The sequence below is a fragment of the Caminibacter profundus genome, from assembly GCF_054657155.1.
Genome location: NZ_BAAHXC010000001.1, coordinates 115,344 through 173,014 on the forward strand (window position 1 = coordinate 115,344; position 57,671 = coordinate 173,014).

General features: G+C 29.4%; 58 protein-coding genes, 1 tRNA gene and 1 CRISPR repeat array (1 of these 60 only partly in view). Of the genes, 46 read left to right on the top strand and 13 right to left on the bottom strand.

Annotated elements, in window-relative coordinates:
* A protein-coding gene (gene hisS, locus ACYQ1U_RS00640) for a histidine--tRNA ligase (RefSeq protein ID WP_459883265.1) crosses the window boundary here: on the bottom strand, positions 1–804 show its 5' portion. It extends 357 nt beyond the left edge of the window; the window shows 804 of its 1,161 coding nt (coding positions 1–804); the start codon lies at positions 802–804; its stop codon lies off the left edge, out of view.
* A 25-nt stretch (positions 805–829) separates the two neighbouring features.
* A complete protein-coding gene (locus ACYQ1U_RS00645) occupies positions 830–1,684 on the bottom strand; it encodes a hypothetical protein (RefSeq protein WP_459883266.1) in 855 nt (284 codons plus the stop codon).
* Between the two features lie 25 nt (positions 1,685–1,709).
* Between ACYQ1U_RS00645 and ACYQ1U_RS00650 the strand changes: the two genes are divergently transcribed.
* From ACYQ1U_RS00650 to csx2, 16 genes are all read left to right on the top strand, one after another.
* Positions 1,710–2,498, top strand: a complete 789-nt coding sequence (locus ACYQ1U_RS00650) for a TIGR00282 family metallophosphoesterase (RefSeq protein WP_459883267.1) — start codon at positions 1,710–1,712, stop codon at positions 2,496–2,498.
* 82 nt (positions 2,499–2,580) lie between these two features.
* Entirely contained in the window at positions 2,581–3,204 is a 624-nt protein-coding gene (locus tag ACYQ1U_RS00655; protein ID WP_459883268.1) for a 3-methyladenine DNA glycosylase, read from the top strand.
* Positions 3,201–3,767: a M48 family metallopeptidase gene (locus tag ACYQ1U_RS00660; RefSeq protein WP_459883269.1), complete on the top strand. Its 567-nt coding sequence runs from the start codon at positions 3,201–3,203 to the stop codon at positions 3,765–3,767. Before ACYQ1U_RS00655 ends, ACYQ1U_RS00660 begins: the two co-directional genes overlap by 4 nt.
* Positions 3,768–3,776: 9 nt before the next feature.
* Positions 3,777–5,375, top strand: a complete 1,599-nt coding sequence (locus tag ACYQ1U_RS00665; protein ID WP_459883271.1) for a DNA recombination protein RmuC — start codon at positions 3,777–3,779, stop codon at positions 5,373–5,375.
* Between the two features lie 20 nt (positions 5,376–5,395).
* The gene (gene cas6 / locus ACYQ1U_RS00670) at positions 5,396–6,205 is read left to right on the top strand and encodes a CRISPR system precrRNA processing endoribonuclease RAMP protein Cas6 (RefSeq protein ID WP_459883273.1); all 810 of its coding nucleotides are present in this window, start codon (positions 5,396–5,398) and stop codon (positions 6,203–6,205) included.
* A 101-nt stretch (positions 6,206–6,306) separates the two neighbouring features.
* Positions 6,307–7,221: a helix-turn-helix transcriptional regulator gene (locus tag ACYQ1U_RS00675; protein ID WP_459883275.1), complete on the top strand. Its 915-nt coding sequence runs from the start codon at positions 6,307–6,309 to the stop codon at positions 7,219–7,221.
* 115 nt (positions 7,222–7,336) lie between these two features.
* Entirely contained in the window at positions 7,337–7,600 is a 264-nt protein-coding gene (locus ACYQ1U_RS00680; protein WP_459883276.1) for a CRISPR-associated endonuclease Cas2, read from the top strand.
* 24 nt (positions 7,601–7,624) lie between these two features.
* On the top strand, positions 7,625–8,434 hold the full coding sequence (gene cas1 / locus ACYQ1U_RS00685) for a CRISPR-associated endonuclease Cas1 (protein WP_459883277.1): 810 nt from the start codon (positions 7,625–7,627) through the stop codon (positions 8,432–8,434).
* Positions 8,359–8,643, top strand: a complete 285-nt coding sequence (locus tag ACYQ1U_RS00690; protein WP_459883278.1) for a hypothetical protein — start codon at positions 8,359–8,361, stop codon at positions 8,641–8,643. The genes cas1 and ACYQ1U_RS00690 overlap by 76 nt, the downstream gene beginning before the upstream one ends.
* Complete coding sequence (cas2, locus tag ACYQ1U_RS00695; protein WP_459883279.1) at positions 8,636–8,899, top strand: CRISPR-associated endonuclease Cas2; 264 nt, start codon at positions 8,636–8,638, stop codon at positions 8,897–8,899. Before ACYQ1U_RS00690 ends, cas2 begins: the two co-directional genes overlap by 8 nt.
* Before the next feature lie 176 nt (positions 8,900–9,075).
* Positions 9,076–11,776: direct repeats of the CRISPR family, unit length 36 nt; unit sequence GTTACAAACAATGACCCGATTCAAGGGGATTGAGAC.
* 724 nt (positions 11,777–12,500) lie between these two features.
* A complete protein-coding gene (gene cas10 / locus ACYQ1U_RS00700; protein ID WP_459883280.1) occupies positions 12,501–14,762 on the top strand; it encodes a type III-A CRISPR-associated protein Cas10/Csm1 in 2,262 nt (753 codons plus the stop codon).
* Positions 14,755–15,171 (top strand): type III-A CRISPR-associated protein Csm2, encoded by a 417-nt coding sequence (gene csm2 / locus ACYQ1U_RS00705; RefSeq protein WP_459883281.1) that lies wholly within the window; start codon positions 14,755–14,757, stop codon positions 15,169–15,171. The genes cas10 and csm2 overlap by 8 nt, the downstream gene beginning before the upstream one ends.
* Before the next feature lie 13 nt (positions 15,172–15,184).
* A complete protein-coding gene (csm3, locus tag ACYQ1U_RS00710) occupies positions 15,185–16,006 on the top strand; it encodes a type III-A CRISPR-associated RAMP protein Csm3 (RefSeq protein ID WP_459883283.1) in 822 nt (273 codons plus the stop codon).
* A gap of 3 nt (positions 16,007–16,009) precedes the next feature.
* Entirely contained in the window at positions 16,010–16,873 is an 864-nt protein-coding gene (csm4, locus tag ACYQ1U_RS00715) for a type III-A CRISPR-associated RAMP protein Csm4 (protein ID WP_459883284.1), read from the top strand.
* On the top strand, positions 16,855–17,880 hold the full coding sequence (locus ACYQ1U_RS00720) for an RAMP superfamily CRISPR-associated protein (protein WP_459883285.1): 1,026 nt from the start codon (positions 16,855–16,857) through the stop codon (positions 17,878–17,880). The genes csm4 and ACYQ1U_RS00720 overlap by 19 nt, the downstream gene beginning before the upstream one ends.
* A 108-nt stretch (positions 17,881–17,988) precedes the next feature.
* A complete protein-coding gene (gene csx2, locus ACYQ1U_RS00725; protein WP_459883287.1) occupies positions 17,989–19,182 on the top strand; it encodes a TIGR02221 family CRISPR-associated protein in 1,194 nt (397 codons plus the stop codon).
* Between the two features lie 183 nt (positions 19,183–19,365).
* Here csx2 and ACYQ1U_RS00730 read toward each other — a convergent pair whose 3' ends face one another.
* The 5 genes from ACYQ1U_RS00730 to ACYQ1U_RS00750 form a co-directional block, all read right to left on the bottom strand.
* The gene (locus ACYQ1U_RS00730) at positions 19,366–19,782 is read right to left on the bottom strand and encodes an RrF2 family transcriptional regulator (protein ID WP_459883289.1); all 417 of its coding nucleotides are present in this window, start codon (positions 19,780–19,782) and stop codon (positions 19,366–19,368) included.
* Between the two features lie 2 nt (positions 19,783–19,784).
* Positions 19,785–20,210 carry a DUF4395 domain-containing protein gene (locus ACYQ1U_RS00735; protein WP_459883290.1) on the bottom strand — a complete coding sequence of 142 codons (426 nt, stop codon included), beginning with the start codon at positions 20,208–20,210 and terminating at the stop codon, positions 19,785–19,787.
* A 14-nt stretch (positions 20,211–20,224) separates the two neighbouring features.
* On the bottom strand, positions 20,225–21,397 hold the full coding sequence (locus ACYQ1U_RS00740) for an OmpP1/FadL family transporter (RefSeq protein WP_459883291.1): 1,173 nt from the start codon (positions 21,395–21,397) through the stop codon (positions 20,225–20,227).
* Between the two features lie 315 nt (positions 21,398–21,712).
* Positions 21,713–22,018 carry a hypothetical protein gene (locus tag ACYQ1U_RS00745; protein WP_459883292.1) on the bottom strand — a complete coding sequence of 102 codons (306 nt, stop codon included), beginning with the start codon at positions 22,016–22,018 and terminating at the stop codon, positions 21,713–21,715.
* A 176-nt stretch (positions 22,019–22,194) separates the two neighbouring features.
* A complete protein-coding gene (locus tag ACYQ1U_RS00750) occupies positions 22,195–22,479 on the bottom strand; it encodes a hypothetical protein (protein WP_459883293.1) in 285 nt (94 codons plus the stop codon).
* A 364-nt stretch (positions 22,480–22,843) separates the two neighbouring features.
* On the opposite strand from ACYQ1U_RS00750, the gene csx20 reads away from it, so the two are divergent.
* Positions 22,844–23,218 (top strand): CRISPR-associated protein Csx20, encoded by a 375-nt coding sequence (gene csx20, locus ACYQ1U_RS00755; protein WP_459883294.1) that lies wholly within the window; start codon positions 22,844–22,846, stop codon positions 23,216–23,218.
* On the top strand, positions 23,218–23,601 hold the full coding sequence (locus tag ACYQ1U_RS00760) for a hypothetical protein (RefSeq protein WP_459883295.1): 384 nt from the start codon (positions 23,218–23,220) through the stop codon (positions 23,599–23,601). Before csx20 ends, ACYQ1U_RS00760 begins: the two co-directional genes overlap by 1 nt.
* A gap of 53 nt (positions 23,602–23,654) precedes the next feature.
* On the opposite strand, the gene ACYQ1U_RS00765 is transcribed toward ACYQ1U_RS00760, so the two are convergent.
* From ACYQ1U_RS00765 to tatA, 4 genes are all read right to left on the bottom strand, one after another.
* Positions 23,655–25,310, bottom strand: a complete 1,656-nt coding sequence (locus ACYQ1U_RS00765; protein ID WP_459883296.1) for an ATP-binding protein — start codon at positions 25,308–25,310, stop codon at positions 23,655–23,657.
* Positions 25,311–25,389: 79 nt separating this feature from the next.
* A complete protein-coding gene (locus tag ACYQ1U_RS00770) occupies positions 25,390–27,243 on the bottom strand; it encodes a DUF505 domain-containing protein (RefSeq protein WP_459883297.1) in 1,854 nt (617 codons plus the stop codon).
* A gap of 454 nt (positions 27,244–27,697) precedes the next feature.
* Positions 27,698–28,432, bottom strand: a complete 735-nt coding sequence (gene tatC / locus ACYQ1U_RS00775) for a twin-arginine translocase subunit TatC (protein WP_459883299.1) — start codon at positions 28,430–28,432, stop codon at positions 27,698–27,700.
* Positions 28,425–28,655: a twin-arginine translocase TatA/TatE family subunit gene (tatA, locus tag ACYQ1U_RS00780; protein WP_459883301.1), complete on the bottom strand. Its 231-nt coding sequence runs from the start codon at positions 28,653–28,655 to the stop codon at positions 28,425–28,427. The genes tatC and tatA overlap by 8 nt, the downstream gene beginning before the upstream one ends.
* Positions 28,656–28,738: 83 nt before the next feature.
* On the opposite strand from tatA, the gene serB reads away from it, so the two are divergent.
* From serB to ACYQ1U_RS00870, 18 genes are all read left to right on the top strand, one after another.
* The gene (gene serB / locus ACYQ1U_RS00785) at positions 28,739–29,359 is read left to right on the top strand and encodes a phosphoserine phosphatase SerB (RefSeq protein ID WP_459883303.1); all 621 of its coding nucleotides are present in this window, start codon (positions 28,739–28,741) and stop codon (positions 29,357–29,359) included.
* A gap of 74 nt (positions 29,360–29,433) precedes the next feature.
* Positions 29,434–30,378 carry a transaldolase gene (locus tag ACYQ1U_RS00790; RefSeq protein ID WP_459883305.1) on the top strand — a complete coding sequence of 315 codons (945 nt, stop codon included), beginning with the start codon at positions 29,434–29,436 and terminating at the stop codon, positions 30,376–30,378.
* A gap of 2 nt (positions 30,379–30,380) precedes the next feature.
* The gene (locus tag ACYQ1U_RS00795; RefSeq protein WP_459883306.1) at positions 30,381–31,499 is read left to right on the top strand and encodes a type IV pilus twitching motility protein PilT; all 1,119 of its coding nucleotides are present in this window, start codon (positions 30,381–30,383) and stop codon (positions 31,497–31,499) included.
* 53 nt (positions 31,500–31,552) lie between these two features.
* On the top strand, positions 31,553–32,089 hold the full coding sequence (locus tag ACYQ1U_RS00800; protein ID WP_459883308.1) for a 50S ribosomal protein L25/general stress protein Ctc: 537 nt from the start codon (positions 31,553–31,555) through the stop codon (positions 32,087–32,089).
* A 53-nt stretch (positions 32,090–32,142) separates the two neighbouring features.
* A complete protein-coding gene (gene pth, locus ACYQ1U_RS00805) occupies positions 32,143–32,694 on the top strand; it encodes an aminoacyl-tRNA hydrolase (RefSeq protein ID WP_459883310.1) in 552 nt (183 codons plus the stop codon).
* A gap of 109 nt (positions 32,695–32,803) precedes the next feature.
* Positions 32,804–33,826: an LptF/LptG family permease gene (locus tag ACYQ1U_RS00810; RefSeq protein ID WP_459883311.1), complete on the top strand. Its 1,023-nt coding sequence runs from the start codon at positions 32,804–32,806 to the stop codon at positions 33,824–33,826.
* Positions 33,816–35,018 (top strand): diaminopimelate decarboxylase, encoded by a 1,203-nt coding sequence (lysA, locus tag ACYQ1U_RS00815; RefSeq protein WP_459883312.1) that lies wholly within the window; start codon positions 33,816–33,818, stop codon positions 35,016–35,018. The genes ACYQ1U_RS00810 and lysA overlap by 11 nt, the downstream gene beginning before the upstream one ends.
* Positions 35,015–35,758, top strand: coding sequence for an HAD-IIA family hydrolase (locus ACYQ1U_RS00820; RefSeq protein WP_459883314.1), 744 nt, complete (start codon positions 35,015–35,017; stop codon positions 35,756–35,758). Before lysA ends, ACYQ1U_RS00820 begins: the two co-directional genes overlap by 4 nt.
* A gap of 107 nt (positions 35,759–35,865) precedes the next feature.
* Positions 35,866–36,933: a prephenate dehydratase gene (gene pheA / locus ACYQ1U_RS00825; protein ID WP_459883315.1), complete on the top strand. Its 1,068-nt coding sequence runs from the start codon at positions 35,866–35,868 to the stop codon at positions 36,931–36,933.
* 122 nt (positions 36,934–37,055) lie between these two features.
* Complete coding sequence (hisC, locus tag ACYQ1U_RS00830) at positions 37,056–38,126, top strand: histidinol-phosphate transaminase (protein WP_459883316.1); 1,071 nt, start codon at positions 37,056–37,058, stop codon at positions 38,124–38,126.
* The gene (fliF, locus tag ACYQ1U_RS00835) at positions 38,123–39,802 is read left to right on the top strand and encodes a flagellar basal-body MS-ring/collar protein FliF (RefSeq protein WP_459883317.1); all 1,680 of its coding nucleotides are present in this window, start codon (positions 38,123–38,125) and stop codon (positions 39,800–39,802) included. The genes hisC and fliF overlap by 4 nt, the downstream gene beginning before the upstream one ends.
* A 10-nt stretch (positions 39,803–39,812) precedes the next feature.
* Positions 39,813–40,838: a flagellar motor switch protein FliG gene (fliG, locus tag ACYQ1U_RS00840; RefSeq protein ID WP_459883318.1), complete on the top strand. Its 1,026-nt coding sequence runs from the start codon at positions 39,813–39,815 to the stop codon at positions 40,836–40,838.
* Positions 40,831–41,592: a flagellar assembly protein FliH gene (gene fliH, locus ACYQ1U_RS00845; RefSeq protein ID WP_459883320.1), complete on the top strand. Its 762-nt coding sequence runs from the start codon at positions 40,831–40,833 to the stop codon at positions 41,590–41,592. The genes fliG and fliH overlap by 8 nt, the downstream gene beginning before the upstream one ends.
* Before the next feature lie 108 nt (positions 41,593–41,700).
* Complete coding sequence (dxs, locus tag ACYQ1U_RS00850; protein ID WP_459883322.1) at positions 41,701–43,524, top strand: 1-deoxy-D-xylulose-5-phosphate synthase; 1,824 nt, start codon at positions 41,701–41,703, stop codon at positions 43,522–43,524.
* Entirely contained in the window at positions 43,517–44,035 is a 519-nt protein-coding gene (gene msrA / locus ACYQ1U_RS00855; RefSeq protein WP_459883323.1) for a peptide-methionine (S)-S-oxide reductase MsrA, read from the top strand. The genes dxs and msrA overlap by 8 nt, the downstream gene beginning before the upstream one ends.
* 34 nt (positions 44,036–44,069) lie before the next feature.
* Positions 44,070–44,369 (top strand): phasin family protein, encoded by a 300-nt coding sequence (locus ACYQ1U_RS00860; protein ID WP_459883325.1) that lies wholly within the window; start codon positions 44,070–44,072, stop codon positions 44,367–44,369.
* Positions 44,356–45,978, top strand: coding sequence for an ABC1 kinase family protein (locus ACYQ1U_RS00865; RefSeq protein WP_459883326.1), 1,623 nt, complete (start codon positions 44,356–44,358; stop codon positions 45,976–45,978). The genes ACYQ1U_RS00860 and ACYQ1U_RS00865 overlap by 14 nt, the downstream gene beginning before the upstream one ends.
* Positions 45,978–46,103, top strand: coding sequence for a hypothetical protein (locus tag ACYQ1U_RS00870; protein ID WP_459883327.1), 126 nt, complete (start codon positions 45,978–45,980; stop codon positions 46,101–46,103). Before ACYQ1U_RS00865 ends, ACYQ1U_RS00870 begins: the two co-directional genes overlap by 1 nt.
* Positions 46,104–46,555: 452 nt before the next feature.
* On the opposite strand, the gene ACYQ1U_RS00875 is transcribed toward ACYQ1U_RS00870, so the two are convergent.
* Together ACYQ1U_RS00875 and ACYQ1U_RS00880 are read right to left on the bottom strand one after the other, a co-directional pair.
* A tRNA-Leu gene (locus tag ACYQ1U_RS00875) sits at positions 46,556–46,641 on the bottom strand.
* A 54-nt stretch (positions 46,642–46,695) separates the two neighbouring features.
* Positions 46,696–46,971 (bottom strand): HU family DNA-binding protein, encoded by a 276-nt coding sequence (locus tag ACYQ1U_RS00880; RefSeq protein ID WP_459883329.1) that lies wholly within the window; start codon positions 46,969–46,971, stop codon positions 46,696–46,698.
* Positions 46,972–47,074: 103 nt separating this feature from the next.
* Between ACYQ1U_RS00880 and ACYQ1U_RS00885 the strand changes: the two genes are divergently transcribed.
* From ACYQ1U_RS00885 to ACYQ1U_RS00930, 10 genes are all read left to right on the top strand, one after another.
* Positions 47,075–47,521, top strand: coding sequence for a CoA-binding protein (locus tag ACYQ1U_RS00885; protein WP_459883330.1), 447 nt, complete (start codon positions 47,075–47,077; stop codon positions 47,519–47,521).
* A gap of 36 nt (positions 47,522–47,557) precedes the next feature.
* The gene (gene ilvA / locus ACYQ1U_RS00890) at positions 47,558–48,766 is read left to right on the top strand and encodes a threonine ammonia-lyase (RefSeq protein ID WP_459886337.1); all 1,209 of its coding nucleotides are present in this window, start codon (positions 47,558–47,560) and stop codon (positions 48,764–48,766) included.
* Positions 48,767–48,777: 11 nt separating this feature from the next.
* A complete protein-coding gene (gene gatB, locus ACYQ1U_RS00895) occupies positions 48,778–50,199 on the top strand; it encodes an Asp-tRNA(Asn)/Glu-tRNA(Gln) amidotransferase subunit GatB (RefSeq protein WP_459883331.1) in 1,422 nt (473 codons plus the stop codon).
* A 98-nt stretch (positions 50,200–50,297) separates the two neighbouring features.
* Positions 50,298–51,797, top strand: a complete 1,500-nt coding sequence (locus ACYQ1U_RS00900; RefSeq protein ID WP_459883333.1) for an ion transporter — start codon at positions 50,298–50,300, stop codon at positions 51,795–51,797.
* Positions 51,794–52,486, top strand: coding sequence for a potassium channel family protein (locus tag ACYQ1U_RS00905; protein WP_459883334.1), 693 nt, complete (start codon positions 51,794–51,796; stop codon positions 52,484–52,486). The genes ACYQ1U_RS00900 and ACYQ1U_RS00905 overlap by 4 nt, the downstream gene beginning before the upstream one ends.
* Positions 52,487–53,374: an NAD(P)H-dependent glycerol-3-phosphate dehydrogenase gene (locus ACYQ1U_RS00910; RefSeq protein WP_459883335.1), complete on the top strand. Its 888-nt coding sequence runs from the start codon at positions 52,487–52,489 to the stop codon at positions 53,372–53,374.
* A gap of 195 nt (positions 53,375–53,569) precedes the next feature.
* Positions 53,570–54,274, top strand: a complete 705-nt coding sequence (gene tlyA / locus ACYQ1U_RS00915; RefSeq protein WP_459883336.1) for a 23S rRNA (cytidine-2'-O)-methyltransferase TlyA — start codon at positions 53,570–53,572, stop codon at positions 54,272–54,274.
* 164 nt (positions 54,275–54,438) lie between these two features.
* Positions 54,439–55,488, top strand: coding sequence for a flavodoxin-dependent (E)-4-hydroxy-3-methylbut-2-enyl-diphosphate synthase (gene ispG, locus ACYQ1U_RS00920; RefSeq protein ID WP_459883337.1), 1,050 nt, complete (start codon positions 54,439–54,441; stop codon positions 55,486–55,488).
* Positions 55,489–55,614: 126 nt separating this feature from the next.
* Entirely contained in the window at positions 55,615–56,658 is a 1,044-nt protein-coding gene (locus ACYQ1U_RS00925; protein ID WP_459883338.1) for a CsgG/HfaB family protein, read from the top strand.
* A gap of 1 nt (position 56,659) precedes the next feature.
* A complete protein-coding gene (locus tag ACYQ1U_RS00930) occupies positions 56,660–57,592 on the top strand; it encodes an LPP20 family lipoprotein (protein ID WP_459883340.1) in 933 nt (310 codons plus the stop codon).
* Positions 57,593–57,671 lie beyond the last annotated feature (79 nt).

Here is a 57,671-nt window from a genome sequence, read left to right on the forward strand (position 1 = left end):
TTTATTTGAAACAAATTCAAATGTGGTTTTTGTATAATAATCAAGCCCTCTAACTAAATGTTTATCAACTTCATATTTTATTTCTAAATTATCAAGTCCTTTTTTTAGTTTTTCAAAATCTACTTGACAACTTTCACATAGGTTATCTGTAATTTTAGGTGCATCTTTTAAAATTGCTTGACAGTTTTTATTTTTGCAATCAAGTGTGCGGATTGGATTTTGGGTAATTCTTCTTTGACAGTCTTCACATAATTCATTTTTGTGTATATTTAGAAAATCTACTAGCTTTTCTTTATATTTTGGCATACATATATTGCATCCAAGTGAATTTATTTTTAGAGTATATTCAATATTAAGAGCTTTAAATATATCTGCCGCTATTGATATTACATTTATATCTTCATATACGCTTGCTTCTCCAAAACTTTCAATCCCAAATTGATGAAACTCTCTAAGTCTTCCTTTTTGAGGTCTTTCATATCTAAACATAGGACCAAAATACCAAAATCTTTTTGGAGTGCCTTGTCTATCAAACTTATGCTCGATAAAACTCCTAACAACTCCAGCTGTTCCCTCAGGTCTTAAGACTACGTCATTTCCACCTTTGTCTGTAAACTGATACATCTCTTTATTTACTATATCACTACTTTCACCAACACTTCTTTTAAATAGAGCAGTTTCTTCTAATATTGGAGTTTCTATATATTCATATCCGTAAGTTTCAGCAACCTCTCTTGCTGTATCAAAAATTTTTAAAAATCTTTTATCTAATATATCTTTCATACCTCTTAATGCTTTTATCATACAAAGCCTTTTTATTGAAATTTTACTAAAATTTAAAGTTTAATGTAGTAGTAATAAAAAATTTAGGAGTATAATGCCAATCTTTATGAGCTAAAAAATATGGAGTTAATTCAATAAAAAGGTAATTTTTGTTAAATAATTTTTGTCTAAAAGTAAAAAAAAGTTTATAACTTTGTAAAAATGGGTATTCTCTACTTTCACCACCTGCCCATAATCCATAAACTTTGATGTTTTTGTTGTTTTTATCATAATAATAAAATCCAAAATCATAATACATTTTTGTAGGGTTTTCTGAATAAGTTGTTTTTGAGGCTTTAAACGTTAAGTTTTTTATTTTTATTATTTTATTCAAATAAATAATAGAAATTTCTTTGTATTCTTTTTGAAAAGTATAAAAGTATATTGTTTCATCAAATGCAAAAGAATTAGTAAGAAATGATAGTTTTTCTATAGAGACCTTATATGTAAAAGATGGTTTAATTACTAATGTAAAAGAAGATTTGTACATAGTAAAAAATGGTGTTATTTTAAAGCTATAAGTTTTTTTAGTTGTTTTTTTTGTAGATTGGTTTATTTTTTGTACCGACCTCTCAAATGATGGTAAAATTACATTTATTTTAGATTGAGTAGAAGTTTTGTTTTTTAATGGATCATAAATTAGTTTTAGGTCTAAAAAGTTTTCTTTTGGTTCTATTTGAAGGTATGAAGGCATTAAGCTGTTGAATCTATTAAAAATTACCCTTTTTAAAGTAATTATTTTGGAGTTATTATTTTCTTTTATTTTTTGATATAGGGTGATGTTTTTTATTATTGATTGATTTTCATCATTACTAAACAATAATTTTGAAATAATTAAGATAATAACTAAAGCATTTCTCATAAAAGAATTATACCAAAGGATTTTTATGAACTTACTTTTTATAGGGGACATAGTAGGAAAGCCTGGAAGAAAGCTTGTAAAAACTTATCTACCTAGATTAAAACAAGAATATAACATTGACTATGTAATAGCAAATTATGAAAATTTAGCTCATGGGTTTGGAGTAACTAGTAAAACATACAAAGAGATGAAAAATGCTGGAGTAGATGTTTTTACCGGAGGTAATCATACTTTTGATAAAAAACAAGAAGCAATAGCTCTTTTAGAGGAAAAAAAGATTCTAAGACCTCTAAATTACTTTGAAGCACCAGGCGATTGGTATTTTGAGGATGAAAATATTATAGTTATTAGTGCTATGGGAGTTTATGGGATGCCTTATGGGAAAAATCCTTTTATTGAACTTAGTGAATTTATAAATAATTTAAATACGGATAAATTTATTTTTATTGACTTTCACGCTGAAGCCACAGCTGAGAAGAGGATACTTTTTCATATGTTAAAAGGAAAAGTAGGAGCAATTGTAGGTACTCATACTCATATCGGTACTGATGATTTAGAAATACAAAATGGAACTTGCTATTTAACTGATATTGGAATTACAGGATGTTGTAATAATGTAATTGGAATGAAAGAAGAAGACCCTATAAAACAGATACTAACAGGTTTGAAGCAAAATTTTGATGTACCAGATAAGTGTAATAGCATAATGCAGTGTCTTATTATTGAAACTGAAGGTAAAGTAACAAAAAGAGCATTTAAACTGAAGATAAAAGATGATGAGATTATAAAAACACAAAAAGTAGAGAAGAGTTAATTGGTATATTTGTTATTAGTTGATTGGTAACAAATATACAAATATACCAATATACCAATAACCAATACACTAAAGGACAACAATGGAATTTAGCAATTCGTATGAGCTTTTGATGGAATTAAGAGAAAAAAATTTGCTTGAAAACTGCCCAAAATATTGGTGGCCAAATGCTGGGACATTTGAGGTGGTTGTTGGAGCTTTGCTTACACAAAATACAAAGTGGGATAATGTTGAAAGAGCTTTAAACAAATGGAAAATTAAAAATGGAAAATGGAAAGTAGAGGATATTGCCTCTTGTGAGTTTTCTTTTTTGGCTGAATTTATAAGACCTGCAGGGTTTTACAATCAAAAGGCAAAAAGATTGATTGCACTTAGTAGAAATATTTTAAGAGATTTTGGAAGTTTTGAGGTGTTTATAGATAATGTAAGTCGTGAGTGGTTATTAAGTCAAAAAGGAATAGGGTTTGAAACAGCAGATAGTATTTTGTGTTATGCTTGTTTTAGAGATATTATGGTAGTTGATAGTTATACAAAAAGACTTCTTAAAAGAAATGGATATGAATTTGAAAGTTATGATGAAATGAGAGAATGGTGCGAGAGAGGAATTGAAGAAAACTGGGACAAATTGGCTGAATATTATAAAAATGATTTGAATTTATGTTTTGCAAGATTTCATGGAAAGATTGTTGAGTATATGAAAAAATGAATGGAGAATTGAGAATTGAAAGAGAATCAATAAAATACAAAATCATAAGAAAACCAATAAAACATCTCTATTTACAAATCAAAGACGATTTTGTAGAGGTTAGGTGTAATAAATTTGTGCCAAAGTCATTTATTGAAGAGTTTATTTTAAAAAATGCTAATGTTATAATTCATAAAATTTCTAATAATAAATATTTTTATCTTTTTGGTGAAAAGTATGAAAAAAATGGAATTGATGAAAAAGAGATTTATAAAGAGAAACTGCCTGAGATTGTTCTATCTTTTGTGGATAAATATTCAAAAAAAATGAATTTATATCCTAATAAAGTAGGTTTTCGTTTTAACAAAACAAGATGGGGCAGCTGTAGTGTGAAAAATAATCTAAGTTTTAATTACTATTTGGCTAAACTCCCTCAAGAATTAATTGAATATGTTGTAGTACACGAGTTGGCTCATATAAAGTATAAAAATCATTCACTTGATTTTTGGAACTTAGTAGAAAAGTCTTTGCCAGACGTCAAAAATCGTCGCAAACTTTTGAGACAATATGAAAAACTAATCTAAGGAGCTTTTATGAATATGCAAAGTTTATATATAACTAACGGAGTATTAGCAGCAATAGTAGTGTTTTTGATAGTTTTCTTGGTTGTAATGAAAAAGAAAAATGATAAATTAACTAAAGAAAATGAAAAAAAAGATGAGTTATTAAATGAAACAAACTCAAAACTTCAATATCAAATGACGCAAAATGCAATTTTAGAAGAAAAAATCAAAAACAATGAAAAAGATTTGCAGGAATTCAGTGTTTTAAAAGAAAAATACGAGATACTTTTAAACGAACAAAAACTTTTAGAAGTTCAAAAAAGCGAACTAGCACAAAAGGTTAATGATTTAGAAGAGATAAAAGTGAAATATGAAAATGTCCAAAAAGAGTTTATTGAAAACAGGGAAGAGATTAAAAGATTATCAACTTTAATAGACGAAACTAGAAAAAATTTATCTCAAAAAGAAGAAGAACTTAAAAAAACAATAGAGGAATTAGAGAATTTAAGAGAAGTTAATACTGCTTTAAAAACAGAAAACAAAAAACTTCAAACTTATCTTGAAGAAAGTCAAAAAGCATACGAAGAAAAAATAGAGTTTATCAAAAAAAGTGAAGAAAAACTTAAAGAAAGTTTTAAAAACTTAGCAAATGAAATACTTGAACAAACAAATGAGAAAATGACTAAAGCGTCTCAAACTACACTTTCACAAATCCTAAATCCTTTGCAGCATCAAATGAAGGAATTTAGAGAAAGAATAGAATTTTTAAGCAAAGAAGAGGCAAGTAAGATTAGTGCTCTTGAGAATGAGTTAAAAAATCTAAAAGACCTGAGTCACAAACTCTCGACCGATGCAGAAAATCTAGCAAAAGCGCTTAAAGGAGAGAAAAAAACTCAAGGTAATTGGGGAGAACTGGTACTTGAGAGGGTATTAGAACTAAGTGGACTAAGAAAAGGTATAGAGTATGAAAGAGAAGTTAGTCTAAATGATGAAAGTAATAAAAGATACCGCCCTGATGTTATAGTTCATTTGCCAAATGATAGAGATGTAATAATAGACGCAAAAACATCTCTTAATGCATATCAAGAATATATAAATACCGAAGATAAAACATACATAAAAGCACATATTCAGGCTCTAAAAAATCATATTGATAATTTAGCAGACAAAAAATATGAAAACCTAAAAGGTGTACATTCTCTTGATTTTATTTTTATGTTTGTACCAATTGAAAATGCACTTCTTTTAGCACTTGAAAATGATTCTTCGCTTTTTGAGTATGCTTTCAAAAAAAGAGTGGTATTAGTGTCTCCTACTACTCTTTTAGTTTCATTAAGAGCGATTGAGAGTAGTTGGAGATTTGAGAGACAAGCGAAAAATATCGAAGAAGTTGTAAAAACGGCTGAGAATTTATATGATAAAGTAAGAGGTTTTGCTGAAGATTTTGAAAAGATTGGTAAAAGTCTTGAGAGTGCCCAAAAAACATATGAAAATGCTAAAAATAAACTTACAAGCGGCAGGGGCAATGTAATAAGACAAATCGAATTACTAAAACAAAAATCCGGTATTAAACCTAAAAAAGAGATTTCAAAAGATTTAGTAGATGTTGCGATGATAGAAAACAAATAACCAATAAACAAGGACATATTATGAAATATTCCAAAATTACACTAAAAACAGATTTAATATTACCGTATAGATTTATAGGGTCAACCGTTAGAGGTGCATTTGGAGTAGGACTCAAAAGGGTTGTATGTATTAATCCGAGTGGGGAATGTAAAGGATGTTTTGCAAGTGATGATTGTCTTTTTTATGATTTTTTTGAAAGAGACAATCCAAAATATAGATTAAATATTGATTTAGATTCAAAAGTGGATTTTGATTTGTTTTTGTTTGAAGAGTATGCATTGAAAGCTCCTTATGTTATAAGTGCTCTTCATAAAGCTTTTAATGATATAGGAGTTACAAAAAATAGACTAAAACCAAAATTTATTATCCATCTAAATGATGAATTGGTGTATAAGGATGGGGAGTTTTTTAGTTTAGAAAACAAAGAAAAAGAGTTTACTATAGAAGAATTAAAAAACCAATGCAAAATAGTTTTAAAAACACCTCTTAGGATAAAAGAAAACAACAGATATGTAAGAGATGAAGTTAAATTAGAAACAATTCTCCGCTCAATTCATCATAGAAGAGAAAAACTTCAAAACAAACCTCTTAGTAAACTAAAGTTCAAGCCTGAATATAAAATAAAAATGAGCCGTTTTACTTTTGTTGAGCTAAAGAGATTTTCAAACCGTCAAAAAAGTGCAATGAATTTTGGAGGGCTTATGGGGGAGATTGAATTTGATTATATTGACAGTGATTCTTATAAGTTGTTAAAACTTGGAGAACTTATTGGAGTTGGAAAACAGACTACTTTTGGACTTGGGAAGATTGTAGAGGTTAGTAGAGGTTAGTAAAAGTATTAGAGGTATTAGAGGTTATAATACCTCTAATACCTCTAATACCGATATATGTGCTTAGTGAAGATTGAGCATATAGAATGAAGGAGATTTGAATGAAGAGCAAAAGATTATTAGAATTGCTAGAGGATTTAAGAAAAGGCAAGATAATATGTATCAAAAAGTGGGCTAATAGCAAAAACATCAGCGAAAGAACACTTCAGAGATATTTAGAAGAGATAAGAGAATTTTATGATATTGAGATAAAAAGAATTAAAAAAGGTTGCTATCAAGTTCCTCAGTTTGATGAGATAAATAACAGACTTATAAAAAAAGAAGAACTTGAAGATTTTGAAAAATTTGCAAACATTGTAGCAGCACTTAATCCTAAATTTTTGAAGTTTTTAAATATTGATGAGAGACTCTTAAAAAAGATAGCAAGAGATAAGGTGTTTTATCTAAAAGAATCACCTGTTGAAGATTTGATGAATACTAAAAATGAATTTCTTAAAAAATTAAAAAGCTCTATAAAATATCATAAAGTATTAGCCATTGAATATGAATCAGACAAAAGATATTTTTTTGAAGAATTTAAACCTTACAAGATTGTATTTGCCGATGGAAATTGGTATGTAGCTGGTGTGAGCAATGATAATATCAATAACGGATTTAAGTTTTTGAGGATTAATTTTATAAAAAATATAATCGAAACAAAAAAAGAATTTAAACCTAAAAAAGAAGTAAAAGAGTTTATATTTAATTTTCAATCTCTTTTTAGCAGGTTTGGTATTACACAAAAAGAAGTGATAGTTGAGGTTGATAAAGAAGCAAAAAGATTTTTTAAAGTAAAAAAATTTTTGCCATCTCAAACAATTTTAAATGAGGATGAAAACTTACTTAGGATTAGGTATTTTGTAACAAGTGATGAAGAGATAATACTCCTTGCTAAAAGATGGCTACCGCATATGAAAATAATAACTCCAGCTTTCCTTCAACAAAAATTGACTGAAATTGTTAGAAAAATTCTTTAAGCTTGCTCTAATAGCATTTAACAAATTAACCAATACACCAATACACTAATATACCAATTTCTATCCCGTCATTTTTTGTCTTTTTGTTTTGTTATAGTTGTCAAAAAGGTTTAGTATGTATCTTATAGCTTATGATGTTATTGACAACAAAAGAAGATATAGAGTCAGAAAAATAGCATATTCTTATGCTTTTGGAGGTCAAAAGAGTGCTGTTGAAGCACTTTTGGATAAAAAAGAAGTTTACGAACTTGCAAGAAAACTCTCAGCAAAAATTGACTTAAGTGAAGACAGGGTTCATATAGTAAAGGTGAGGAAATTTATCTATCTTGGAGTTGCTAAAGAGTTGAAATTTGATAATGGAGATATAATCATTAATTGAGAATGTAGAATTAAAGGGATTTGAATGAATAGACTGATAATTGATAAAGAGGGAAAAATTGAAGTTAAAAATTCACGAATAATTTTTTTAGATAAGTCCTATCCATTAAGGAAAGTAGATTTTTTGATATTGAGTGGGAATATAGAGATAGACACAAAAACTATCACTAAACTAACAAAAGAAAACATATCTATTCTGATTTTTAATAAAGGCTTTAGCTTTATTCATCCAATTTCACCAAAAAATGCAGAGCTCAAGAAAAAGCAGTTTTTTGCATTGAATAAAAGAGTAGAAATTTCAAAATACATAATAAGTGAAAAAATAAAAAGAAACTTTTTAAAAATAGAGTTTGATTTTGATGTTTTAAATGAAGCTTTAAGTATTGATGAAATATTAGGAATCGAGGGAGCGTTTGCCAGAGAATATTTCAAAAAATACTTTTCTTTGTTTGATAAAAGACTTGTGAGAGGTTATAGAAGCAAAAGACCACCTGAGGATGTAGTAAATGCAATGATGAGTTTTTTATATACCATTGTCTATTATGAAATTACAAATAAACTAATATTAAACGGACTTGAACCACAAATTGGTTATTTGCATGAACCTTTCAGAGACCATAATGCACTTAGCAGTGATTTATTAGAACTTTTTAGGAGTGAGATAGATAAATTTGTGTATGAATTATTTAAAAATAATATACTCAAAAAGAGTGATTTTGATACAAAGTATAGATTAAAAAATGAAACAAGGAAGAAATTATGGAAAACAATAAAAGAGTTTTTAGAAAGTCTGACGATTCAAAAAGAGGTTTCACATCTAAAAGAGTTATTGTAAAAAACAGATACGCAAAACTTTATCCCAAAAGAGATTATGTTGTAATCTTAGATGATGAAGAAATTATTATTAGTTATAGGTATATAAAAGAATTTTATATTAGTATTCATAATTCGTTGCCTCTTAGGTTTTTGTATCGTTTAGCAAAAACAAAAAAAGTTTATTTGATAGATGAAAATGGTTATATAGTAGGAGAAGTAAATGTCTGAATTTTTAGTATCTTATGATATAAAAAATCAAAAAAGGGTGGCAAAATTTGGAAGATTTTTATCAAAATTTGGTGTGAGGATAGAATACTCTGTATTTTATGTTCAAATGAATAAAGATGAAATGAGCGAACTTGCCATAAAAATGGTTGAGTATATAGAAGTTGAGGAAGATGATGTAAGGATTTACGAAATAGTAGATTATGGAATAGCACTAGGAAGAGCTGATTTGCTTGACGAAATGTTTTTGATTAGATAAAATTTTTTAAAAGATGTTTGATAATTTTTTGTTTAAGTTTTCTTTAAGAATTTCTCAAAAATAAAAATCCCTAAATTTCGGGCTTTTAACCTTAAAGTTTTCTTAAAATTAGTGCCTTAAGCTAACTTTAAGGTTTGTAAAAAACCAAAAAGTCCAAAATTTAGGCAAAGTTAGCTGTTACAAACAATGACCCGATTCAAGGGGATTGAGACGGGGAATACCCCCTCCCGATTTTATATTTTTTTTACGTTACAAACAATGACCCGATTCAAGGGGATTGAGACCTTCAAGTCTTGGGTCAGCTTGATTGAATACTTTACGTTACAAACAATGACCCGATTCAAGGGGATTGAGACTGTAAATAACAAACCCCATAATTAAAACCATAAGTAGTTACAAACAATGACCCGATTCAAGGGGATTGAGACTAACTTCCAAGTGCTGGAATAGTTACACTTAAAGTTTTGTTACAAACAATGACCCGATTCAAGGGGATTGAGACAGGCTATTGTTTCTTTCGCCTACCTTAACCTTTTTTAAGGTTACAAACAATGACCCGATTCAAGGGGATTGAGACGCCATACCTCTTTCAGCTTGTGGTATGGTTAAGCAGTTACAAACAATGACCCGATTCAAGGGGATTGAGACCTTTTGTAAAATAGTCAGTTTTGAGTTGTAAAAGTAGTTACAAACAATGACCCGATTCAAGGGGATTGAGACACCCTAACATTTCTCATCCTTTTTCCTTTTAAAAAAATTTTGTTACAAACAATGACCCGATTCAAGGGGATTGAGACTTTAATTTTAATTTTCTACATATTTTTCTAACTTCTTTGTTACAAACAATGACCCGATTCAAGGGGATTGAGACTTAGAAATTCTTTCATTTTACCTCCTTTTTTTTTAGTTACAAACAATGACCCGATTCAAGGGGATTGAGACACATAGAGGCGCGTTACCGCCTCTATGTAGCTCTGAGGTTACAAACAATGACCCGATTCAAGGGGATTGAGACTTTTGCAATAAGTTTTTCAAGTGCATTTATTAAAGTTACAAACAATGACCCGATTCAAGGGGATTGAGACCTGCTATCTCTTTTCCGCTTTTTAGTTCATTTAATGTTTGTTACAAACAATGACCCGATTCAAGGGGATTGAGACTCAGAGGTATTTTTCCTTGAAGTCTTCATAGCTGTCGTTACAAACAATGACCCGATTCAAGGGGATTGAGACCTGTTTCATAATCAACCTTCCACTCCCCTTTGGGTTACAAACAATGACCCGATTCAAGGGGATTGAGACGAAGTGTAGGTCTCGTACGAGCTCTCTTGGGAGTTACAAACAATGACCCGATTCAAGGGGATTGAGACGAATTTCATAAAGCCTTATTGAATATTTGCTATGTTACAAACAATGACCCGATTCAAGGGGATTGAGACGAATTTCATAAAGCCTTATTGAATATTTGCTATGTTACAAACAATGACCCGATTCAAGGGGATTGAGACAATTGAATATTTATCACCAAACACATCTCTCTCCTCTGTTACAAACAATGACCCGATTCAAGGGGATTGAGACTTTAGAGGAGAAAATGATTATATACCTCATAATTTCGTTACAAACAATGACCCGATTCAAGGGGATTGAGACTTGTGCAACTTTCACTTTACCTATACCTTCAACTTCAATGTTACAAACAATGACCCGATTCAAGGGGATTGAGACTAAAATATTGTTCACAAATTTGAATTAAATTAGTTAAGTTACAAACAATGACCCGATTCAAGGGGATTGAGACATATTCTGTTGCCTTAGCTTCCAAATTTTTAATCTGTTACAAACAATGACCCGATTCAAGGGGATTGAGACAAAGGTGGATTGATAACATTACCACTATTTTTGTTACAAACAATGACCCGATTCAAGGGGATTGAGACATAGCACTTCATTTAACTCTTTAGTAATTTGTGTGTGTTACAAACAATGACCCGATTCAAGGGGATTGAGACCTAATAGTCTTCTATCAGATAATGATAGAAGACTATCTGTTACAAACAATGACCCGATTCAAGGGGATTGAGACTGTATTTACTGCCTTTTTTGAAATAAAGTTCAGTTCCGTTACAAACAATGACCCGATTCAAGGGGATTGAGACAATATTTGAGTCATTTTTCATATTAGTAAAATAATTAGCAGTTACAAACAATGACCCGATTCAAGGGGATTGAGACCCTTTATTAAAATTCGTTAATAAGTTTTTTTAAAGCAGCGTTACAAACAATGACCCGATTCAAGGGGATTGAGACATCCCTGCCTTTTACGGCAGAGAGGACTAGAGAAGTTACAAACAATGACCCGATTCAAGGGGATTGAGACCTATAACTGCTCCTATTCCTTTTAATTCCATCATAAACGTTACAAACAATGACCCGATTCAAGGGGATTGAGACAAACTCTGTGGCCTTCTAGGAAGATGTTAGGTCCGTTACAAACAATGACCCGATTCAAGGGGATTGAGACGAAGAGGCCTCTATGAATCTATTACTTGAATTGCGTTACAAACAATGACCCGATTCAAGGGGATTGAGACATAGCATTACCACCTGAGCCCTTAGGTTTCAGATAGTTACAAACAATGACCCGATTCAAGGGGATTGAGACAAAGTGGCTTTAAATTTTTTTAAGCTAACTGTTTTCGTTACAAACAATGACCCGATTCAAGGGGATTGAGACTATCACATAATTTATTATACATAAACTCCGTGAAGTGTTACAAACAATGACCCGATTCAAGGGGATTGAGACCCACTTTACTTCCATCAGCTTTAAAAATTGTTAGTTACAAACAATGACCCGATTCAAGGGGAGGAGAGCTGTTAAAAAAAACGACAACTGCTTGTCGTTTTTAGGCTCGCACGGGAGGAACGAAAAGCAAAAGATAACTGCTTATCTTTTGCCGTTCTGCACGGCGAAAGTTATGTTTAAACAACTTTACGCCTCCGATGTGCGAATAAAATGAGCACCGCAAGATGGCAGAGACAAAAAACTAATTTGTGCCAGCCGGCTTTTGTCGCAAGCGACATAAAAGCCGTCCTCACTTCGGCACGAAAGCAAAGCAGTTTGCTTTCTAAGCTACGCTTGCCTTGTTCGCCCGATTCAAGGGGACTTTTTGTAGTACCCAAGTAGCCAAGTTCCAAGTTTCGAGTGAAAAATTGAAAATATGAGCGAAGCGAACCTCCGATCACCTTACGGAAATCGGACAGGCGACCACCAGTCAATGAGCTAACTACGGGGTCAGAGGAATTATCGATGTATGGTGGTCGGGGAAAATTGAAAATTAAAAAAAATTAGTTTAATACTCATTACTCAATCCTAAACACTCAATACTTAGCACTACACACTCAAACTACCCACTATGCACTTAACACTAATAACAAATTAACCAATTACGAATACACTATTTTTTATCCCGTCATTTTTTGTCTTCAAAAATCTCTATAATTATAAAAATTTTTAAATTTTTTAGAAAATTTGTAAAATCTGACACTAATTTGATATTTTTTTGTTAATATTATTTTAATAAAAATAAAGGAATGCAATGAAAGATGTAGATAAAATAGCATTAGCAGCTTTTTTGCATGATATTGGGAAGTTTGCTCAGAGGGCGGAGTTTAAATTGAGAGGTGATTTTAATAAAAATATTTATGGATATAAGCATGCAAATTATACAGCTCAGGTATTGCAAGATTATTTTAATGATATAGAAGGTTATCATCAATATGCCTATGAACACCATATAGTTAATGAAAATAGTGATATTAATTCTTGGATAGTAGCAGCAGCCGATAGATTAGCAAGTGGATTTGAGAGGGAAAGGTTTAATAAATATAATGAGCTGGAAGAAAAAGAAAATTTTAAAGAACAAAGACTTTTTGGACTTTTTGATGAAAATGAAAGATATAAAATAGCAAAACTTGATGTTGAAAATATTTTTTATGCAAAAGAGAAAGCAAAAGAAAATGAATATATTTCTCTTTGGGATGATTTTAAAAAAGATTTAAAAAAATTAAGAGATACTGACGGCAATCAAATAACCGATTTGATTTCGCTTGATTATTTATTAAAAAAATATACTACTTTTATACCAAGTGCTATAGCATTCAAAAAAGATTCAAATACTCCTATAAAACCAAATGTTCCATTATATGACCATTTGAAAGCAACAGCAATTTTTGCTGCTGCAATTAGTGGATTAGATAATGATAAAAAAGAAAATATTATTAATTATTATAGATTGGGAAAATATGAAGAAAAAAAAGAGTTTATTTTAATAAATGGAGATTTTTTTGGTATTCAGAGTTTTATTTTTAATGATATAGAGGCTAAAAGTGCAAGTAAAGTCTTAAGAGGAAAATCGGCTTTTGTTCAAATTTTAACAAAGGTAATAGCCTTTTATATTATAGAAAAACTAGAACTTAGTTTTTTTAGTATTATTAGCGAGGGAGCAGGAAAATTTGAAATATTAGCACCTAATAATAGTGAAATAAAAGAAAAATTAAAAAACATTCAACAGGAATTAAACGAATATTTTGTTAGAGAATTTTTTGGAGAGACGGGAGTTGGGGTTAGTTTTGTTGAATGTGGATTGTATGATTTTATAATAAAAGAAGATTATAAAAAATTAAGAAAACGATTATCAAAAAAAGTTGAATTAACTAAGCTTAATAAATTTGATCTATTAAATAATGAATATGAAATAAATTGGGATAAAAATTTAAATAATCAAAATCAATGTTTTGCATGTAAAAAAAGAGCGGGAATTGAGAGGAAAGATATTGAAAAAAAAGTTTGTGATAGTTGTTATAGATTTATTAAAATTGGTAAAAATTTAACAAAAATGAAATATTTAGTTTTTACAAAAGATAAAACAGATATTGAAATTTTTAAGGGTATTTATATTAAATTTTTAGAAAAAGATAAAAATCCAAAGGGATTAAAAAACACTGTTGCAATTTATGATATATCAAAAGAGAGTAATTTTAGTGGTTTTGCAAAATGGGAGATTAGTTCGTATGTTGCAGTGGATGAAGAAAAAATATTAACTTTTGAAGAGTTAGCACAGAAAAATTGTGAAGAAGATAGAGGAATAAAAGCACTTATGAGTTTAAAAGCAGATGTTGATAATATGGGACAATTTATTCAAAATAGTGATGTTACGGATTCTTTTGCTAAGTATAATTTTTTTAGCCGTATGATAGATTATTATTTTGGTGTTTATGTGCCTTATCTTTTAAAAGGCAGTAATACATATACAATATTTGCAGGAGGAGATGATTTATTTATACTTGGGGCTTGGAATGAAATGATAAAACTCTCTAAAAAAATAAGAGAAGACTTTTTGGATTTTGTAAAAGGCTCACCTTTAACGCTTAGTGTTGGAATGATACTTACAAAACCAAATAAACCGGTTAATTTTATAGCAAAAGTTAGTGAAGAAGCACTTGAAAAATCAAAAGATATGGATGGAAAAGATGCAATTACTCTTTTTGATGAAACTGTGAAATGGGAAGATTATTTAGATGATAATGGACTTTTAGAAGAGCTTGAAATATTAAATGATAACACCACAATACTTTATAGATTATTAGAACTTGTAGAACTTGGTAAAAAAGTAAAAGATGATCCAAAAGCTACTATATGGAAATCAAAACTTAGTTATCTTTTTGTAAAAAATATGGATACAAATAAAAAAGAAATTCAAGATTTGTTAAAAAATCTGAATTTAATGATAGAAAAATTTCCAGAGGAGACAAAAATGTATTTAAGTGAATTTATTTATAAAAGGAGGAGAAATGTATAATAAAAATCGTCATTTTAATCAAAAACAAGATAAGTTACCGGAAATTAATTTTGATTATGAAACAAATCCACAACTTTTTGGGGATGTTGCTAAAAGTTGGGCAGAGCAATTAGGGAAAGAAAGCACTCAACAAATAAATAAAAGTTCTCAAATTAGACAATTTTATGATAAGGTAATAGAATTGTATGAAAAGAGTGTAAATATTTCAGAAAGTGAATATAAACAAAAAGTATATCCATTTGTAATTATGTTAAATTCAAAAGTAGCTTATGCAAAAACAAGAAAAAAAATAAGTGATACTTTTGTAAAAATGATTAATAATTGTGTAGCTCAATCTAATACTAAAGAAAAGCTTGAAATATTTAAATTATTTTTTGAAGCAGTAATAGGTTTTTATCCAAAAAGATAATAAAGGGGTAAGTATGAAAGCAAAACTTAGATTAATTACAGGACTTCATATTGGTGGTGGTGATGATACTATGAAAATAGGTGGAATTGATAGTAGTGTAATTAAAAGAGAAGTGTTTGTAAATAGCGACGGTTCGATTTGTTATGCACCGGAATATGATGAAAATGGAAATTTAAAAGACGGAGTTAGGAAAATAACTGAACCTTATATTCCGGGGAGTAGTTTAAAAGGTAAAGTCAGAAGTTTGCTTGAATATGCGTTTGGATTAATAAGAGAGCAAAAAAGATTATATGAAAATCATCAAGATGAGAAAAAAAGAAAAAAAGTTGGAAAAGTAATTGATAGTGAATTTATAAAAGATTGTGATGATAAACTATTAAAGAAAAAAGCAGAACTTATAGTCACATTATTTGGTGAAAGTGCGGGAACTAAAAGTAATAAAAAATTGAAAATTACAAGAGCTATTTTTAGAGATACATTTTTAACAAAAGAATCAAGAAAACTATATCTTGAAGAAAAAATAACTTTAAGTGAAGAAAAAGGGGAAAATACTATAAATAGAGTTACTGTTGAAGCAAATCCAAGATTTATTGAAAGAGTGCCGGCAGGGGTTGAATTTGATTTTGAAGTGGTTTTAAGAAAGTTTGAAGACGATAAAAATTTACCACTTGAAGAAACTTTAAAACTTGGGCTTATGCTTTTACAAAATGATGCATTAGGAGGAGGTGGTAGTAGAGGAAATGGAAAGATAGAATTTGATATTTTTAACAATGAAACATTACATGATGATATTAAGAATTTAATAAAAGAAATTGAGAATAAATTAAAAGATTAAAAGATGAAGCTTTTAACTTTAAAAATAACACCTATTAGTAATTTTGCCACTTATCCAAAAGGTGATACAATTTTTGGTCAGATAGTCAGTTATCTGTATTTAAAAAATGATAATACATTTGATGATTATTTATTAAATGAACCAAAACTAATAGTTTCTGATATGATGCCTTTTGGGTATGTTTATAGACCGACTTTACCGCTTGATTGTTTTGAAACTGAAGATAAAAAAGAATTAAGAAAAAGAAAATTTATTAGCATTAACGATTTGCAGGATGGAAATTTAAATTTAGATACTTGTGAAAGTATAGAGTTTCTAAAAAATGAAGTTGTTATTAAAAATTCTATCAATAGAATTACTTTTTCAACTGATGAGGGAGATTTTGCTCCTTATGGAAATGTTGAGATTAATTTTTTTAGAAATCTTTGGATGTTTGTTTTGGTTGATGATGATATAAAAGATAAAATTTTGCAAGTTATAGAAGATATCGGAAAATTAGGTTTTGGTAAAGATGTAAGTATCGGAAAAGGTAATTTTAAGATTGAGGAAATCAAAACTCCTATAAGAGAAATAAATTCAAATTATTATATGAGTGTATCGCCTACAATTTTGAAAGGTTACAAAAAAGCTTATTATGATACCTTTGTAAGATTTGGTAAATTTGGATTAGATAAAGCGTTTGATACTGCATTCAAAAAACCTGTATTAATGGCTGATAGTGGTGCAATAGTTAAAATAGATAAAAAAGTTAGATATTTTGGAAATGCTTTAAATAATGGATATAAAGAGAAGCCATCATTTTTACAAGGTTATTCAATTGCTATTCCATTTAAATTCAAGGATGAAAAATGTTTAAGTGTAAAATAACAACGCTTTCACCTATTCATATAAGCAGTGGAAGAGAATTTGAATTATATTTTAATATGCTTCGAGATGAGAATTTTGTATATCTTTATGATGAATTTGAAATTGCAAAATTTTTTATATCAAAAAATATTGAAATACCTTCTAACTTTAATGAATTAAAAAAACTTATTGAAAGATTTCAAAAAGAAATAATAAATGCTAATATACATTTTAGAAAAATTGAAAATAATTTAAAAATAACAAAGCCGTTATTAGAACAAATCTCTACAGCTTCAAAACCAATAATCCCAGGAAGTAGTATAAAAGGGGCAATTGAAAGTGCTATATTTGATTTATTGGTAAATAACAGTCAAAGAGTTATTGATATAAAAAATGTTTTAGAAAAAAAGATATTTGAAAAAGATAGATTTTCTGATTTTAGAGGTAAAGCAAAACATACATTTGATAAAGATTTTAAAAAGATATTTACATTTTTAAAGTTTAGTGATAGTTATGAATTATTAAAAACAAAAATATATAAAACAATAAATATTAAAAAAGATAAGAATAAACAAAAATATAGAGAAGACAGGGTTAAACAAATTTCAAACTTAGTAGAGGCGATCTCTCCTAATCAAACTTTTTTTATAGATTTTAGGGATATTAGTATAAATTATTTTGATAAAAATATATTTCACAATATTGGTAGTATTTGTAATGAATATTATATACCAAAAATAAATCAAGATATAAAATTTTATTTTTATAAAAAAGGTTCAATTAATACATCTAATCTTAAAGATTTAAATAATAATAAATTTATTTTAAATGTGGGAAGATTTGGAGGTGCAGAGAAGAAATCCATAGAAAAATTCAGATATATAAAAAGATCAAAAGCAGAAAACAAAACAACAACAAGTGCGGTTACTTTTGCTTTAGAACAAAACGTGACCCCTCCATATTTTGAGAATGAACTAATTCCTTTCGGATGGCTTTTATGTGAAATTATTGAGGAGAAAGAGATATGAATTTTATCTTAACATCTTGCTATCTTATTGCTTACAAATTTATTTGAAAAATTTCAATATATTCCCAAATGAAGTTTATAAATATTCTAACAGCTATAAGGAATAAAAATGTCAAAAATATTAATATCTTCAATAGGAACAGGACAAAAAAAAGATGGAGGATATAGATTAGCAAAATATGAATATAATGGAAAAGTAAAAGAAACACCTTTTATTTCAAAAGCTTTGTGTGAATTTTTAGATATTGATAAGTTATATTTAGTTGGCACAAGTGGTTCTATTTGGGATAGTGTTTATAGTGAGTTTGGAGGAAGTGATGAGGAGGTTGAATTAGAATTATATGAAAAGCAAGAACAAAATGTAATAAATGAAAAAGACTTAGAAATTATAGAAGAACAAATTAATAAATTTTTGAATAGCAAAAATTCTAAATGTTTTTTAATTGAGTATGGAGTTAATGAAGATGAGCTTTGGAAAAATTTTGAAATATATTTAAGAATATTTGATAATATTGAAAAAGATGATGAGGTTTATATTGATATTTCTCATTCATTTAGGTCATTAGCACTTCTAAGTTTTGTAATGCTTCAATTTGGAAATACTATTCGAAAAAAAGATTTTAAATTAAAAGGTGTTTTTTATGGAATGTTGGAGTATAGTTCTCAAAATAACGGAATAACTCCTGTTGTTGATTTAAAGATATTATTTGATTTGATTGAATGGATGAAAGCTATTGAAAATTTAACTAATTATGGAAATGCAGATAAAATTGCTATGCTTGTTAATGATAAAAAAGAAAAAAATCTTTTCAATAATCTTTCCTTGTCTTTAAGGATGGCAAATTTAGCAGCAATAAAAGATAATGTTAATAGTTTGGCTAAAAAATTAGCTATTATAGAAACATCAAATAACAAAATAGTAAAATTGCTTTTGCCTGAATTATATAATTTTATCAATAAACTAAATAAAGAAAAACATTCAGATTTTCAATTAGCATTGAGCGAGTGGTTTTGCGAACATAAGCATTATGCTCTTGGATATTTAGCTTTGATTGAGGCAATAGTTTCTAAAGTTTGTGAAGTTAAAGATTATGATGTTTTGAATGAAGAAGATAGAAACAGAGCAAAAAAAGAAATTAGCAGTATTGATAAAGCATTATTTTTTGAAGTTTATAGAATCGCAAATAGAATTAGGAACGATATAGCTCATCAAATTGGTAAAAGAAAAAGTTCATTATTAAGTGATGCTAATAGTCTAAAAGGTTTTATAGAAAAAACTAAGAGAATTTTTAAAAACTGTTAGTTTTTTAGAAAATAAATGTTTTATATTATAAAATCAGCATAATAAATGTGGCTTATTTACAATTTATTCTTTCAAATCTGTATATGTTACAAAAGTTAGTATTATGAATAATGATAATATTTTTGTCTTTGTAAAGCAAAATAGATAGTCCAAACTGTAAAGAAGTAGGGGTAATGGTGAGTATTAAATGTAGTACATATTCTCATTCGCAGCTTTTTGTAAATATTCAGAAAAACAAGTAATTGGTTTAGAGAGAAATATTTGCATATGTGCTATAAAGTCATTCCAAAAAAGTCTGAGTACCGGATTGTCAGTTCTACATATATCTTCGCAACATTGTGTTTCAACACTGTTAATGATATCCAATATTGTAATTTCTGACGGATCTTTAGCTAAAAGATATCCACCATGTGCGCCTCTTATACTTTTTAAAATACCATTCTTTTTTAAAGAGACTAAAATCTGTTCCAAAAAATTTTTTGGAACCTTAGCCTCATTAGAAATTTTTTCAATAGAAAGAGGTGTATTATTACCTGCGTGCTGATACAAAACAAGCATTGCTGCTACGGCATATGCACCTTTAGCTGTAATTCCTGCCATATTTATCCTTTTATTTTTATAAAAAATCCATACATTACACAGCCAATACAAAAATTAAAAATCACTTCAAGTCCTATACACAATAATAGAATTATACTAATAAAAATGGCAATTTTGTCAATTTCAAATAAATAAAGCAATAGAATTAAAACTGTCATTAAAAAACCAAAACGCACTGCAAAACGTTTTGGTGCAGCATCTTCCAATTTTGGTGATATTTTTAAGATTTTTATTATCATTTTAGATAAAATAAACAAAGGTGCATATTTTGCCGAAAAAATAGTACGAATAGCAAGTTCCAACACTACAGGTAATAACCAAATTATATTGTTTTCACTTACAAAAAGCAGTGTAAATATAAAAAGAAACAATCCGCTCAAACGCAAAGTATGCGTATCGATCTTTTCAAATGATATAGGACAAACCATATTCATCTCCTTTCTTAATATCTATAATCTAAACCAAAACTAAATGAAGATTGCCTATTAGAAGCTTCAATTCCAGCAAATGACTCAGTTACTTTTGGAGCATAAACATATGCCGCATTTATTTGAATAGCATTATCTACTTTATATGATGCTCCTATACCGTAGTGGGTTTGTGTTATAGCTGGAAACCCTACAAGATTAAAAAATGCAATTTGCTGACTTTTAAATGGAAAACCTTCTACTATACCATCTTTATATTCTTTATTGTGAAGTGGTGATTTTGCATAGCTGTAACCACCTCTAAATGTCCACTTTTCATTATAATTCCAAGTCGCTCCAAAAGAGATTACATTCTGATCATCCCACTGAAAATCTTTGTAACCATATGCTTTTGACCAAAATATACGTTTGTAGTCAGCTTCAAAACGCAAACTATCAAGGTCATATGCTACTCCTATACCTGCTTCAGCAGGTTGTGTAAGAGTCAAGTCATCTTTTATCCCATCAAAATTAAAATCAAACACTCTTTTGTACTTCATTTTTACTTCTGAATTATAAGTCAAAGCAAAATCTATATTTTCATTAAATTCATAATAAGCCCCAAGATGATAGCCTATTCCTATATGACTATCTCCATCACTGCCTAGGTCAGTACCATCATATTGATTAATCATATGCATCTCAAGATTTCCATAAGATATGTCTATACCTCCCCCCAATGAAAGCTTCTCAAAACTTCTTGCATAAACGGTACTGAGTTTTGCATATATAAGATGTGTTTTCATACCCGCAAGCCCTTTTTGAGCAGGTTCATCACTATAATCAACACCCATTCCACTTACTGAAAATAGTCCAACACCAAAACTGCTCTTATCATCTATATACTTAACATATCCAAGATATGGAATAACTTCAAAATCACTCTTACTTTTTGCAACTTCACCACTGGCATTATTATTTTTGGCAGTTACAGTTGGCATAAATAGTGTAGTTCCGATTGAAAATTCAGACTTTGAAGCCTTAGTTAATAGAGCTGGATTTATAAAGATAGATTCCACTCCAAGATATGTAGAAGAAGCAGCCCCTGCAAGAGCTCTTGATTTTGTACCAGCACCTATGAGATTGTCACCCTGAGTAGCAAAAAGCGTTATTGATAAAACAGTAGATAAAACAATAGTTTTTTTCATTTTACTTCCTCCTAAACAATTATTTACTTAACAATTGCCTGCATTATAATCAATGAAGAAGTTAATGTCAAGTAATTCTATCGACATTATAGATTTTATTTTGTAATAAATTGTAAAGTGTTAAAGTGGATAAGATAGTTTTTTTATTATTAGTGTTTTTATGAAAAAGATAATCCTGGTATTTTTTTGGGAAGAAGGTTTGTTTTGAAAAAATCAAAAAGAGAGATAATACCAATTGACAATGGAAAATGGACAATGGAAAATGATGAAAAATATTGAAATAATGGCAGTTTTAAACATTTTTAAAGTAACTAACTAATTGAGAATTGGTATTAGATCATACTTTAGAGCATTTTTACCATTGTAAGAGCAAAATATAGAAGCAGTCTGTGTTGCCTTAAGACTGTCAAATAGAGGTTGACGATAGGCATAATTAAATCCTATCGAAAGTTTATGACTAGCTCGATGTCCTGCACCAATTGTACCGTACCAAATATCATTGTATTTAATGGTATCACTGTCACCGGTGATTGTGTATCCAATTCTTCCAAAAACAAAGTTTTGTCCTACTGGCTTATAAACATCGGCTTGTATGCTATAATCATTTTCTCCAGTACCCAAACTTTTTCTTTATCGGCTGTTGCTATTTTAATAATGAATGAAGTCTTTAAATAGACGCCTCGTGTTGGAACGAATGTATAGCCGGTATTTAGAAGAATATCTCCAAGCCCTTCCGTTGTTGTACGTTTAGAAGTACTGGTAGGATTTGACGGATTAAACGGATCACTATTAACTGTTTATAGATAGGTAGGTTTTGATGGAAGAATTGGTACAGGACCTGCTGATGTCCAAGTAAAGCTTCCTTTGCTATTGATTTGAATATAAGGAACAGTTACTGATGCTGAGAACATATTTTTTTTATAGGTTGCAATCACAGGGACATAATAGATATATGTCGTAGTGTCTGTACCATAATTTCCCTCACTATATGTTTCACCAATTGATAATGTAGTACTACTTACAGCATAGGCTGAACAGCTTAATGCAGTATAAAGTGCAAATGAGCGCACAAAACTTTTCATAAATACTCCTTATAGATTGATTAATCAGGTGCTAAAGCCAAAATAGGGCAGGAGAGTATTCCTATTAAATCGGCTCATTCTGTTCAATATTAGTAAAAACTATTTTAGAAGTCAAGAAGGTTAGCTTCAACCAAATTAAATTAGTAATATTTATTTCTTTTGAATCTAAAAAAAATTTAGATATAGTAATAAAAACACAAGTAATAAAAACACAAGTAATAAAAACACAAATTTATTCAATTGTATTGCTTATGCAAGAAATATTTCGCTCATGCAAATAAAGATAATAGGTTTGAAGAAGTAAAAAAAGATATAAATGTACTGTTTGCTAAATATAAATTAATTTATAAGTATGGAGGATAGAATGAAGCTTTTTTTATTTTTTTCTCATAATCTGACCCAAGAGCAGATAAAAGATGCTGAAAGTCTTGGTATCAATGAGTTTGTATCACTTCCTCATAAATTGCAGTATCTTTGGAGTAATGTTCCTCCTGAACTTGAAGATCTTGAAGAGTATGTAATACCATTTTATGAATTTTTGAATATTAATGCAAAAAAAGGTGATTATGTATTAGTCCAAGGTGATTTTGGTCTTAGTTGTAGGTTAGTTAATTATTCAAAACAAAAAGGATTAATCCCTATTTATGCAACATCTAAAAGAGTGACAAAAGAGATAAAAAAAGAAGATAAAGTTATCAAAATTAGCGAATTTAAACATATAAAATTTAGGAGATATTAATGTTTGAGTGGCTATTGTCAGATTTGGTTACGGCATCTCTTAATTTAATCACACTTTTAGGAGTTGGATTTAATATAGCAATATTTTTAAGCGAAAAGAAAAAAGAAAAAACAATAATTGATATTATTTTAAAAGTCGAAGATAAAAAATACAAAGCAAAATATCCTCTTTTGAGAAAGTTTGTTAAAAGAAGTGAAATTAAGGGAGTTTTGAGGGATTTATTAGTTGATCAGCATAAAGGATTTTCATTAAAATATTTATCGGATGAAAAGTTTATAAAAAATGTAATAGATATTCAAAAAGGCAAAGGAAAAGAAATAATTATTGAATGCACAAAAGAAGAATTCGAAATATTTAATGAAGAAAATTTTATTGTTATTTAATTTTGTTTTAAGGATTAAGATTGACTTGCTTTTTATTTTTTTTCTTAAAACATTTAAATTTGTTCAAACTCCCATTTTGTTATGTTTTTTTCTTTTTCATTAAAGCATATTCCAAGTAAATAAATTTTAGGATTTAGGTTTGAAGATTTAGGATTTAGGTATTTTTCATAATATTTTTTCTTTTTTATCTGTTCTAATGCCCCACATCCATTGTCCATTAATTTTAAATTCCCATCTTCATTTTCCATTTTCCATTTTCTATTTTCTATTAACTTTTCACTTTCCACTTTACACTTGGAACCTGGAACTTGGAACTTGGAACTCTCCACTTTACACTTTTCACTTATAACTTTAAATTCTATTATATATATCTTATCATCCACAAACAAACTCAAGTCAATTCTTCCTTTATTCGTTACATCTTCTCCTATAATATCAAATCCAAGAGCTTGAAGGTATGTATATACCACACTTGCATAAAAACCTTCATAACTTTTTATATATGTTAGATTATTATATGGAATTGAAGCAAATATCTGTTTTAAAGTATCGATAAATTTTTCTATATCTTCATTTATCAAAGCTTCATATAAATCTATCTTTTCGATAGGTTGTTTGTCATATAAATATTCAACTATAACATCTGAAAAACTGACTTTTACCTCTTTATTTGGAAAGTATAGAGTATAAAAAGAACCAAAAGGAGTTTTTTGAACTGATTTTATTGTAAGGTATCCAGCTTGATATAAAAGAACCTCAATATCAATATTCTCTACATCAAATACATCAAGCAGTTTTTCATCTACTTTTAAGTTGCTTATTTTTGGAAGATAATAATTGTTTTTTTGAATAAGTTTAATCAAAAAACTTGGATTACCACTGCTAAACCAATAATTTTTAAATTCTTTTGTTTGAAAATATTGAAGCAGATCAAATGGATTAAAGACTTTATCTTTTAAAAAATAATATCCATTATACCAATCTTTTACTTCTTCTAAATTTACATCTACTAAAAACTCTTGAAAATTGTTAATTATCTCTTCTTCTGTAATTCCGCAAATATTTCCAAATTTAGAGAGTAAAGATATATCGCTTAACATATTTAGACCACTGAAAATACTTGCTTTGCTAAACTTAGAAACACCTGTTAAGAATGCAAACTGAATATATTCATCACTGCCTTTAATAATAGAATAAAGCCCTTTTATAAATTCTCTATGTTTTTTTGCCTGATCTAAATTTTCAATTACATCAAGTATGGGTTTATCATATTCATCTATTAAGATTACTACCCTTTTATTGTGTTTCTCTTTTGCTTTTTGAATTAACTCTTCAAAGCATATAAATAAATTATTACTCTCACATTCAACTTCTAATTTTTTTTGATTATCAAGAAGAGCTTTTTTGAATTTTGCTTCTAAATCGCTAATAGTTCTTAACTTTCTTCCATCCCAGCTGATTTTAATTACAGGATATTTTTGAAACTCCCATTTATCATATATAAAAAGACCTTTAAACAATTCCTTTTTACCCTCAAATAGACACTTCATAGTATCAAGAAGCAAGGATTTACCAAATCTACGAGGTCTAGCTAAGAAGACATATTTATAGGAGTTTATTAAGCTAAATATATCTTGTGTCTTATCCACATAAACATAATCTTCACTTCTGATTATTTCAAAACTTTGTATTCCAATAGGGAGTTTCATAAAGGCCTTTTTGATAATTATATCAAATTTTAATGAAGATTTATTAGTAGAGGTATATTACCATCAAAATAAAAGAGGCTTAAGAGTTTAAAGCCTCTACTGCTTTTAGCATAAGAAGCCCTGCTTCATTTACGCTATTTCTTCCAAGGTATTTAGCTTCTCTTGCAGCAATATATGCTTTTTCGAATGTTTCTTTAGATAGACCTGATTTTTTGATAGCTTCTTTTATATTTTCAGGCAGGATTCTTACTTTTTTCTCTTTTACATACATACTTCCACTCTCAGCTATTGCTTTTACTACTCTATAGATTGTAGGATTGATAGGTGCTCCAAAACCTTCAGGCACTCCACTCATAGCCTCATCCATCATTTTTCCATATTCAGTCTCGATTATGTGACCATCTGGTAATACTTCGATAAATCCTTTTGCTTCAAGTTTGTCAATTGCTTCAAGGATTTTTCTTTTTTCATCTTCATCTTTGCCTTCAAGTATATTTTCACAAGTAATACCGCTCTCAGGAATCATTTTGAAAATAACCATTTCATATTTTGTCATAAATGGTAACTTTTTATGAGTTGTAAGTTCTTCGTAAAGCAGTCCTGATTTGCTTGGTTCATAAGTTCCTAAAATTCTCGCACGTCTTGCCTCTTCAATCCATTCTCTGTTTGGGGCGCTAAATATTTTATTTGAAATTGCAAGAGTTTTAACAGCACTACTTGTAATAGCTCTTTCGTCTTTTTGATCTTCAATTACTCTCTCGCCATCAGGAGTCACAAAGTATACTGCTTTTCCTTTTTCATCAATACCTTCAGTAATTAAGCCAAATGCTTCAAGGCTGTATAGATATTCTCTAAGATCAAAGTTTTCATCAAACCATTTTTTCTTGTCTTCTAAATCTTGGAATTTTTTAGCAATAATTTGCTTTGTTTTTGGCATTTCATTTAGTCTTTTGCCGTATTTTTCGATTATTTTTTTATACTCTTTAACTTTTCTATCAATTAGTTCAGCTTTAATTTCATCAAATGTTGGTGTTTCTTCTGGATTGTTTGGTACTTTTTCATCCCATATTTTTTTGATTGTTTTTAAAGTTTCTATTTCTTCTTTAGTAATTGCAAAAGTTTTTAGAGGTAATTCGTTTTTATCTTTGTAAATTCTATAAACTTCAAGAGCATATTCACCAGCTTTTGTAAGGTTATCAATATCAGCAATATATCCTAAGCTTTCAAGATTTGCTAAAGAATCAATATCAATTTCCTCTCCGTCAGCAACTTTTGCAATATCTTCTAGTATTGAGAGATCAAGCACACTTCCTTCACTTGCCCATCCACCATAAATTAAGGTGTTTTTTATTGCTTGTCCGAGTTCAGTAAATGTAAAATAGTCTCCATAAGGAATCGAATATGCAACTATTCTCATAGCTTCAAGTAAATCTTTTTTGTTTCCTTCAACTGGAAGATAGTGTGCATCAGTTGGCCCTGTAGGAGATTTTCTGATATATTCAGCTAAGCTAGCATCAATTGCAAGTTCTGGATTTATAATTTTGTATGCTTCATATAAATCTAGTGCTTCTTTTGTTAGTTCACCATTCTTTGCAAATCCTCTTTTTTCTAGTTCTTCATTTGAAATTTTAGTAGTTTTATTTTTGTTTTTTATGCTAGCGTCTATCATTGCGATAACTTCACTGCTAACCCATTTAAAGTTATCTTTCCATTCATCAATATTTTGAATATTGTCTTTTACTCTATTTAATACATCAGCTACAATTTGTCCTCCGTATGTAAACTCAGCTACTGCTGGCATAGGGTATCTAATAATTCCACTTAAATTTAACACTTCAAGTGCTTCATTGTTTAGATCTTCTGTTTTTATTGTTTTTGTGTTACTATTTAATAGTTCTAATATAATTTTTGCTGCTTCTTTTTTGATTACCATTGCGCCCCTCCTCATTATTTTTTGTAATTATAACACTTTATTTTATTTAAGTCAATATAACTAAAGATTTGTTAGTGGTTAATTTTATAAAAAATTATATGGGATTGGAAATTGAGATAAAAAGATTGGTAGAGGTTGTAAAGGTTATTAAGGGTTAATAGGGGTTAATATAGGTTAGTATGGGTTAGTGTGGGTTGGTATGGGTTATAGAGGTTGTAGAGGTTATACCAATTTTAATATGATTGGATAATAAAAAATCTTACATAAGTGACATAAATCCAATATTTTTAATTTCCCATCCAGACTAGCTTCAAGTCGGGCAAGTTTTTCTATTTTCAATTTTCAATTGGTATGAAACCCCTAATACCTCTAATACCTTTAATACTCATAAAATAATACTTCTAATACTTCTACAACATTAACTAATAGAAAAGAAAGAGAAGATAAGTAGTAATTAGTTTTGCTGAGTTTCTTCTTTTTCTGGATTTACTACCTTAGCAATTAATATAGAGACACCATAAAGAACAAGTAAAGGTGCTGCCATTGCAAGCTGAGAGAATAAATCAGGAGGAGTCAAAATAGCTGCAAGAATAAAAATAATAACAATAGCGTATCTTGAGAAATCTTTTAGAGTTTTATCAGTTACAAGACCGAGCTTTGCCAGAAAATATGTAACTACCGGCATTTCAAATGCAATACCAAATCCAAGCATAAGCTTACCAAAAAAGCTTACATATTCACTCATTTTTGGCATTGCAGTAAACTCACTTCCACCAAATGTTATTAGCATCTTAAATCCAACCGGAAATACGACATAATAAGCAAACGCAGCACCTAATACGAACATAACAGTACCCCAAAATACAAATGGGAGTATTAATTTTTTTTCATGGTCATATAGTCCAGGGGCTATGAAAGCCCAAATTTGATAAAGAATAAATGGTAAACCTAAAAAGAGCCCAGCAAAAAGCGAAATCTTTACTGCTGTAAAAAATGGCTCAGCAAGTCCTGTAAAGATTATTTTGCTTTCTTTTTTAAGCTGTAATGCTTCAAGCAGTGGCTGGCTCATCCAGGTAAATATATCTTTCCAGAACATAAATGCCACAAAAAAGAATAGAAAATAAATAATTACTATTTTTATAAGCCGAGAGCGAAGCTCAGCTATATGAGGCTTAATATCTTCAAGCATTTTTTTCTTTTGTTGTTGTAGAGTTTGTTGTAGTTGTTTGATTTTCTATTTTATCTGTTTGAGCTGTTTTTACATCAGCACCTTCTTCACCTTCTTTTACCGCATCTTTAAAGTTTTTTATACCTTTTCCAAGGCCACTTGCAAGTTCTGGGATTTTTTTACCACCAAAAAGTAATAATACCACTAATAAAATAACAATGATTTGCCAAGTACTAACACCCATAATCAATCCTTTTTTAGAGAATTTTAGCATAAATTATATAAATGGTAGTATTCTTTGATAAAATTTTATAAAAAAGGAGATGAATGAAGCTTGCTGTATTTGATTTTGACTCAACTTTAATGGATGGAGAGACTATTGATTTTTTAGCTGAACCTCTTGGACTTAAAGAAAAAGTAGCATCTATTACTGAGATGGCTATGAAAGGTGAGCTTGATTTTTTTGAATCACTTATAATGAGAGTAAAACTGCTTGAAGGTTTGGAAGAAAAAAAAGTAGATGAAATATGTCGTAATCTTCCATTTATGCCGGGTGCTGATGAGATTATCAAAGCTTTAAAAAAGAATGGCGTAAAGGTTATGGTATTTAGCGGTGGATTTAGAAATGCTACAAGCTATGCAAGAGAAGTTTTAGGTTTTGACGCTGATTTTAGTAATAAGCTGCATTCAAAAAATGGGATATTAACTGGACTTGTTGGTGGGGAGATGATGTTTTCTCATTCAAAAGGTGATATGCTAAAAAGAATTCAAAATATATTAGGAGTAACTCCTGAAGAAACTATGGTTGTTGGTGATGGTGCAAATGATTTAAGTATGTTTGAGTATGCAGGAACTAGAGTCGCTTTTTGTGCAAAAGAAATTTTAAAAAAACATGCTAACATTATTATAGAAGAAAAAGATTTAACAAAAATTTTGGAATTTTTATAGAAGAGGTGAAAAGATAAAAGAAAATAATAGAGAGTTAAGTATTTGATGTCCAAATTTAAATAAAAGGAGTGAAAATGACTAGTATTTGGGTTGATTATCTTGATAGAGAATTTTTAGATACGACTTTTAAAGAGTGGGTGGAAAATGGTTTAGTAAATGGTCTTACAAGTAATCCTGCTATTTTTGCAAATGCCTTAAAAAAAGATGTATATAAAGAAGATATTGAGAAACTAAAAGGAAAAAGTGCTAAAGAAATTTATGAAGAGATAGCAGTTAAAGACATTCAAAAAGCTTGTGATATTCTTGAACCTTTATATAAAGATGGAAATGATGGGTATGCAAGTATTGAGGTTGATCCGAGATTAATTAATGACGCTAATGGAACTATTGATGAAGCGTTAAGACTATATGATAAAATAGGGAGGGAAAATGTAATGATAAAAATTCCAGCAAATGAAGCTGGATATAAAGCTATAGAAGAACTTGCTAAAAGAGGAATAAATATCAATGCAACTTTAATTTTTTCTCCAAATCAGGCTATGAGAACACTTGAAGCAATGAGTAAAGGAGATATTGCAGGGGTTATTTCTGTATTTGTTAGTAGGTTTGATAGAAAATTAAATAATGATCTTGCAATGCAAAATCTTGCAAAAGATAGAGTAGGTTTTTTTAATGCAATAAAAATTTATAATCAAATAGAAGCAGCTGGTTTTGAAAATATAAGAACTCTGTTTGCTTCAACTGGTGTAAAACAAGAATACTTACCAAAAGACTATTATGTGCAAAATTTATATCTTCCTCATTCAGTACTTACATTGCCTCTTGATGTAATTGAAGAGATAAAAGATAAAGAACTAGAAGAATCATTTAATTTTCAAACAAAACATATTGATGCATTTTTTAGCTTTTTAACACCTGCGGGAATTAGTCTTCAAAAAGTTTATCAAGAATTATTTGATGAGGGAGTGAAAGCTTTCGATAAGGCATTTGAGGATATGTTAAGTTCTATTAAGGCATAGTAATGACAAAAGAAGACCTAAATAAATACCTCTATACTCTTATTAAAAATGAAGGAAGTGACCTTCATATAAAAGCTGGACTAGGAATTAGGGCTAGGATTAATGGAGTATTATATAAAGTAGAGTCTCCTAAACTAACACGTGAAGAAGTTATTGGTTTATTAAAAGAACTTTTAAGAAGTAGATTTGAAGAGTTAGTAAGAGAAAAAGAGATAGATTTTTCTTATAAGCTTGATGAAAATTATCGTTTTAGAGCAAATGCGTTTTTTCAAGTTGACGGACCATCAATTGTATTTAGGGTAATTCCACTTAAAATACCAACTTTAAGTGAACTTAAATTTCCAGAAACTGTAAAGAAGTTTACGGAAATTGAAAGAGGTCTTGTATTAGTGACAGGGGTTACTGGTAGCGGTAAGTCAACTACTCTTGCAGCAATTATAAATGAAATAAATGAAAAAAAAGCAAAACATATAATTACTATTGAAGACCCTGTGGAGTTTATTCATAAAGACAAAAAATCATTAATAAATCAAAGAAGCATAGGAGAGGATACGTTAAGCTTTAGTAATGCTTTACGTGCATCTTTGAGAGAAGACCCAGATATAATTTTAGTAGGTGAGATGAGAGATAGAGAAACTATAGAGATTGCGCTTCACGCAGCAGAGACTGGTCATCTAGTACTTTCTACTTTGCATACTCTTGATGCAAAAGAAACTATTAATAGAATTATTGGAGTTTTTCCAGCAGACGAGCAACAAAGAATAAGACTAGTACTTTCATCAGTGCTTAAAGGAATTATTTCTCAAAGACTAGTACCTACTATTAATGGAAAAAGAGTGGCAGCTATGGAAATTTTAGTTGCAACTCCAAGAATTAGGGATATGATTTTACAAAGTAGAGACCAAGAAATCAAAGATGCACTTGAAGAAGGTAAACTTATATATGGTACTCAAAGCTTTGATCAGCATTTAGTTGATTTAGTGCTTAATAATATAGTTTCAGAAGAGGTAGCGTTAGAGTATGCAACAAGTAAAGATGATTTAAAACTTAAACTCAAAGAACAAAAAATGAAGAGTGGTGAAAAAACTAATTCAAGTTTTATTGAACTTAAAAATGATTGAAAAACTATTGTTTTATGATATAATTTCATTTCTAAAAAACTAAAGGAGATATTATGCTTGAAGGAATAATCAGAGAGAGTACTTCTAAGTCTGCAACTAAAAAGCTTAGAAGAGATGGTTATCTGATTGCAAACATTTATGGTAGAGGTGTAGAAAACATAAATGCTGCATTCAGAAAAGGTGACTTTATTAAATATATGAGAAATAAAGAACATTTAATTTTCCCTGTAAAAGTAGGTGGTAAAGAATTTAAAGTAGTAGTTCAAGAGTATCAAAAAGACCCAGTAACTGGTGATTTACTACATGTAGATTTATTAGTGGCTCAAGATGGTGTAAAACAATACTTTTATGTTCCAATTAAAGTAAAAGGAACACCAAAAGGTCTTAAAAACAAAGGTGTACTTGTATATCATAGAAGAAGAATTAAAGTTAAGTCAACTCCAGAAAACTTACCTGATTTCTTTGAACTTGATGTAACAGATCTTGATGTAGGTGATAATATCTTAATTAGAGATATCGAAATGCCAGAGGGAGTTAATTGCTTCTTAAACCCTTCAATTCCAGTAGTTGGTGTAATTAAAGCTAAATAATCTTCATCCCCTCCTCTTGGGGAAAATGAAAAGTAAAAAGTAAGAAGTGAAAAATGAAAAGTGTAAAATTAATAGTAGGACTTGGAAATCCTGGAAAAAAGTATGAATTTAATCGTCATAATATAGGTTTCTTGGCAGTAGATTACTTAATAGATGAGTTTAGAGCTTCTAAAATTTCTTCAAAATTTAAAGGAGAACTTTTTAAATCAGAAGACTTTCTTTTTTTAAAACCAAATACTTTTATGAATTTATCAGGAGAATCAGTAGTCTTAGTAAAAGAATTTTATAAAATTTCAAATGAAAATATAATTGTGATTCATGATGATATTGATTTAAAACTTGGAGCACTTAAGTTTAAAAGAGGTGGTGGAAGTGGTGGTCACAATGGCTTAAAATCTATTGATGCTCACATAGGTAATGATTATTACAGGGTGAGAGTAGGTGTGGGTAGACCTGAAAGAAAAGAAGAAGTTATAAACCATGTGTTAAGTGATTTTAAAAAAGATGAATTTGAATGTTTAAAAGAGCTTTTTCTTTTAATTAAAGAAGCGATAAAAGATATAAAAAACGCACCAAGTCGTTTTAGCAGAAAAGGATGCAGTTAATAAAGTGAAAAATAAAAAATTAAAAGTGGAAAATGAAGCTAAAGTAAAAAATTAAACCTAAATTTTTCACTTTACACTTTTAATTTTTAACTTTAAATAAGGATTGTAATTGTATTTTGGGTATCTTTTGAAAAAATATCTAAAAAATTTTTTGATAGTGTTGATAGGACTTTGCTCTCTATTTGTAGTAGTAGATTTTTCTTTTAATTTTTCAAAACTCCCACCATCTTCAAACCTTCAAGTTTTGTATGTTTTTTATATGTTTTTATATTCGCTATTTGTGATTTATCCTTTAGCTTTGATTTTTTCATTTTTAATTACATTGAATTCTATGATAAAGTTTAATGAATTAGTTAGTTTTTATTCTCTTGGCTTTTTACCTAGGAAACTTATAAAACCTTTTTTTTTGAGTGCTTTTTTTGTTTTTATTATTATGAGTTTAGCTCAATGTACAAAAATAACATATGCCAATCAGTATGCTCAGGCTATTAAAAACAATATGAACCTAAAAAATAAAAATCTTTTCTTAAAATTTAATAACAATATTGTGTTTATTAAAGAACTAAATCCTATTCTTAAAATTGCTTACGATGTAAAAGTATTTGAGATAGTTAATTCAAAAGTAGTAAAAGTTATAAGTACAAAAAAAGCAGTCTTTAGAAATAATGAATGGCATTCAATTGCTTCGGAAATTTTAGTTTTAAAAGATAATAAATGGCAAAAATTTAATGGAAAAATTTCATTTCTTAAAAACTTTAAACCCAAAATACTTTCAAATCTTAAAACTCTTGATAACATATCTTTTTATGATGCTTATTTGACTATTAGATACTTTAAGGATATAGATTTTAATAAAATTCTTTCTATTGTTTTTTTTAAAATTTTTACACCTCTTATGATGATAGCTTTTATTGTGTATATTTTTGTAGTTGCGCCTATTCATATTAGAGTTTCAAATATATCTCTTTTTATGATAAAATCTGTTACTTTTTCAATTTTTTTATGGGCAAGTGAACTTTTATTATTTAAGTTTGCAAAACAAGGAATACTTGCCTTTTATGTTTTAATATTGCCTTTTGTTTTAGTTTTAGCAATAGATTTTTATATATTAAGGAGAAATAATGAATTTTAAAGAGTTAGCTGATAAATATAGTACCCCTTTATATGTTTATGACTTTGATCATTTTGAAAAACAGTTTTTAGAACTTAAAAAAGCTTTTAAAGCTAGAAAAAGCATAATTGCATATGCAGTTAAAGCTAATTCAAACTTATCAGTTATTAAAAAATTTGCGAGCCTTGGAAGCGGGGCGGATTGTGTAAGTATTGGTGAGGTTAAAAGAGCACTGCTTGCTGGAGTTGATAAGTATAAGATAATATTTAGTGGAGTTGGAAAAAGTGATATAGAAATTGAAGAAGCACTTATTAAAGATGTTTTGATGATAAATGTTGAAAGTGAAGCAGAACTTGAAAGAATTGAACAAATAGCAAAAAAACTAGGTATTGAAGCAAGAATTTCAATAAGAGTAAACCCAAATATTGACCCAAAAACTCATCCATATATTTCAACAGGACTTCATGAAAATAAATTTGGTGTAGATATAGAGAGTGCTAAAAAAATGTATATTTATGCTAAAAAATCAAAAAATCTTAATCCTATAGGAATTCATTTTCATATAGGTAGTCAATTAATAGAACTTGAGCCAATTCGTGAAGCTAGCCAAATTGTATCTGATTTAGTAAGAAGTCTGAGAGCTATAAATATTGATATTAAATTCTTTGATGTTGGTGGAGGACTTGGTATTAGATATAAAGATGAGGAGACTATAAAACCTTATGACTATGCTCAGGCAATTTTAAGTACACTCACAGGACTTGATGTAACAATAGTATGCGAACCGGGTAGATTTCTTGTAGGAAATGGCGGATGGTTTTTGAGTAAAGTTTTATATGAAAAAGTAAATGGAGATAAAAGATTTGTAATTGTTGACGGTGCTATGAATGACTTGATTAGACCAAGTCTTTATAATGCATATCATAAGATTGAAGTATTAAGTGAAGCACAAGAAAAAAGTAAGGCAAATATAGTTGGACCTATTTGTGAGAGTGGAGACTTTTTTGCAAAGGATATAGAAGTACCAAAGACAAGTCCTGGAGATTTGATTGTGATTCATAGTGCTGGTGCTTATGGTTTTACAATGTCAAGCAACTACAATACTCGTCCGCGTCCAGCTGAGGTTGCCATAGAAAATGGAAGTGATAGAATTATTAGAAAAAGAGAAACATTTGAAGATTTAATAGCTCAGGAACTAGAGTATTTGGTATGAGAGGATATTTTATTGATATTCAAGGAACTTTAATCGATGATAAAGATTTTTTGCCTCTTCCTGGGGCTATAGAATTTATTAAATACTTAAAACAAAACAATATTCCTTTTATACTTCTTACAAATAATACAAAAAGAGAGTCAAAAGAGTTTATTGAGTATCTTAAAAATTTAGGATTTGAGTTTGATAATTATCTAGACCCGTTAATGGTTTTAGATGAGGTAATTGAGGGTAAAATTGCTCCATATGGAAATGAAAAGTTTGTAAATATCTTGAGTAAAAATTATGAAATTGACTATAAAAATCCTAAAAATGTAGTTTTAGGCATAAAACTTTATTCAAACGATGAGTTTGCGAAAATTATTGAAAATCTTTTGAGTGGAGCAAGTTTAATAGGAATGCATAAAACTAGTTTATATAATAAAGGTGATAAAAGGTATCCGGGACTTGGGTCAATCTTAGAAATGTTAAGATATGCAACAGGAAAAGATTATGAAATAGTAGGAAAGCCTTCTATTAGATTTTTTAAAAAAGCAAGTGAAGTTTTAGGACTTAATTTTGATAAAATTACTATTATCAGTGATGATTTGTATGGTGATATACTTCCAGCAATGGATTTAGGTATAAAAGGTGTTTTAGTTTTAAGCGGAAAAATAAAAAATGAAAAAGAGATTACTAAAAAACCAGATGAAATATATACAAATATAGGGGAGTGTTTAAAAGAAGGTTGTAGAGGTTAGTAAAGGTTGTAGAGGTTAGTAGGGATTAGTAAACCTCTAATACTTCTAATACCTCTAATACCTTTATTACCTCTAATAACCAATTACTAAAATGTGGAGAGTTGAGAATGGAGAATAAATTAAAAAAACTTAGGGATGAGATTGATAGTATTGATAATGAAATTTTAGAGCTTCTTAATAAAAGAATGGAAATTGTTAAAAAAGTAGGAGAGCTTAAAAACACTACAAATGCTCCTATTTATAGGCCTGAGAGAGAAAAAGAGATAATTGAGAGACTAACAAATATTTCAAAAAAAGAAGGCGGAATTTTAGGAAAAGATGAAATTGAAGCAATTTTTCTTGAGATATTTGCTATTAGTAGAGGTCTTGAGAGAAAAGAGAGAATAGCTTTTCTAGGTCCAATAGGTACTTATACTCATCAAGCAGCAGAATCAAGATTTGGTGCAAATGCAAAGTATTTGCCTGTTATGAATATTGAGGGGGTTTTTAAGGCAGTTGCACAGAAAGAAGCAAAATATGGAGTAGTACCGATAGAGAATAACACAGAGGGTGTTGTAGGTATTACTCTTGATAGTCTAAAAAAATATAATGTAAAAATAGTAGCAGAAATCTGTATGGAAATTCATCACTCTTTTGCTTCTATGTGTGAGGATATAAGCAAAATAAAAAGGATCTATTCTCATCCTCAAGGGTATAACCAATGTCTTGGATTCTTAGAAACTTATGGGCTTTTGGATGTTGAATTTATTCCGACAAAATCAACAGCAGAAGCTGCAAAAATTGCTGCGAAAGACAGTGAAGGTGCTGCAATATGTTCAAAAATTGCAGCAAAACTTTATAACATTCCTCTTCTTTTTGAAAAGATAGAAGATAATAAAGCAAATAGGACTAGGTTTATTATTATTAGTGATTTTAAAACAAACAAAAGTGGAAATGACAAGACATCTGTAATTGCTAAAACTTCGCATAAATCAGGGGCTTTGTTTGAACTTCTAAAGAAATTTAAAGAAAAAGATATAAATTTATTAAAGATTGAGAGTAGGCCGAATAAAGATGATACTTTTAATACCTGGTTTTATATAGACTTTGAAGGTCATATTGATGAGGAGAGTGTATCTGAGATTATAAATGAAGAAAATATGATTTGGCTCGGAAGTTATCTTATGGAATGCTGAAAAAGGTTAGTAGAGGTTGTAGAGGTTAGTAGAGGTTAGTAAACCTCTAATACCTCTAATACCTTTAATACCTAATATACCAATACACAAATAACTAATAAACAAAATAAAAAGGCTAGAAAATGTTTGAAAACTTATCTCATCTAAAAACATACGAAGCAGGAAAACCAATTGAGCTTGTAGTTAGAGAGTATGGGATTAAACCAGAAAATATTATCAAGCTTGCAAGTAATGAAAATCCATATGGACCATCTCCAAAAGTGATTGAAGCAGTAAAAAACTTGGCTCATCTTATGCATAGATATCCGGATGATAGTTTTTATGAGCTAAAAGAAGAACTAGCTAAAAATTATGAAATAGATTCGTCAAATATTATAATTGGTGCAGGGAGTGACCAGGTACTTGAGTTTGCTGTAAGAGCTGCAAATCCAAAAAAAGTTTTGATGGCTGGAATTACTTTTGCTATGTATGAGATTTATTCAAAACAAGTAAATGCTAAAATCTTAAAAACTCCATCAATAACACACAATTTAGATGAATTTTATGAAATATATAAAAAAGAAAAACCTGAAATTATTTTTTTATGTGTACCTAATAACCCTCTTGGGGAGTGTTTAGACGCACGAGATGTATTTGAGTTTATAGAAAAAGTTGATGAGAATATTTTAGTAGTTGTTGATGGAGCATATCAAGAATTTGCTTCTTTTAAAGATAAGAACAAAGAAATAAAACCAAAAGATATTTTAAAGTATAAAAATGTTTTATACACAGGTACTTTTTCTAAAGCTTATGGACTTGGTGGTATGAGGGTAGGTTTTGGGATTGCGAATGAATTCATTATAAAAAATCTTCATAAACTAAGACCGCCTTTTAATATCACAACTTTATCACTTATTGCAGCAGTTAGTGCTTTAAAAGATAAAGAGTGGGTAAAAAGAGGAATAGAAGAAAACTTTAAAGAAATGCAAAAATATATAAACTTTGCAAAAGAAAAAGGCTTAAAATATATAGATAGTTTTACTAATTTTATTGTACTTTTTGTGCCAAATTCTACAAAACTCGCAAATGAGTTATTAAAAAAAGGTATAATTATAAGAGATATGGCTAGCTATGGTTTTGATGCAGTTAGAATTACTATAGGAAAGCCTGATGAGAATGATAAACTACTAAATATTTTAAGGAAACTTAGTTGAATTTTGAAGCTTTATTTAAGCAGATAATTGAATTTTTTAATCATCTTAATAAAAAACAAAAATATATTATTATCGGCTCTGTTGTAGCCGTTATTTTGGTTTTGACTTTTTTAGTAGTTTATAATACTACTACTTCTACAAAAAAACCAGGATATGCTATTCTTTTTGAAAATTTAAAACCTCAAGATGCAGCATTAATTGTTCAATATCTAGATAAACACCAAATTCCTTATGTTATCCCAAAAGATGGGATAATAGAAGTCCCAAAAGATATGGTTCAAAAAGTAAGACTTGAAGTGGCAGCTCAAGGACTTCCTAAATCAAGTAAAGTAGGTTTTGAGCTTTTTGATAAAAGCAGTTTTGGAGCAACTGATTTTGAACAAAATGTAAAATATTTAAGAGCTCTTGAAGGTGAACTCGCAAGGACTATTGAATCAATTTCAGCAGTTGAAGAAGCTAAAGTTAATATAGCAATACCGAAAGAGAGTGTTTTTGTTGAAAAACAAGTATTACCAACTGCTTCTGTTTTAATAAAACTCAGACCAAATATGATTTTAATGCCAAAACAAATTCAGGGTATAAAATGGTTAGTGGCTGCAGCTGTACCTAAGTTGAAACCAGAAAATGTAAAAATAATAGACCAGTTTGGAAATCCTCTTGGTGAGAATGATGAACTAACTCAAAATAATGAATTACTAAAAGCTGAGCTTTTATACAAAAAACGGGTAGAAAAGGCATTGGAAGAAAAAATAATATCACTTATTGCACCAATTGTTGGAGGAGAGAGAAAAGTAGTTGCAAAAGTAAGTGTTGATATTGATTTCTCAAAAGTTAAGTCAACATCTACAATTTATTCACCTGATAATGTGGTAAGAAGCGAACAGACTATTGAAGAGAGTAGAATTGGTACAAAACCAAAAGAAGTTGGGGGAGTGCCTGGGGCAGTTAGTAATATAGGACCTGTTCAAGGTACAAAAAATGGACAAGTAATTGATAAATATAATAAAAGTGAAACCACAACAAACTACGAAATATCTACAACTATTAAGGATGTAAAAGAGTCTTTTCCAAAAATAAAGAGAATAACAGCAGCAGTGGTAGTTGATGGTCATTATAAAGTTAATAAAGATGGTAAAAAAGAATTTGTTCCTTTAAGTGAGGTTGAACTAAAAAATATAGAAAATTTAGTAAAAAATGCGATAGGATTTGATATAAAAAGAGGGGATAGTGTAAGTATTAGTAGTTTTGAATTTACTCATTTAGCCACAGCTAGTGCAAAAACCCCTGTAGGAAAAGTTATGAGTATGTTAGAAATGTATTTAGGACCTTTTGCACCAATTCTAAAATATCTATTTTTAGCAGTTGTTTTGTTTATTTTCTATAAGAAAGTAATAGCTCCATTTACTCAAAAAATGCTTGAAACTCCTGTTGTAGAAGAAGAACCTATTAAGCAAGAAGTTGTTATTGATGAAGAAGAACTTGATTCAACTTATGATAAAATAAAAGAATTAAAAGAAAAAGTTGAACAACAACTAGGAATAAGTGGTGAAATAAATGAAGAAGAGTTAAAATATGAAGTATTGCTAGAACGTGTTACAAAAATGGTAGAAGAACAACCAGAACAGGTTGCAAAAGTTCTTGAGAACTTAATTAGAGAAGAGCATCCTGAAGTATAAAGGATAAATAATGGCACTTACCCCTCAACAACAGGCAATTTTAGAAGAATTATCAATGGCTGAAAAAATAGCTATTTTATTAATTCAGCTTGGAGAAGATTTAACAGCTCAAATTTTTTCATATATGGACGTAAATACAATAACAGAAATATCAAAATATATTGCAACAGCAAAAGCGATTGACAAAGGAGTAGCTGCTGCTGTTTTGGAAGAATTTTATGTGATTTTTCAATCAAATCAATATATTGCAAGTGGTGGGCTTGAATATGCAAAAGAGATTCTTTATAAAGCATTAGGACCAGAAGAAGCAAAAAAAGTATTGGATAAATTAGCAAAATCACTTCAAAGTGAGCAAACTTTTGGGTTTTTACAAAAGGTTAAACCACAACAACTTGCTGATTTTATTGTAAACGAACACCCTCAAACAATTGCACTTATTTTAGCTCATATGGACCCTACAAGTGCAGCCGAGACACTTAGTTATTTTCCAGATGAGGTTAGGGCTGAAGTTTTGATGAGAATGAGTAATCTTGGTGATATTTCACCTAATGTTATTAAAAAAGTTAGTGCTATACTTGAAACTAAGCTAGAATCTCTTACTGGTTATAAAGTTGAAATTGGTGGGGTTAGGTTTGTGGCTGAAATTTTTAATAGACTTGGTCAAAAAGCAGCAAAATCTACGCTAAAATATATTGAACAAATCAATAATCAATTAGCAGAAGAGATAAAAGAGAAGATGTTTACATTTGAAGATATACTTAAACTTGATAATACTGCTATTCGTGAAATTTTAAAAGAAGTGGATAAAAATACTCTAATGGTAGCTCTAAAAGGAGCTCCAGAAGAGCTAAAACAAAAGTTTCTTGCTAATATGTCTCAACGTGCTGCAGCGGCATTTGAAGAAGAGATGCAGTTTTTAGGACCTGTAAAGGTAAAAGAAGTTGAAGCAGCCCAAAGAAAAGTTATAGAAGTAGTGCAAAAACTTGCTGAAGAAGGCAAAGTAAGTATTGGAGCAGAGGAAGAGATAATTGAGTAAGATAATAAACGGCGGGCAAAGTGATAGACATTTAATAAAACCATATCGTTTTAAAGAACTAGAAGATAGTAGTGGAGTTGAGGAGTTTGAAAGTTTTTCTACTTTTAAAGAGAATACTCAAACCGAAACTCCAATAGACTCTCAAGAAGTAGAAAACGAACAAAATGATAAAGTTGTAGAAACTCTTTTACAAAAAATAGAAGAACTTTCAAATAATATAATAAAATCTCAAATGGAGTTTGAGAAACAGATAAAAGAGTGTCATGAAAACAATGCTTTGAAAGTAAAAGAAGCATTTGATGAAGGATATCAAAAAGGTTTAAATGAAGCAACACAAAAGTATGCTAAAGAAATAGATGAAACAAAAAAACTTTATGAAGACTCAATAAAAAAACTAGAGCAAATTAGTGAAATTTTCAATAAAAAGCTTGATTCAATAGAAAAAGAGTTAATTTCAGTAGCATTAGATATTGCAAATGAGGTAATTCAAAAAGAATTAAGTGAAAATTCAAAAGAAGTGGCTTTAAGCCTAGCAAAATCACTTATGCAAGATTTAAAAGATGCATCAACAGTTAAAGTAAAAGTAAACCCAAAAGATGCCGAATATCTTAAAGATAATATAAAAGGTATTGAAATTATTCCAGATGAAGCAGTTAAGGTCGGTGGAGTTGTGATTATGAGTGATATTGGAAATATTGATGGAGAGATTGAAGAGAGATTTCAAGCAGTAAAAGAGGCAGTACTTAATAAATAGTTAATTTGTGTATTAGTTATTGGTATATTGGTAAACTAAAAAATAGTAATAAATTATTTAACAAATAACCAATAACCAATATACAAATAACCAATAACGGGAGTAGAAATGGATATTATTGATGTGAAGAAAATGAGTTTGAAGGAATTAGATGAGTTAGCTCAAAATATTAGAAAAAGAATACTTGAGGTTGTGTCAAGTAAAGGAGGCCATCTTAGTTCAACTCTTGGAGCGGTAGAGCTTATAATAGGGATGCATTATGTTTTTGATGTTGAAAAAGACCCCTTTATTTTTGATGTTTCTCATCAAGCTTATGCTCATAAACTAATAACTGGTAGATGGGATGATTTTGATACTCTAAGACAATTTGGAGGTATTAGCGGATATACTAAGCCTTGTGAGAGTAAATATGATTATTTTAGCGCAGGGCACTCTTCTACGTCAATTTCTGTTGCAGTTGGAGCAGCAAAAGCAATAAAACTAAAAAAAGAAAATAGAATTCCTGTTGTTTTAATTGGTGATGGTGCGATGAGTGCAGGGCTTGCTTATGAAGCAATGAATGAGCTAGGATTTTTAAAACTACCTGTAGTTATTATTTTAAATGATAATGAAATGAGTATAGGAAAACCGATTGGTGCTATTAGTAAATATTTAACCAAACTTAAAGCTGGAAAATTTTATCAAGGTTTTAAAGAAAGATTTAAAAAATTTTTAGAATCTGCTCCAAAAGATGTAAGGTATGCTGCTAAAAAATTCGAAGAGATTTTTAGTGTAAATGGAGTTTTTTTTGAAGAGATGGGGCTTGAGTATATTGGACCAATTGATGGTCATGATTTAGAAGAAATTATTGAAGTTTTTAAAATAGCAAAAAATCTAAATAAACCTATAGTAGTTCATGCAAAAACTATAAAAGGAAAAGGGTATAAACAAGCTGAAGGATATTACGAACACTGGCATGGAGTTGGACCATTTGATATAGCTACAGGAGAACCTCTTAAAAAAAGTGGACTAACTGCTACAAAAGTTTTTGCAAATACTTTACTTGAAATTGCTAAAAATGATGAAAAAGTAGTTGGAGTTACTGCTGCAATGCCAAGTGGAACAGGTATAAAAGAATTAATGAAAGAATTTCCTGATAGATTTTGGGATGTAGGAATTGCCGAACAGCATGCAGTTACATCAATGGCACCTCTTGCAAAAGAAGGGTTTATACCATTTGTTGCAATTTATTCTACTTTTCTTCAAAGAGGATATGATCAAGTAATACATGATGTGTGCCTTGATAATTATCCAGTTAGATTTGCAATTGATAGGGCTGGAATTGTAGGAGCTGATGGAGAAACTCATCAGGGAGTTTTTGATATTGGATATTTAAGAATTTTACCAAATATTACTATTTTTGCCCCAAGAGATTTCGCAACACTCAAAAAAGCAGTAAAATTTGCTTATGAATTCAATAATGGTCCGATTGCTTTTAGGTATCCAAGAGGTGCTTTTGAGCTTGAGGATGGGATTTTTGAGCCAAAAGATTATAAGCTAGCAGAGGCTGAAATTTTAATTGATAATAAAGACATTATGTTAATTGCATATGGAAATGGAGTAGGAAAAGCATATAAAGTTTTAAATATTTTAAAAGACAAAGGAATCGATGTAGGGCTTATGGATTTAAGGTTTGTAAAGCCTTTTGATGAGGAACTTTTAAAAAGCCTTGAAGCAAAAAAATGGTATGTAATTAGTGACAATGCAAAGCTTGGGGGAATTGGTGAGATGCTAAGTAGTTTTGCGAAAGTTAATAGGCTTCATAAGTATATAAAAAGTTTTGAATATCCTGATAAATTTATTCCTCACGGAAATATTAAAGAAGTTGAAAAATTTTTAGGAGTTGATGAAGAAAGTATTGCAGAGAAAATTATGAAGGATTTAAATGGCTAAGGCAGTATTTGGTGGAGGGTGTTTTTGGTGTTTGGATGCAGTGTTTAGAAGAGTAAAAGGTGTTAGAGATGTAGTGGTTGGGTATGCTGGAGGAAGACGTCCAAATCCTACATACGAGCAAGTTTGCACTGGAGTTACAGGCCATGCTGAGGTTGTAATGATAGATTATGATGAAAATGAGATTAGCTTTGATGAATTACTTGATATTTTTTTTGAAATACACGACCCAACTCAGCTTAACCGCCAGGGGAATGATGTAGGTACTCAATATCGCTCAATTATACTTTATCTTGATGATTCCCAAAAAGAAAAAGCTTTAAAAAAAATAGAAGAGTTAAAATCTAAAGGTATAAATGTAGTAACAGAAGTTAAGTTACTTGATAAGTTTTATGAGGCAGAAGAGTATCATCAGAACTATTTTGAAAACAACCCACAAAATCCATATTGTACTTATGTTGTTGCGCCAAAGGTAGTAAAGTTTCTTGAAAAGTTTGGCAACAAAACTAAATAAAAAATAGTGTATAATTTAGAAAAAGGAGGGGATTATGATTAAAATTGATGAGCTAGTTAAGCTTGGAGTAGGTAGTGTTTTTTTAGCTAAAGAAAAATTTGAAGAGTTTATTGAAGAAGCAAAAAAAAGAGGGGATTTAACTGAGATTGAAGCTGAAAACTTAATTCAAGAAATTAAAAAAGAGAGTGAAGATAAATTAAGCGAGCTTAAAAAAATAATAGAAGAAGAGGTTAAACATCAATTAAGGGAGCTTGGTTTAGCTACAAAAGAAGATGTAGAAGAGCTAAAAAAGGAAATTCAAGAGCTTAAAAAACTTTTAAATGCTGAAAAATAGTCTATACGAACTCAAACGTACAAAAGAGATAATTTTTGTTTTAGCAAAATATGGATTTGGAGACTTAATTGAATCAATCGGTATCCCTGTACCATATAAGAAATCTCCAAATATTTCTAGAAGTGAGAGAATTAGGCGCGCTATTGAAGAACTTGGACCTACATTTATAAAATTGGCTCAAATACTTTCTCTTCGTCCTGATTTAGTACCGCTTGAACTTGCAAAAGAGTTTGAAAAACTTCAAGACAATGTAACACCACTTCCTTTTGATGTTATGAAAAAAGTCCTAGAAGAAGAGCTTGATAGAGATTATAAAGAGATATTTTATGATGATTTTACTTTATTAGCAAGTGCTTCAATAGGTCAAGTTTATAAAGCAACTCTTAGGAGCGGAGAAGTAGTTGCGGTTAAGATTTTGAAGCCTGGAATTGAAGAAAAGATTTATGCGGATATTGCAATTCTTATGAGATTTGCAAGAATGCTTAGAGAGAGATTTTTAATTTATGGGATTGATTTAGTCAAAATTATAGAAGAGTTTGCTAACTCAATAAAAAAAGAACTTGATTTTAATACAGAAGCTTTAAATCTTAAAAGATTTGCAGTTAATTTTATAGATAATCCAAATATAAAAGTTCCAAAATTTTATGAAAAATATTCAACTAAACGAGTTTTGATAATGGAATATATTGATGGAATTAAAATTTCAGACATTGATAAATTAAGAAAAGCAGGGGTTAATTTAGAAGAAATAACTAAAAAGGGCTTTGAACTAATTTGCGAGCAAATTTTTGTTCATAGATTTTTTCATGCTGACCCACATCCAGGAAACTTAATGGTAAGTGATGGAAAAATTGTATTTTTAGATTTTGGAATAATGGGGAGACTCAGCGAAGAAGACCAAAAAAACTTCGTAGAAATGATTTATTATGTAATTAAAAATCAAGAAGAAAAAGCAGCTTTGTATATTCTTAAACTATCGAAAGTTGAAGGAGAGATTGATATTTCTTCTTTTAAAAAAGAGATGGCAGATATAATAGCAACTTATTTTTATTCATCTTTAAAAAATGTTGAGTTAAAGGCTCTTATAGATGATATTTTGAGGGTTATGAGTAAGTACAAAATCTATTTTAAAGAAGATAACTATCTTTTAGCAAAAGCACTTGTTACAATGGAAGGAATAGGAAAAAAACTATACCCAGAATTTAATGCTGCGGAAGAAATCACACCTTTTATTATTAAAATTTACAAGCAAATTATTTCACCTTTTAATATATTAAAACGTTCTCACGAATTTAATAAGTCTATTTTAGAGTTATTTACAAATGCTCCAAGTGATATAAATGAAATTATTTCAAAAATAAAAAAAGGGGATTTAAAAATTGAATTTGAGCATGTTGGTCTTGAAGAGTTTGAAGAATCAATCGAAAAATCATTTAACAGACTATCAACTGCAATTGTAATAGCAGCAATTTTGATAGGTTCGTCTATGTTATTAAGCTCAGGCATTCCTCCAACAATTAAAGGTATATCACTTCTTGGTATTTTAGGGTATATATTTGCAATAATTATAGGAGTAATATTGATTTTTACAATTTTAAGGAAAAAATAATGCAAATAAAAATGCTGAAAAATCTAAAAAAAAGAGTAACTCATTTTAGTGCAAATGAAGATTTGCTTTATTTAGTGGATGAATCAAATAGGGTTCTTATTTTTTCGAAAAATTTGATTTTTTAAAAGGATTTAAATTAAAACTACCTGATAATAGACCTGATGAAAAATCTGCAAAATTTTCGACTGATTCAAAGTATCTTGCAATTACAATAAAAAATATTACAACTCTTTGGGATTTAAACTCAAAAAAGCATATTGCGAATTTCAAAAACAAATTTGATATTTTAATACCAATTCTAATATAGTCATAGTTTTTAAATAGAAGTATATGCTTTAATTGGTTGTATTTGATTAACTAAATTTTATTATACTGAAGTGTCTAAACATCTTGGAATTGGTATGAAATAAAGCTTCTTAAAAAAATCCTTCTAAATTTTTGAAATTCTTGAGAAATTTTTTCTTTCTCTTACATATACTTATTATGTATTATGTAAAAGTTTTTGTCTATGGGTTACTTTTCTTTTTAAGAAGTGTTTTGGAAGCTCGATTTTATGGTAGTTTAAATAGTTAGTCAGTGGTACCGGCGGTGGGACTCGAACCCACATGGGCAGAGCCCATCGGATTTTGAGTCCGACGCGTCTACCAGTTCCGCCACGCCGGCTTGGAGTGAAATTATATATCAAAAAATAGGCAAAATCAAGACGCAAAAAGCGTCTTATGAGTTAACGATCTCTTTTAGTTTTTTACCAACTTTAAATTTAACTGATTTGCTCTCAGGGATTTTTACCTCTTTATTTGTTCCTGGTACTCTAGCAACTCTTGCTGCTCTTTTTACTACTTCAAAGCTACCAAATCCAATAAAGCTAACTTTTTCTCCATTTTTTAATGCTTCTTCAATTGCTTCAATACTTGCATCAATCACAGCTGAAACATCTTTTTTGCTAAGACCTGTCTTCTCTGCTACTACTGCTACTAAATCAGACTTTTTCATTTTTCCTCCTTTATTGTGCTTCGAAAAATTTTACTCTTTTTTCTCTTTAAAAATCAAGAGTTTTTGGGAATTTTTGATATAATTTTGGCAAAAAAGGTAAAAAATGCAAACTTGTGAGTTGCCAAGTGCCCAAAAAGCAGAGCCTAAACTTTGTGAAATACTTAAAAATTCAAAGACTATTGTGGTAGTCGGACTGTCTCCTAAATCTCATAGAGCTTCAAATCAAGTAGCTAAGTATATGCAAGACAAGGGTTACAAAATAGTGCCAGTTTATCCTAGAGAAGAGGAGATCTTAGGAGAGAAGGTATATAGAAGTTTAGATGAGATTGATTTTGAGGTAGATATTGTAAATATTTTTAGACGTGGAGAAGATACTCCTCCTATTGTAGAAAAAGCAGTTAAACTTCCTGGAATTAAATGTGTGTTTTTGCAAGAGGGTGTAATAAACGAAAAATCAAAAGAGATTGCAGAAGATGCAGGTGTTTTTTATATAGAAGACAAATGTTTAATGATAGAGCATAAAAGATGTGAAAAAGAGGGATTAGTATAAATGGAAAATGTAAAATTTAAAATGGAAAATGAGAAAATAATAAATTTAGAAAAAATAAAAGCGGCAAGAGAAAGATTAAAAGATGTTGTATATAAAACCCCTTTTGCTTATGCACCTGTGTTATCCCAAAAAGTTGGGAATGAAATTTTTTTAAAAAAAGAAAATCTTCAAATAACAGGAGCTTTTAAGCTAAGAGGTGCATTTAATAAAATTGCAAGTTTGCCAGAAGAAAAAAGAAAAAAAGGAGTAATTGCAGCAAGTGCGGGGAACCATGCTCAAGGTGTTGCATTTAGTGCAAACTATTTTAATATTCCATCAATTATTGTAATGCCAGAAGCTACTCCTCTAACAAAAGTCAGTGGAGTTAAAGAGTATGGAGGAGAAGTAGTACTTGCTGGAAATAATTATGATGAAGCGTACGAATATGCTATAAATCTTGCAAAAGAAAAAGAGCTTGAATTTATTCATCCATTTGCTGATGAGGAAGTTATGGCTGGGCAAGGGACAATTGCTCTTGAGATGTTAGAAAAAGTCCCTAATTTAGATTATATTGTAGTGCCAGTAGGTGGAGGAGGGCTTATTAGTGGAATTGCAAGTGCAGCAAAGCAGATAAATCCTCATATAAAAGTTATTGGAGTGACAGCTGCTGGTGCTCCTGCTATGAGACTAAGCTTTTTGAGTGGTAGTGTTCAAGATACTACATATGTAAAGACTATTGCAGATGGAATCGCAGTGAGAGACACTTCTCCTATAACTTATGAGATTATTAAAGAAGTTGTTGATGATATTGTTGAAGTGGATGATGAGGAAATTGCAAATGCTATTCTTTTTTTAATGGAAAGACAAAAAGTTGTTGTAGAAGGAGCTGGTGCAGTAGGGGTAGCAGCTTTACTTCATCATAAAATAAAATTTGGAGCTCCTAAAAAAGTGGGAGTAGTTCTTAGCGGTGGAAATATTGATGTTACAATGATTAATTTGATTATTGAAAAAGGTTTATTAAAATCTCATAGAAAAATGAAGCTTATTATTACTCTTGTGGATAAACCAGGGGCTTTAATGAAGCTTACAGAAATTTTAGCTCAAACTAAAGCAAATATAGTTTCTATCGGATATGATAGAACAGATTTGAATTTAGCAATTGGTGATGCAAATGTTTCAATTGCACTTGAAACAAGAGGTCTTGAACATCAAGAAGAGATTAAAAGAGCATTGCATAAAAACGGATATAGATTTGTAGTAGAATAAAAGGAGAAAAAATGAAATATGAAGTAGTAATAGGGTTAGAAGTTCACGTTCAATTAAATACAAAAACAAAAATCTTTTGTGATTGCAGTGCAAGTTTTGGAGATGAACCAAATACAAACACCTGTCCAACATGTTTAGGACTACCTGGGGCACTTCCAGTTATGAATAAAGAAGCGGTAAAAAAAGCGGTAATGTTTGGAAAAGCAGTAAATGCTACTATTAATAAAAGAAGTACTTTTGAGAGAAAAAACTATTTTTATCCAGACTTACCAAAAGGTTATCAAATAAGTCAGTTTGTTGTGCCAATTGTTGAAAATGGAGAGCTTTTTATTGAAAGCAAAGACGGCAAAAAAAGAATTGGAATTACAAGAGCTCATCTTGAAGAAGATGCTGGGAAAAATATGCACGAGGGTGACCATTCTAAAGTGGACTTAAACAGAGCTGGAACACCTCTTCTTGAAATAGTAAGTGAACCAGATATGAGAAGTAGTGATGAAGCTATTGCATATCTAAAAAAACTTCATGCAATTGTAAAATATCTAGGAATCAGTGATGCTAATATGCAAGAGGGAAGTTTTAGGGTTGATGCTAATGTATCAGTAAGACCTGTTGGCCAAAAAGAGTTTGGTACAAGAGTTGAGATTAAAAACATAAACTCATTTAAATTTATTAAACAAGCAATTGATTATGAGGTTGAAAGACATATAGAAGCATATGAGTATGATGAATATGAAGATGAAATTATACAAGAGACAAGATTATTTGATAGCAAAACTGGAGAGACTCGCTCTATGAGAGGAAAAGAAGAGTCAGCTGATTATAGATATTTTCCAGATCCAGACTTACTTCCTCTTGAAGTTCCTGAAGAATTTTTTGATATTGACATTCCAGAACTTCCGGATGAGAAAAAAGAGCGTTATATGAAAGAATATGGTCTAAAAGAATATGATGCTGGAGTGCTTACAAGTGAGCCTGAGCTTGCGAGATTTTTTGAGAAAATGATATCTCTTGGAGTTGAGCCAAGTTCTGCTAATAGATGGCTTGCAATTGAACTTCTTGGAAGACTTAATAAAGCAGGGATTTCGATTGAAAACTCTCCAGTGTCACCTGAAAAACTTGCTACTCTTGCTATTAGAGAAAAAGAAGCAGTAATTAGTGGGGCTGGTGGTAAGAAAGTATTAGATCTTTTAATGGAAGAAAATATTGAAGTTGACACGGCAATTGAAAAACTAGGTCTCAAACAGATAAGTGATGAAGGAGCAATTGAGAAAATAGTTGATGAGGTATTAGCTGCAAATGAAGATAAAGTAGCTGAGTATAAAGCTGGAAAAGAGAAACTATTTGGATTTTTTGTTGGACAAGTTATGAAAGCTAGCCGTGGTAAAGCAAATCCTCAAGTTGTAAATAAAATTCTAAAAAGTAAGCTTTCTTGAAATTAACACAGTTTATAATAAAAGCCCTAGTGGCTTTTGCTTACTATCTTGACAGTAATAAAAAATATAAAAAAATCAAATCCTTCTTTTGGCAGCTTATGAATGATGATAGTTTTCCTCCTAAAAAGATATTTGATTTTTTTATGTTTTTTTTAGTTTTAATAAGTGTAGGTATTTTACTGTATGATATAAAAAATAAAGTTTATCCGATACTTGAAGATTTTGATTTTTATTTTGTAACTACTGTATTTGCAATTGAGTATTTAATTCGGCTTTGGGTTTATAACGATATCCATCAGATTATAATTCAAGAATATGAAGAAGCATCTTTTTTAGGACGTGAATTTAATTTAAAAAAAGTTTTTAAAGAAATAATTCATAAAAAATTGGAATATATAAAATCTCCTTTTGCAATAATAGACCTTTTAGCGATTTTACCTGGATATAGGCCTCTTAGGATTTTTAGGATTTTTGTAATTTTCAGGCTTTTTAAGCTTTTAAGGTATACTAAAAGTATTAATACTTTTATTGAAGTATTAGCAAATAAAAAATTTGAACTTTTTATTCTTTTAATAGCAGTTGGATTTGTAACTTTTATTGGTGGGGCTATTATTTATGTATTTGAAGCGCATGCTAATCCTAAAATAGAAAATCTTTTTGATGCCATTTATTGGTCACTTATTACAATTTCAACTGTAGGTTATGGTGATATTACCCCTGTAACTGATGAGGGTAAAGTTTTAACAATGATACTTATTATTTTTGGTATTGGATTTATCTCTTTTGCTACTTCAATTATAGCTTCAGCTTTTACAGAAAAGTTAGAAGAACTTAAGGCTGAGAGAGTAGTTAGAACTATTAAGGGAATGAATGATGTATATCTTATTTGTGGATTTTCAAATGAGGCTGAAATTATTTGTGAAAGATTTTTTAAAGAAAACCAAAATTTTGTTGTAGTCGATATGGATGGAGAGAGGGTAAGTAAAGCTACAACGAAAGGGTATATTGCTATTAAAGGAGATATTACTCAAAAAGATTTTCTAGAAACTCTTGATTTTGAAAAAATTTCAAAGGTATTTGTTTTAACAAATAATGATATAAGTAACTCTTTTATGATTTTAAGTATAAAAGCATATTGTAAAGATAATAGTGTCAAAATTATAGCTCTTGCAAATGATGAAAATAACGTATCAAAAATGCAAAAAGCAGGAGCAAACTATGTTGTAATTCCTACTACTATTACTTCACTTCTTATGGCTGAATATATTAGAAACCCTATAACATTTGAAGTAATTGATGCTATTTTGACAGAAAAAAGAAATGCAGTTATTGATGAAATTGTAGTTATAAAAAACTCTATTTTAGATGGAAAATTGGTAGGAGAAATTGATTTTGATAAATATAAACTAATTTTGTTTGGTGTTTTAAAGAAAAAGGGGTCATCTATGCTTAATGAAACTTTAGAAATAGAACAAGGTCATTTTTATTTTAATCCACCATTTGATTTAAGATTAGAAGCAGGGGACATTTTGGTAGTAATGGGTTATAGTGTGAGTGTAAATTATTTTAAATATCTGGTAGAAAGAAGCAGTATATGAAAGTAGTTTTGTTTGGATTTGATGATTTTGGAGAAAGAGTTGCTAAGTTTATAGAAAAAAAAGATTTAGTTGTAGTTGTTTTAGATGAAAAAGAAGAAGTTAAAGCAAGAGAAAAGTTATATGAGGTAGTAAAAATAAATGAAATAAATGATGATGAAATAAAAAAAATAGGTAATTTTGATATTGCTTTAGCTATTTTAAGAGATGAAGATAAAAATTTGTTTTTGTCTTTAACTTTAAAAGATTTATATCCGAATAAAAAAATTGTTGCAAAAGTTTCTAATAAAGATAATGAATTTAAGTATAAACTTGCAGGAGTTAATAAAACTATTAATCCTTATGAAGTTACAGCAAATAGAATTATGACAATCCTAAAAAAACCACTAACTCTTAGAGTAATAGAAGAGATAATTTTCGAAGATAATAAGCTCTCTTTTGCTGAGATTGAGATTTGTAAAAATTCTTTTCTTGATGGAAAATATATAAAAGATGTCTATAAAGAGATTTCAGCAAATTATAATATTTTGATAATTGCAATTTTAGATAAAGAAATGAGTAAAAATGTTCAATTTGTAACAAAAGGAATTAATCATAAAATTGATTCAGGAGATATTTTAATAGTTGTAGGCGATAAAGATGAAATAGAGAGGCTTAAGATAGATTTAGAGCTTATTAAACAAGGAGATTAAATGGTTAGTGTTGTGGGAGCCGGGGCTTGGGGAAGTGCAATATATCATGCTATTTCTCAAAAAACAAAAGCTGTAATAACTTCAAGAAGAAAAAGAGATATAGCAAATTTTGTGGATATTAAAGAAGCCCTAAAAAATGAATATCTTATTATTGTAATTGCAGCTCAAGCAATTAGGGATTTTTTAATTAATTATGGCGAAAAAATAAAACATAAGAAAATTTTAGTAGCTAGTAAAGGAATTGATAATAAAAGTTTTAAATTTTTAAATGAAATATTTGAGGAGTATGTAAGCAGTAATCAATTAGCATTTGTTTCAGGCCCTTCATTTGCTAAAGAGGTAAAAGAAAATAAACCAACAGCTCTTGTAATTGCTTCAAAAAACTTATCGTTAGCTCAGGAGTTTTCTAAATTTTTTCCAGATTTTATAAAGATTTATATAGATGAAGATGTTGCTGGAGTTGAAATAGCAGGGGCATATAAAAATGTAATAGCAATTGCAGCTGGTATTTGTGAAGGGCTTAATCTAGGAAATAATGCAAAAGCTGCACTTATTGCTAGAGGACTTGTTGAGATGGATAGATTTGCTAAGTTTTTTGGAGCAAAACAGAATACGTTTTTAGGAGTTGCAGGAGCGGGGGATCTGTTTTTAACAGCAAATTCTACAATGAGTAGAAATTATAGAGTGGGACTTAATCTCTCTAAAGGTAAAATACTTGAAGATATTTTAACTGAACTTGGTGAAGTTGCTGAGGGAGTTTATACTACTAAAGCGATTTATACTATTGCTAAAAATAATAATATATACACCCCAATAGCAAATGAGGTATATAAAATTTTATATGAGGACAAAAAGCCTCATGAATCTTTAAAAGATTTACTTTCTTAGTTGTATTCAATAGGAGATTTTTTAGCTGCATCTATTGCAATATAAAGCATTGCTCCTGTAGCTATAACACATAAAGCAACAGCCATAAGTCCACTAAAGCCCATTTTTTCTCCTTTTATTTTAGTCATTTTATTATAGCAAATTATGTAAATATGTGAATGTTTTTTGATAAAATTTATAAAAAAAGGATAATATTTGAGGCTTGATGAAGCAATTGTAAATAGAAAGTTACTTGACTCACGTAATAAAGCAAAAGAATTTATAAAAAATGGAAAAGTTAGTGTAAATGGCGAAATTATTAATAAACCTTCTTTTAAAATAAAAGAGAAAGATAAAATAGAAGTTTTAGATAAAGTTTATGTAAGTAGGGCTGCTTGGAAATTAAAAAACTATCTTGAAAAATATGGAATTGATTTTTGTGGAAAATTAGTTTTAGATATTGGAGCATCTACTGGTGGTTTTAGTGAAGTTAGTCTGGAAAAAGGTGCTAGAAAAGTAGTTGCTGTTGATGTTGGGAGTAATCAGTTACATCCAAAACTTAAAAACAGAGTAGAAAGTTATGAAAACACAGATATTAGGGATTTTGAATATAAAGAGAAATTTGATGTAATAGTAAGTGATGTAAGTTTTATTTCTCTTTTAAAAATATTAAATAAAATAGATTCTTTAGCTAAAAGAGATATAATTTTGCTATTTAAACCGCAATTTGAAGTGGGACGTGATGTTGGTAGAAATAAAAAAGGTGTTGTTTTAGATATAGATGCTATAAAAAAGGCTAGAGATAATTTTGAAAATGAAGCAGGTAAACTAGGATGGAAACTTTTAAGAAGTGAAGAATCGAGTATTAGAGGGAAAGAAGGAAATATTGAGTATGTGTATCATTTTGTAAAAAGAGATTAGAAGAGGTTAGTAGAGGTATTAAAGGTATTAAAGGTTAGTAGAGGTTGTGAAAGTAGATAAGTTGTGAAGTTATATATTATAAAGTTTAAAACCTCTAATACCTCTACAACCTCTAATACCTCTATTAACCTCTATTACCCCAATTAACAAACTTTTAGGAGTATTTGATGAAAAGATATAAAACAAGAAAAATAAAAGTAGGAAATGTAGAAATTGGAGGTGATGCGCCAGTTTCAGTCCAATCTATGACTTACTCAAAAACAAAAGATATAGATGAAACACTTAATCAAATAAATAGATTATATTTTGCAGGTGCTGATATTGTAAGAGTGGCAGTACTTGATGAAGAAGATGCAAATGCTTTAAAAGAAATAAAAGCCAAATCTCCTATTCCTATAATAGCTGATATTCATTTTAATTATAAGTTAGGAATAAAAGCAGCTGAAGTTGTTGATGGACTTAGAATTAATCCAGGAAATATTGGAGGAGAGGCAAAAGTAAAAGCAATAGTAAATGTATGTAAAGAGAGAAATATTCCTATCCGTATAGGAGTGAACGCAGGAAGTTTAGAAGCCCATCTTGAGAATAAATATGGACAAACTCCAAAGGCAATGGTAGAGAGTGCTCTTTGGCATATTAAATTTTTAGAAGATTTAGGCTTTTTTGATATAAAGGTTTCGCTTAAAGCTAGTGATGTTATAAGAACTGTTGAAGCTTACAGAATGTTAAGACCTCTTGTAGATTATCCGTTTCACTTAGGTGTTACGGAAGCTGGAACAAAATTTCACGCTACTATAAAAAGTGCTGCTGCTTTTGGAGCACTTCTTTTAGATGGTATTGGTGATACTATAAGAGTCTCAATTACAGGCGAGCTTGAAGAAGAAATAAGAGTAGGTAAGGCTATTTTAAAAGATTTGGGACTTATTAAGGAAGGGGTAAATATTATTTCTTGTCCTACATGTGGTAGGATTGAAGTTGATTTGCCACCTATTGTTGAAGCAGTTGAAAATGCTACAAAGAATATAAAAAAACCTCTTAATTTATCAGTAATGGGATGTGTAGTAAATGCAATAGGGGAAGCTAAAGAAGCAGATTTAGCAATTGCTTGTGGAAAGGGGTATGGACTAATTATTAAAAAAGGTGAAGTTATTGGAAAGTATAAAGAAAATGAACTACTTGAAAGATTTTTAGAGGAAGTAAATAAATTAGTTTAGAATTTTTTTAGTATGTAAAAATTAGAAATTTTTGCTTAAAATTATCCTCAGATCCTTTTTTTATTGATTTTTAAAAATAAAATAAGTAAAATAACGTTCATTTAATATTTAAAAAGGGGAGAAAGGATGAATAAGTACTTTTCATTTGCGTTAGCCGGTGCAATAGGTATGTTCTTTTTAGGGTGTAGTGCTAAAAAAGTTACAGTAAGGGCTCAATTACCAGCAGAAGTTGACACATTAACAAAGAAAAAAGAAATTGCAGTACTTCCTTTTAAGGGAGACAATATTAATTTTAGTGGGAGATTAGAATCAAAATTAGCAAATGTACGAATTAATAATAAGCCGTATTTTAAGGTTATTAATAGAGAAAAAATTGGGGATGTTTTAAAAGAATTAAAATTTCAAGCAAGTGATTTAGTTGGTGAAAAAGCCGCTAAATTTGGAAAATTAGCAGGAGCTAAAGTTCTTATTACAGGTAATGTGAAAACAAGTGCAACAAATGGAAGTTACAAAAAGCCAGTAGAAAGATGTGCTAGTTATGATAAAAAAGGGAGATGTTTATATTATAAAACAGTTTATGTAACTTGTCAAACTTCAAATGCTACATTTAATGCTTCAATTAATGCAATTGATGTAAATACAGCTGAAGTAGTTGATGCAGTGAATATTACTAAAAATTATCAAGGCGATAGTTGTAAAGATACAGGGTTTTCATTATTTGGAGAAGCAAAAAAGTTTAAAACAGCTCAAGAGGCACTTTATGAGTTAGCTGATCAGGCTGCTAATGAATATGTAGTAAGAGTTGCACCTCATTATGTAGTAATGCAAGTAGAATTAATGGAAAAAGTAGAAAGTGTTGACTTAAATGATAAACAAGAAAAAATGTTTAAAAATGCTTTAACTTATATTGAACATGGTAGACTAAAAAAAGCTGAATATATTCTAAAAAAATTAAATGAAGAAACAGGGGAAAAATCTTATGAAATTGCGTATGATTTAGGAGTAGTAGAAGAAGCACTTGGTAAATTAGATGAAGCGAAAGCAGCATATCAGTTAGCAGATAAGATTATTACTGACACGGGAGAAGACCCAAGTAAATTAGTAGATAATGCACTTAAAAGAATAGATATTCTTATTGAAAAAAGAAAAAAATTAAGGGCACAAATATAAAATGAAGAAAATATTTTCTTTTTTCTTTTTCTTTTTGTTAATTGGTTGTTCACAAAAAGAGGCTATTAAACCTAAACCAGTTCCTAGTTGGTATTTAAATCCCCCAAAAAGTAATGAAAGATTTGTATATGTTACTGGTGGTGGTATAAATAAAAGAGCAGCTATTTTAAATGCTTTGTCAAATTTTATTTCAAGATATAGTGTTACTATATCTTCTAACTTTGAAAGTAAAGCCCAAGATTTTGGTGGGGGTTTAGCAAATAAAAATTCAATTTATAATATAAAAGCTACTGTTAAGAAATTTGAAGTATCAAACTATGATGTAATAAAAGCCGAGAGGTATAAATTTGATCAATTTCTTGTATTAGTAAGAGTTGATGTTAATAAGTTGTATAAAGATTTAGAAAATAAACTTAATAATAGGTTTAAAAAATATAAGGATAAATATCGAGTTATTTTAAATAAAAATACTTTAAAACAATTGATTGAAATAAAAGAACTTTATTCACAATTAAAAAAAGAAGAGGACTATATTTATGTTTTGAAGCTGATGAATAGCAATTTTAATGAAAAAAAATATTTATCATTTATAAATGAAGTGAAAAGAAAGTTAGAAAGTTTAAAAAACAGTGTTTATGTAGAAGTGTTATCAAATAATAAAATAATCGCAGAGGATATAAAAAGGTATTTGACAAACAAGAGTATTAAAATAGGAAAAAGCAACATTAAGATAATAGTAAATGTCAAAAAGAGAAAGTCATCTTCATTTGTAAATTTGATTGTATATGAAATTTATATTAATGTAAAATACAAAAATAGTATTATAGGTAGTAATTATTTTAAAGTTACTACATTACAAAAGTCGAGTATAAATGGTTATTTGTATAATGATATTAAAGAACTCTCTCTTGAAAAATTTTTAAATTTAAAATAAAACTACTTTTGTTATAATGTTATTACTAATAACCGGTTAATCAATATGTGATACCAATAATAAAAAACAAATTGACATT

What these genes read in the sequence shown, in the direction of transcription:
- ACYQ1U_RS00645 (WP_459883266.1), bottom strand. Translation starts at nt 1,684, where the DNA reads ATGAGAAATGCTTTAGTTATTATCTTAATTATTTCAAAATTATTGTTT.
- ACYQ1U_RS00650 (WP_459883267.1), top strand. Translation starts at nt 1,710, where the DNA reads ATGAACTTACTTTTTATAGGGGACATAGTAGGAAAGCCTGGAAGAAAG.
- ACYQ1U_RS00655 (WP_459883268.1), top strand. Translation starts at nt 2,581, where the DNA reads ATGGAATTTAGCAATTCGTATGAGCTTTTGATGGAATTAAGAGAAAAA.
- ACYQ1U_RS00660 (WP_459883269.1), top strand. Translation starts at nt 3,201, where the DNA reads ATGAATGGAGAATTGAGAATTGAAAGAGAATCAATAAAATACAAAATC.
- ACYQ1U_RS00665 (WP_459883271.1), top strand. Translation starts at nt 3,777, where the DNA reads ATGAATATGCAAAGTTTATATATAACTAACGGAGTATTAGCAGCAATA.
- cas6 (WP_459883273.1), top strand. Translation starts at nt 5,396, where the DNA reads ATGAAATATTCCAAAATTACACTAAAAACAGATTTAATATTACCGTAT.
- ACYQ1U_RS00675 (WP_459883275.1), top strand. Translation starts at nt 6,307, where the DNA reads ATGAAGAGCAAAAGATTATTAGAATTGCTAGAGGATTTAAGAAAAGGC.
- ACYQ1U_RS00680 (WP_459883276.1), top strand. Translation starts at nt 7,337, where the DNA reads ATGTATCTTATAGCTTATGATGTTATTGACAACAAAAGAAGATATAGA.
- cas1 (WP_459883277.1), top strand. Translation starts at nt 7,625, where the DNA reads ATGAATAGACTGATAATTGATAAAGAGGGAAAAATTGAAGTTAAAAAT.
- ACYQ1U_RS00690 (WP_459883278.1), top strand. Translation starts at nt 8,359, where the DNA reads ATGGAAAACAATAAAAGAGTTTTTAGAAAGTCTGACGATTCAAAAAGA.
- cas2 (WP_459883279.1), top strand. Translation starts at nt 8,636, where the DNA reads ATGTCTGAATTTTTAGTATCTTATGATATAAAAAATCAAAAAAGGGTG.
- cas10 (WP_459883280.1), top strand. Translation starts at nt 12,501, where the DNA reads ATGAAAGATGTAGATAAAATAGCATTAGCAGCTTTTTTGCATGATATT.
- csm2 (WP_459883281.1), top strand. Translation starts at nt 14,755, where the DNA reads ATGTATAATAAAAATCGTCATTTTAATCAAAAACAAGATAAGTTACCG.
- csm3 (WP_459883283.1), top strand. Translation starts at nt 15,185, where the DNA reads ATGAAAGCAAAACTTAGATTAATTACAGGACTTCATATTGGTGGTGGT.
- csm4 (WP_459883284.1), top strand. Translation starts at nt 16,010, where the DNA reads ATGAAGCTTTTAACTTTAAAAATAACACCTATTAGTAATTTTGCCACT.
- ACYQ1U_RS00720 (WP_459883285.1), top strand. Translation starts at nt 16,855, where the DNA reads ATGTTTAAGTGTAAAATAACAACGCTTTCACCTATTCATATAAGCAGT.
- csx2 (WP_459883287.1), top strand. Translation starts at nt 17,989, where the DNA reads ATGTCAAAAATATTAATATCTTCAATAGGAACAGGACAAAAAAAAGAT.
- ACYQ1U_RS00730 (WP_459883289.1), bottom strand. Translation starts at nt 19,782, where the DNA reads ATGGCAGGAATTACAGCTAAAGGTGCATATGCCGTAGCAGCAATGCTT.
- ACYQ1U_RS00735 (WP_459883290.1), bottom strand. Translation starts at nt 20,210, where the DNA reads ATGGTTTGTCCTATATCATTTGAAAAGATCGATACGCATACTTTGCGT.
- ACYQ1U_RS00740 (WP_459883291.1), bottom strand. Translation starts at nt 21,397, where the DNA reads ATGAAAAAAACTATTGTTTTATCTACTGTTTTATCAATAACGCTTTTT.
- ACYQ1U_RS00750 (WP_459883293.1), bottom strand. Translation starts at nt 22,479, where the DNA reads ATGAAAAGTTTTGTGCGCTCATTTGCACTTTATACTGCATTAAGCTGT.
- csx20 (WP_459883294.1), top strand. Translation starts at nt 22,844, where the DNA reads ATGAAGCTTTTTTTATTTTTTTCTCATAATCTGACCCAAGAGCAGATA.
- ACYQ1U_RS00760 (WP_459883295.1), top strand. Translation starts at nt 23,218, where the DNA reads ATGTTTGAGTGGCTATTGTCAGATTTGGTTACGGCATCTCTTAATTTA.
- ACYQ1U_RS00765 (WP_459883296.1), bottom strand. Translation starts at nt 25,310, where the DNA reads ATGAAACTCCCTATTGGAATACAAAGTTTTGAAATAATCAGAAGTGAA.
- ACYQ1U_RS00770 (WP_459883297.1), bottom strand. Translation starts at nt 27,243, where the DNA reads ATGGTAATCAAAAAAGAAGCAGCAAAAATTATATTAGAACTATTAAAT.
- tatC (WP_459883299.1), bottom strand. Translation starts at nt 28,432, where the DNA reads ATGCTTGAAGATATTAAGCCTCATATAGCTGAGCTTCGCTCTCGGCTT.
- tatA (WP_459883301.1), bottom strand. Translation starts at nt 28,655, where the DNA reads ATGGGTGTTAGTACTTGGCAAATCATTGTTATTTTATTAGTGGTATTA.
- serB (WP_459883303.1), top strand. Translation starts at nt 28,739, where the DNA reads ATGAAGCTTGCTGTATTTGATTTTGACTCAACTTTAATGGATGGAGAG.
- ACYQ1U_RS00790 (WP_459883305.1), top strand. Translation starts at nt 29,434, where the DNA reads ATGACTAGTATTTGGGTTGATTATCTTGATAGAGAATTTTTAGATACG.
- ACYQ1U_RS00795 (WP_459883306.1), top strand. Translation starts at nt 30,381, where the DNA reads ATGACAAAAGAAGACCTAAATAAATACCTCTATACTCTTATTAAAAAT.
- ACYQ1U_RS00800 (WP_459883308.1), top strand. Translation starts at nt 31,553, where the DNA reads ATGCTTGAAGGAATAATCAGAGAGAGTACTTCTAAGTCTGCAACTAAA.
- pth (WP_459883310.1), top strand. Translation starts at nt 32,143, where the DNA reads ATGAAAAGTGTAAAATTAATAGTAGGACTTGGAAATCCTGGAAAAAAG.
- lysA (WP_459883312.1), top strand. Translation starts at nt 33,816, where the DNA reads ATGAATTTTAAAGAGTTAGCTGATAAATATAGTACCCCTTTATATGTT.
- ACYQ1U_RS00820 (WP_459883314.1), top strand. Translation starts at nt 35,015, where the DNA reads ATGAGAGGATATTTTATTGATATTCAAGGAACTTTAATCGATGATAAA.
- pheA (WP_459883315.1), top strand. Translation starts at nt 35,866, where the DNA reads ATGGAGAATAAATTAAAAAAACTTAGGGATGAGATTGATAGTATTGAT.
- hisC (WP_459883316.1), top strand. Translation starts at nt 37,056, where the DNA reads ATGTTTGAAAACTTATCTCATCTAAAAACATACGAAGCAGGAAAACCA.
- fliG (WP_459883318.1), top strand. Translation starts at nt 39,813, where the DNA reads ATGGCACTTACCCCTCAACAACAGGCAATTTTAGAAGAATTATCAATG.
- dxs (WP_459883322.1), top strand. Translation starts at nt 41,701, where the DNA reads ATGGATATTATTGATGTGAAGAAAATGAGTTTGAAGGAATTAGATGAG.
- msrA (WP_459883323.1), top strand. Translation starts at nt 43,517, where the DNA reads ATGGCTAAGGCAGTATTTGGTGGAGGGTGTTTTTGGTGTTTGGATGCA.
- ACYQ1U_RS00860 (WP_459883325.1), top strand. Translation starts at nt 44,070, where the DNA reads ATGATTAAAATTGATGAGCTAGTTAAGCTTGGAGTAGGTAGTGTTTTT.
- ACYQ1U_RS00865 (WP_459883326.1), top strand. Translation starts at nt 44,356, where the DNA reads ATGCTGAAAAATAGTCTATACGAACTCAAACGTACAAAAGAGATAATT.
- ACYQ1U_RS00870 (WP_459883327.1), top strand. Translation starts at nt 45,978, where the DNA reads ATGCAAATAAAAATGCTGAAAAATCTAAAAAAAAGAGTAACTCATTTT.
- ACYQ1U_RS00880 (WP_459883329.1), bottom strand. Translation starts at nt 46,971, where the DNA reads ATGAAAAAGTCTGATTTAGTAGCAGTAGTAGCAGAGAAGACAGGTCTT.
- ACYQ1U_RS00885 (WP_459883330.1), top strand. Translation starts at nt 47,075, where the DNA reads ATGCAAACTTGTGAGTTGCCAAGTGCCCAAAAAGCAGAGCCTAAACTT.
- gatB (WP_459883331.1), top strand. Translation starts at nt 48,778, where the DNA reads ATGAAATATGAAGTAGTAATAGGGTTAGAAGTTCACGTTCAATTAAAT.
- ACYQ1U_RS00900 (WP_459883333.1), top strand. Translation starts at nt 50,298, where the DNA reads ATGAATGATGATAGTTTTCCTCCTAAAAAGATATTTGATTTTTTTATG.
- ACYQ1U_RS00905 (WP_459883334.1), top strand. Translation starts at nt 51,794, where the DNA reads ATGAAAGTAGTTTTGTTTGGATTTGATGATTTTGGAGAAAGAGTTGCT.
- ACYQ1U_RS00910 (WP_459883335.1), top strand. Translation starts at nt 52,487, where the DNA reads ATGGTTAGTGTTGTGGGAGCCGGGGCTTGGGGAAGTGCAATATATCAT.
- ACYQ1U_RS00925 (WP_459883338.1), top strand. Translation starts at nt 55,615, where the DNA reads ATGAATAAGTACTTTTCATTTGCGTTAGCCGGTGCAATAGGTATGTTC.
- ACYQ1U_RS00930 (WP_459883340.1), top strand. Translation starts at nt 56,660, where the DNA reads ATGAAGAAAATATTTTCTTTTTTCTTTTTCTTTTTGTTAATTGGTTGT.